Origin of the sequence: Nostoc sp. (assembly GCF_036917755.1) — a bacterium.
GTDB lineage: Bacteria > Cyanobacteriota > Cyanobacteriia > Cyanobacteriales > Nostocaceae > Nostoc.
Window position 1 is genome coordinate 1 of the sequence record NZ_JBALFC010000141.1, and the last position, 57,671, is coordinate 57,671.

The 57,671-nt window shown below is 42.2% G+C and carries 50 protein-coding genes and 2 pseudogenes (1 of these 52 running past the window's edge); 26 read left to right on the forward strand and 26 right to left on the reverse strand.

Annotation, left to right across the window (positions count from 1 at the left end; genetic code table 11):
* Window positions 1-90: 90 nt before the first annotated feature.
* The 4 genes and pseudogenes from V7L05_RS29270 to V7L05_RS29285 all read left to right on the forward strand — a co-directional run.
* Window positions 91-267, forward strand: a pseudogene (locus V7L05_RS29270) (zinc ribbon domain-containing protein); the annotation flags it as partial.
* Between the two features lie 265 nt (window positions 268-532).
* Window positions 533-979, forward strand: coding sequence for a hypothetical protein (locus V7L05_RS29275; protein WP_335169427.1), 447 nt, complete (start codon window positions 533-535; stop codon window positions 977-979).
* 408 nt (window positions 980-1,387) lie between these two features.
* Window positions 1,388-2,407, forward strand: a complete 1,020-nt coding sequence (locus V7L05_RS29280; protein WP_335169429.1) for a glycosyltransferase family 2 protein — start codon at window positions 1,388-1,390, stop codon at window positions 2,405-2,407.
* Window positions 2,408-3,227: 820 nt separating this feature from the next.
* The gene (locus V7L05_RS29285) at window positions 3,228-4,796 is read left to right on the forward strand and encodes a serine/threonine-protein kinase (protein ID WP_335169431.1); all 1,569 of its coding nucleotides are present in this window, start codon (window positions 3,228-3,230) and stop codon (window positions 4,794-4,796) included.
* Between the two features lie 470 nt (window positions 4,797-5,266).
* On the opposite strand, the gene V7L05_RS29290 is transcribed toward V7L05_RS29285, so the two are convergent.
* The 4 genes from V7L05_RS29290 to V7L05_RS29305 all read right to left on the reverse strand — a co-directional run bounded on the left by V7L05_RS29290 (window position 5,267) and on the right by V7L05_RS29305 (window position 8,996).
* Complete coding sequence (locus V7L05_RS29290) at window positions 5,267-5,464, reverse strand: NblA/ycf18 family protein (protein ID WP_094348015.1); 198 nt, start codon at window positions 5,462-5,464, stop codon at window positions 5,267-5,269.
* Window positions 5,465-6,104: 640 nt separating this feature from the next.
* Window positions 6,105-6,842, reverse strand: a complete 738-nt coding sequence (locus V7L05_RS29295) for a Stp1/IreP family PP2C-type Ser/Thr phosphatase (protein ID WP_335169432.1) — start codon at window positions 6,840-6,842, stop codon at window positions 6,105-6,107.
* Between the two features lie 17 nt (window positions 6,843-6,859).
* On the reverse strand, window positions 6,860-8,545 hold the full coding sequence (locus tag V7L05_RS29300; protein ID WP_335169566.1) for an ABC1 kinase family protein: 1,686 nt from the start codon (window positions 8,543-8,545) through the stop codon (window positions 6,860-6,862).
* Window positions 8,546-8,669: 124 nt separating this feature from the next.
* Window positions 8,670-8,996: a DUF6825 family protein gene (locus V7L05_RS29305; protein WP_335169434.1), complete on the reverse strand. Its 327-nt coding sequence runs from the start codon at window positions 8,994-8,996 to the stop codon at window positions 8,670-8,672.
* 854 nt (window positions 8,997-9,850) lie between these two features.
* Here V7L05_RS29305 and V7L05_RS29310 point away from each other — a divergent pair.
* Window positions 9,851-10,036, forward strand: a complete 186-nt coding sequence (locus V7L05_RS29310) for a type II toxin-antitoxin system HicB family antitoxin (RefSeq protein WP_335169435.1) — start codon at window positions 9,851-9,853, stop codon at window positions 10,034-10,036.
* A gap of 47 nt (window positions 10,037-10,083) precedes the next feature.
* Here the strand turns inward: V7L05_RS29310 and V7L05_RS29315 are convergent, their stop codons facing one another.
* From V7L05_RS29315 to V7L05_RS29330, 4 genes are all read right to left on the reverse strand, one after another.
* The gene (locus tag V7L05_RS29315; RefSeq protein WP_335169437.1) at window positions 10,084-12,813 is read right to left on the reverse strand and encodes a CBS domain-containing protein; all 2,730 of its coding nucleotides are present in this window, start codon (window positions 12,811-12,813) and stop codon (window positions 10,084-10,086) included.
* Between the two features lie 65 nt (window positions 12,814-12,878).
* Window positions 12,879-15,461, reverse strand: a complete 2,583-nt coding sequence (locus tag V7L05_RS29320; RefSeq protein ID WP_335169438.1) for a GAF domain-containing protein — start codon at window positions 15,459-15,461, stop codon at window positions 12,879-12,881.
* A gap of 689 nt (window positions 15,462-16,150) precedes the next feature.
* Complete coding sequence (locus V7L05_RS29325; RefSeq protein ID WP_335169440.1) at window positions 16,151-18,946, reverse strand: GAF domain-containing sensor histidine kinase; 2,796 nt, start codon at window positions 18,944-18,946, stop codon at window positions 16,151-16,153.
* A 651-nt stretch (window positions 18,947-19,597) separates the two neighbouring features.
* Entirely contained in the window at window positions 19,598-20,068 is a 471-nt protein-coding gene (locus V7L05_RS29330; protein WP_335169442.1) for an NADAR family protein, read from the reverse strand.
* Between the two features lie 284 nt (window positions 20,069-20,352).
* Here V7L05_RS29330 and V7L05_RS29335 point away from each other — a divergent pair, with 284 nt between their 5' ends.
* Together V7L05_RS29335 and V7L05_RS29340 are read left to right on the forward strand one after the other, a co-directional pair.
* The gene (locus tag V7L05_RS29335) at window positions 20,353-21,006 is read left to right on the forward strand and encodes a hypothetical protein (RefSeq protein WP_335169444.1); all 654 of its coding nucleotides are present in this window, start codon (window positions 20,353-20,355) and stop codon (window positions 21,004-21,006) included.
* A gap of 417 nt (window positions 21,007-21,423) precedes the next feature.
* Window positions 21,424-22,035, forward strand: a complete 612-nt coding sequence (locus V7L05_RS29340) for a hypothetical protein (RefSeq protein ID WP_335169568.1) — start codon at window positions 21,424-21,426, stop codon at window positions 22,033-22,035.
* Here the strand turns inward: V7L05_RS29340 and V7L05_RS29345 are convergent.
* Together V7L05_RS29345 and V7L05_RS29350 are read right to left on the reverse strand one after the other, a co-directional pair.
* The gene (locus V7L05_RS29345) at window positions 22,009-22,164 is read right to left on the reverse strand and encodes a hypothetical protein (RefSeq protein WP_335169446.1); all 156 of its coding nucleotides are present in this window, start codon (window positions 22,162-22,164) and stop codon (window positions 22,009-22,011) included. The two genes, V7L05_RS29340 and V7L05_RS29345, sit on opposite strands and share 27 nt — an antisense overlap.
* A gap of 75 nt (window positions 22,165-22,239) precedes the next feature.
* Window positions 22,240-22,608, reverse strand: coding sequence for a Dethiobiotin synthetase (locus V7L05_RS29350; protein WP_335169448.1), 369 nt, complete (start codon window positions 22,606-22,608; stop codon window positions 22,240-22,242).
* A 208-nt stretch (window positions 22,609-22,816) separates the two neighbouring features.
* Here V7L05_RS29350 and V7L05_RS29355 point away from each other — a divergent pair, with 208 nt between their 5' ends.
* Window positions 22,817-23,056, forward strand: coding sequence for a hypothetical protein (locus V7L05_RS29355; RefSeq protein WP_335169450.1), 240 nt, complete (start codon window positions 22,817-22,819; stop codon window positions 23,054-23,056).
* Window positions 23,057-23,068: 12 nt separating this feature from the next.
* Window positions 23,069-23,257: a hypothetical protein gene (locus V7L05_RS29360; RefSeq protein WP_335169451.1), complete on the forward strand. Its 189-nt coding sequence runs from the start codon at window positions 23,069-23,071 to the stop codon at window positions 23,255-23,257.
* A 111-nt stretch (window positions 23,258-23,368) separates the two neighbouring features.
* On the opposite strand, the gene V7L05_RS29365 is transcribed toward V7L05_RS29360, so the two are convergent.
* Window positions 23,369-23,878, reverse strand: coding sequence for a methyltransferase domain-containing protein (locus tag V7L05_RS29365; RefSeq protein WP_335169453.1), 510 nt, complete (start codon window positions 23,876-23,878; stop codon window positions 23,369-23,371).
* Window positions 23,879-24,246: 368 nt separating this feature from the next.
* Between V7L05_RS29365 and psaC the strand changes: the two genes are divergently transcribed.
* The 4 genes and pseudogenes from psaC (at window position 24,247) to V7L05_RS29385 (ending at window position 29,310) form a co-directional block, all read left to right on the forward strand.
* Complete coding sequence (psaC, locus tag V7L05_RS29370; RefSeq protein ID WP_012411495.1) at window positions 24,247-24,492, forward strand: photosystem I iron-sulfur center protein PsaC; 246 nt, start codon at window positions 24,247-24,249, stop codon at window positions 24,490-24,492.
* A gap of 727 nt (window positions 24,493-25,219) precedes the next feature.
* Window positions 25,220-27,109 (forward strand): glutamine--fructose-6-phosphate transaminase (isomerizing), encoded by a 1,890-nt coding sequence (glmS, locus tag V7L05_RS29375; RefSeq protein WP_335169455.1) that lies wholly within the window; start codon window positions 25,220-25,222, stop codon window positions 27,107-27,109.
* Between the two features lie 108 nt (window positions 27,110-27,217).
* Window positions 27,218-27,367: pseudogene (locus V7L05_RS29380) on the forward strand (Uma2 family endonuclease); the annotation flags it as partial.
* 218 nt (window positions 27,368-27,585) lie between these two features.
* Window positions 27,586-29,310: an ABC transporter ATP-binding protein gene (locus V7L05_RS29385; protein ID WP_335169570.1), complete on the forward strand. Its 1,725-nt coding sequence runs from the start codon at window positions 27,586-27,588 to the stop codon at window positions 29,308-29,310.
* A 206-nt stretch (window positions 29,311-29,516) separates the two neighbouring features.
* Here the strand turns inward: V7L05_RS29385 and V7L05_RS29390 are convergent, their stop codons facing one another.
* Window positions 29,517-30,974, reverse strand: a complete 1,458-nt coding sequence (locus tag V7L05_RS29390; RefSeq protein WP_335169456.1) for a protein adenylyltransferase SelO — start codon at window positions 30,972-30,974, stop codon at window positions 29,517-29,519.
* A gap of 122 nt (window positions 30,975-31,096) precedes the next feature.
* Here V7L05_RS29390 and V7L05_RS29395 point away from each other — a divergent pair, with 122 nt between their 5' ends.
* Complete coding sequence (locus V7L05_RS29395) at window positions 31,097-31,774, forward strand: SMI1/KNR4 family protein (RefSeq protein WP_335169458.1); 678 nt, start codon at window positions 31,097-31,099, stop codon at window positions 31,772-31,774.
* A gap of 25 nt (window positions 31,775-31,799) precedes the next feature.
* Here V7L05_RS29395 and V7L05_RS29400 read toward each other — a convergent pair whose 3' ends face one another.
* Window positions 31,800-32,255, reverse strand: coding sequence for a hypothetical protein (locus tag V7L05_RS29400; RefSeq protein WP_335169460.1), 456 nt, complete (start codon window positions 32,253-32,255; stop codon window positions 31,800-31,802).
* Between the two features lie 844 nt (window positions 32,256-33,099).
* Window positions 33,100-33,675: a GNAT family N-acetyltransferase gene (locus tag V7L05_RS29405; RefSeq protein ID WP_335169462.1), complete on the reverse strand. Its 576-nt coding sequence runs from the start codon at window positions 33,673-33,675 to the stop codon at window positions 33,100-33,102.
* A gap of 297 nt (window positions 33,676-33,972) precedes the next feature.
* On the opposite strand from V7L05_RS29405, the gene bioB reads away from it, so the two are divergent.
* The gene (bioB, locus tag V7L05_RS29410) at window positions 33,973-34,980 is read left to right on the forward strand and encodes a biotin synthase BioB (protein ID WP_335169572.1); all 1,008 of its coding nucleotides are present in this window, start codon (window positions 33,973-33,975) and stop codon (window positions 34,978-34,980) included.
* Window positions 34,981-35,749: 769 nt separating this feature from the next.
* Here bioB and V7L05_RS29415 read toward each other — a convergent pair.
* Both V7L05_RS29415 and V7L05_RS29420 read right to left on the reverse strand, forming a co-directional pair.
* A complete protein-coding gene (locus tag V7L05_RS29415) occupies window positions 35,750-37,288 on the reverse strand; it encodes a M16 family metallopeptidase (protein WP_335169464.1) in 1,539 nt (512 codons plus the stop codon).
* A 46-nt stretch (window positions 37,289-37,334) separates the two neighbouring features.
* Window positions 37,335-39,041 (reverse strand): M16 family metallopeptidase, encoded by a 1,707-nt coding sequence (locus V7L05_RS29420; RefSeq protein ID WP_335169466.1) that lies wholly within the window; start codon window positions 39,039-39,041, stop codon window positions 37,335-37,337.
* 150 nt (window positions 39,042-39,191) lie between these two features.
* Here V7L05_RS29420 and V7L05_RS29425 point away from each other — a divergent pair, with 150 nt between their 5' ends.
* Window positions 39,192-39,806 carry a TetR/AcrR family transcriptional regulator gene (locus V7L05_RS29425; RefSeq protein WP_335169467.1) on the forward strand — a complete coding sequence of 205 codons (615 nt, stop codon included), beginning with the start codon at window positions 39,192-39,194 and terminating at the stop codon, window positions 39,804-39,806.
* Between the two features lie 101 nt (window positions 39,807-39,907).
* Here V7L05_RS29425 and V7L05_RS29430 read toward each other — a convergent pair whose 3' ends face one another.
* The gene (locus tag V7L05_RS29430; RefSeq protein ID WP_335169469.1) at window positions 39,908-40,354 is read right to left on the reverse strand and encodes a DUF4332 domain-containing protein; all 447 of its coding nucleotides are present in this window, start codon (window positions 40,352-40,354) and stop codon (window positions 39,908-39,910) included.
* 232 nt (window positions 40,355-40,586) lie between these two features.
* On the opposite strand from V7L05_RS29430, the gene V7L05_RS29435 reads away from it, so the two are divergent.
* Window positions 40,587-41,051, forward strand: a complete 465-nt coding sequence (locus V7L05_RS29435; RefSeq protein ID WP_335169470.1) for a DUF29 domain-containing protein — start codon at window positions 40,587-40,589, stop codon at window positions 41,049-41,051.
* Between the two features lie 8 nt (window positions 41,052-41,059).
* Here V7L05_RS29435 and V7L05_RS29440 read toward each other — a convergent pair whose 3' ends face one another.
* Entirely contained in the window at window positions 41,060-41,860 is an 801-nt protein-coding gene (locus V7L05_RS29440) for a PhzF family phenazine biosynthesis protein (protein ID WP_335169472.1), read from the reverse strand.
* Window positions 41,861-42,123: 263 nt separating this feature from the next.
* Between V7L05_RS29440 and V7L05_RS29445 the strand changes: the two genes are divergently transcribed.
* Genes V7L05_RS29445 through purT form a run of 4 tightly spaced genes read left to right on the forward strand, consistent with a single transcriptional unit; the run spans window position 42,124 to window position 46,503 of the window.
* Window positions 42,124-43,074: an ABC transporter ATP-binding protein gene (locus tag V7L05_RS29445; protein ID WP_335169473.1), complete on the forward strand. Its 951-nt coding sequence runs from the start codon at window positions 42,124-42,126 to the stop codon at window positions 43,072-43,074.
* A 44-nt stretch (window positions 43,075-43,118) separates the two neighbouring features.
* On the forward strand, window positions 43,119-44,732 hold the full coding sequence (locus tag V7L05_RS29450) for an ABC transporter permease subunit (protein ID WP_335169475.1): 1,614 nt from the start codon (window positions 43,119-43,121) through the stop codon (window positions 44,730-44,732).
* Window positions 44,733-44,791: 59 nt separating this feature from the next.
* A complete protein-coding gene (locus tag V7L05_RS29455) occupies window positions 44,792-45,289 on the forward strand; it encodes a pentapeptide repeat-containing protein (RefSeq protein WP_335169477.1) in 498 nt (165 codons plus the stop codon).
* A gap of 50 nt (window positions 45,290-45,339) precedes the next feature.
* Window positions 45,340-46,503, forward strand: coding sequence for a formate-dependent phosphoribosylglycinamide formyltransferase (gene purT, locus V7L05_RS29460; RefSeq protein ID WP_335169479.1), 1,164 nt, complete (start codon window positions 45,340-45,342; stop codon window positions 46,501-46,503).
* A 342-nt stretch (window positions 46,504-46,845) separates the two neighbouring features.
* On the opposite strand, the gene V7L05_RS29465 is transcribed toward purT, so the two are convergent.
* On the reverse strand, window positions 46,846-48,204 hold the full coding sequence (locus V7L05_RS29465; protein WP_335169481.1) for a serine hydrolase: 1,359 nt from the start codon (window positions 48,202-48,204) through the stop codon (window positions 46,846-46,848).
* Between the two features lie 127 nt (window positions 48,205-48,331).
* A complete protein-coding gene (crtH, locus tag V7L05_RS29470; protein ID WP_335169482.1) occupies window positions 48,332-49,834 on the reverse strand; it encodes a carotenoid isomerase in 1,503 nt (500 codons plus the stop codon).
* A 36-nt stretch (window positions 49,835-49,870) separates the two neighbouring features.
* On the opposite strand from crtH, the gene V7L05_RS29475 reads away from it, so the two are divergent.
* Window positions 49,871-50,026 carry a hypothetical protein gene (locus V7L05_RS29475; protein ID WP_335169484.1) on the forward strand — a complete coding sequence of 52 codons (156 nt, stop codon included), beginning with the start codon at window positions 49,871-49,873 and terminating at the stop codon, window positions 50,024-50,026.
* A gap of 114 nt (window positions 50,027-50,140) precedes the next feature.
* Here the strand turns inward: V7L05_RS29475 and V7L05_RS29480 are convergent, their stop codons facing one another.
* Together V7L05_RS29480 and V7L05_RS29485 are read right to left on the reverse strand one after the other, a co-directional pair.
* Window positions 50,141-50,869, reverse strand: a complete 729-nt coding sequence (locus V7L05_RS29480; protein WP_335169486.1) for a hypothetical protein — start codon at window positions 50,867-50,869, stop codon at window positions 50,141-50,143.
* A gap of 408 nt (window positions 50,870-51,277) precedes the next feature.
* Window positions 51,278-51,721, reverse strand: coding sequence for a TOBE domain-containing protein (locus V7L05_RS29485; protein WP_334945478.1), 444 nt, complete (start codon window positions 51,719-51,721; stop codon window positions 51,278-51,280).
* A gap of 94 nt (window positions 51,722-51,815) precedes the next feature.
* Here V7L05_RS29485 and modA point away from each other — a divergent pair, with 94 nt between their 5' ends.
* Complete coding sequence (gene modA, locus V7L05_RS29490) at window positions 51,816-52,610, forward strand: molybdate ABC transporter substrate-binding protein (RefSeq protein ID WP_335169488.1); 795 nt, start codon at window positions 51,816-51,818, stop codon at window positions 52,608-52,610.
* A gap of 171 nt (window positions 52,611-52,781) precedes the next feature.
* Here the strand turns inward: modA and V7L05_RS29495 are convergent, their stop codons facing one another.
* The 3 genes from V7L05_RS29495 to V7L05_RS29505 all read right to left on the reverse strand — a co-directional run bounded on the left by V7L05_RS29495 (window position 52,782) and on the right by V7L05_RS29505 (window position 54,390).
* On the reverse strand, window positions 52,782-53,339 hold the full coding sequence (locus V7L05_RS29495) for a peroxiredoxin (protein WP_335169574.1): 558 nt from the start codon (window positions 53,337-53,339) through the stop codon (window positions 52,782-52,784).
* A 57-nt stretch (window positions 53,340-53,396) separates the two neighbouring features.
* A complete protein-coding gene (gene sipA / locus V7L05_RS29500; protein WP_335169490.1) occupies window positions 53,397-53,639 on the reverse strand; it encodes a regulatory protein SipA in 243 nt (80 codons plus the stop codon).
* Between the two features lie 235 nt (window positions 53,640-53,874).
* Window positions 53,875-54,390, reverse strand: coding sequence for a P pilus assembly/Cpx signaling pathway, periplasmic inhibitor/zinc-resistance associated protein (locus V7L05_RS29505; RefSeq protein ID WP_335169492.1), 516 nt, complete (start codon window positions 54,388-54,390; stop codon window positions 53,875-53,877).
* Between the two features lie 380 nt (window positions 54,391-54,770).
* Between V7L05_RS29505 and V7L05_RS29510 the strand changes: the two genes are divergently transcribed.
* Window positions 54,771-56,042 (forward strand): sensor histidine kinase, encoded by a 1,272-nt coding sequence (locus V7L05_RS29510; RefSeq protein WP_335169494.1) that lies wholly within the window; start codon window positions 54,771-54,773, stop codon window positions 56,040-56,042.
* Window positions 56,042-56,695 (forward strand): response regulator transcription factor, encoded by a 654-nt coding sequence (locus V7L05_RS29515; RefSeq protein ID WP_335169576.1) that lies wholly within the window; start codon window positions 56,042-56,044, stop codon window positions 56,693-56,695. Before V7L05_RS29510 ends, V7L05_RS29515 begins: the two co-directional genes overlap by 1 nt.
* A 245-nt stretch (window positions 56,696-56,940) precedes the next feature.
* On the opposite strand, the gene V7L05_RS29520 is transcribed toward V7L05_RS29515, so the two are convergent.
* Window positions 56,941-57,366 carry a nucleoside deaminase gene (locus V7L05_RS29520; protein WP_335169578.1) on the reverse strand — a complete coding sequence of 142 codons (426 nt, stop codon included), beginning with the start codon at window positions 57,364-57,366 and terminating at the stop codon, window positions 56,941-56,943.
* Between the two features lie 89 nt (window positions 57,367-57,455).
* Here V7L05_RS29520 and V7L05_RS29525 point away from each other — a divergent pair, with 89 nt between their 5' ends.
* On the forward strand, window positions 57,456-57,671 hold the 5' end (the start) of the coding sequence (locus tag V7L05_RS29525) for an ion transporter (RefSeq protein WP_335169496.1). Its footprint extends 573 nt past the window's final position; 216 of the gene's 789 nt are visible here — the first part of the coding sequence; its start codon is at window positions 57,456-57,458; its stop codon lies off the right edge, out of view.

Below are 57,671 nucleotides of genomic sequence, written 5' to 3' on the forward strand. Positions count from 1 at the left end.
GCTAAGTCAAAGAGGAGCCGGATGAAGAAAAATCTTCATGTCCGGTTCTGAAGGAGAGGTGGGGAGAGCGATTTCCCCATCGACTCTAACTCTAATTGGGGGCACGTTCTAGAAAGTCTTGATTTGTCAGTCAGGGAATGGCGTTGTCCTTCGTGTCAGTCAGTGAATGGAAGGGATGAAAACGCCGCACGTAACATTCAAATGGTTGGGGCATCAACCGTTGGGTTAGGTGATGTAAGTCGGGTTATGCCTGCTATCGCTGTTTGACCCCACGGGATTCAGTGCTGAGTGCTGTTAGCGGATAGCTAAGGTTTAGCCCGTGCTGAGACAGGAAAAACAATTAACAATTCAAAATTAAATACATTTTCAGGGCATTGGGAAGAAAGCAACTTCTTCGCCATGCCCCATGCCCCATTCGCCATGCCCAAAAACTCCATCCCCTTGTGGGTGGAGTTTTTTATTCTTCACTTCATTACTCAGCACTGCTATAACTATAGTCTTGGTGGTACTCGATCAAGGCAGGGAATAGAAGGTGGCTCATACTTTTTTATTGGAACCAGGACGCTGGGTAATGCAAGGAAATTGGCTGGAACGTAATGGTATGCCAATCAGCGTCAAGGGTATGACCTTGGTAGCTTGGAATCGAGATAACTGGTTTACTATGGCCACAAAACTGATATTTCCTGGTAGCGATCGCTCGGAGATTTCTTTGCAATACAAGGGGCGGTTACATGATGGAGAACGTCAGTATACTTTTCTACTCCAACATAATCTTTTGGGACAGGTTGAAGGCGAAGGCTGGATTGGTCTAGATACTATTGTGCAGCATTATCGAGTACTAGGCGATCGTCAGCGTCGTAGTGGGTTTGAAACCCTACACCGGATTTCGGAAAATGCATACTACCTCAGCAGTGGCATCTTGGCTGGTCATTTTTTAACTAACACAATGGAAGCTAGCCTAGAGCGTCAGTCAACCTAAAAATTTAGGGAAAAAAGCTTGATCTCGATATAGCCGTTTTAAGAGGTTAAGTGCTGTTTGACAAAAGGTATTACAGACTATAAAATCTGACAGCGATCGCCCTTTGGAGGAAAGTTTGTGATCTATGGAATATCTCATGCCCGACCTTAACGAGCAATCGTTTATTCTTACCTATTTACTTACTAAATTGTAACTAAGTAGGCAAGAATAGATCAAACTATGTTACGCAATATAAAATTTATGAAATAGCGTCGTAGTAAGGGTTTGAGTCCTCAAAATTGGGCTAGAGCCGCTGACTACAAACCTGGGATTATTTATGTCTACGTACTTATAGTAAAAAAGAAATTTTCAAATTATCATCAGGATTCCAGCATTTTCATCTAACCGTATAGTCAGGAGTTCAGTTTCATGAATCCTAAAGTCTCTGTCATTATCCCTGCTTACAATACTGAAGCTTATATTGCAAAGGCAATAGAGTCAGCCTTAAACCAAACGCTCACTGATATTGAAGTTATCATTGTCGATGATGGTTCAAGTGATCAAACTGTAGAAGTCGCTAAAAGCTTTACTGACCAACGTCTGAAAGTGATAGTTAATCAACAAAATCTTGGGGTTTCTGCTGCGCGTAATCGTGCCCTCAGAGCAGCCCAAGGAAAATGGGTTGCTGTTCTTGATTCAGATGACTGGTATGCTCCTGAAAGATTAGAAAAGCTTGTATTGCTGGCAGAGGAAACAAATGCAGATATGATTGCTGACGATCTGTATTTAATCAAAGATGGTGCAACATCTCCTTGGAGTACATTGATTCAAGAAAGTGGAGAACATATAGATATAGATAAAATTCTCCAAATTGATATCATTTATTTTGTAGAAACTGATGTCTATGGACAAGCAGGGTTGCATCTTGGTTTAAGCAAGCCTATATTCAAACGAGAATTTCTAGTTAAGCACGGTATTGAGTACGATGAAACCTTAAGCATGGCTGAGGACTTTTGGTTTGATATGAAATGCTTAATCAATGGCGCTCGCTTTTTTATTGTGCCGAAACCCTATTATTTCTACCGCTCACGCCCCAATTCTATAGTACGTCAAAGCATATTGTCACGTCTAAATCAATGCTGCATAGCTACTAATTCTTTCATTCAACAAGAAGCTGTGAAAAAAAATCCAGCTTTAATGCGTGCTCTGTCTTATAATCTTGCAGTTTTTAAAAGAAATCTAGCTTACTTTCAAGTTGTAGTGCCTCTCAAGCAAAGACAATGGTTAACAGCATTAACAGAAATCAGGGAAAATCCATGCTTTTTTTATGATTTTATTTATCGACTTAAGAATATTATCGAACGTCGAATTCAATACTATGTGATGGGTAATAAGTCAGTTTTTGAGATGTCTTATAACCTACAGAAAAAACGAAAAATTACCAATTAGTGCTATCACAGTTTTATCAAAAAATAATATATCCTTACATACTCAGGATGAGCCTGAAGTTTAACAACCTGAGCAGGCAATAAGTATCTGTGATTACCCCTACTTACAAAACAAAGGCAGAGGACAGGCTTGCTGGAGATAGGAGGAAAGTGCTAATCAAGCAAAACTTTAGCTGTGGGTCATTACCCACTAAAAAAACAGTTATAAAATCTGCCCCGCAAAGCTTCATGTCGCCCCCTCAGGCTTTATTGATATTCAAAACTCCGCACTCACCATACAGTTATCAGAACTGTATGGTGAGTGTGCTACTACCTAATTAAGGTTTTTGGCAGATCCTAGAGTTATCTATTTAGTCAAAATTGGGCAAACTAAAACTACACGACAATTAAAGTGAAAAATGGTACAAAACGTCATTATAAATTTACCCTTTCTGCTTGTTTGATCTAGTATGTTGCACCAGTTGTAATAACCGTCTCGGTTGCAACCTACCAGATCATGCCTTCAATCCTCTAAAAGAGGACTGAAAAAAGCTAGTAGAGCACCGCCTAAAGAGAGCAACGATTGAAAATAGCACAAAAGCTTACCCTATAAGCTTTTCGACTTCCGACTTCTGCCTTGCGGTACAAGCCTAGTAGTCTGTCAAGAAATAATTGACGAATAAATTTTCTGTTGAGACGGCGATTTATCGCGTCTCTCCAACCGTCAAAATGGGTTTGACAGACCACTAGAAAGTCATTTCTGGGCGCAATAATTCAGATATCAGTTTGAATGCACTTTTCCTCCCAAACACTTACAACCTGCTTTTGGATTCAAATTCTCTATGTCAGACCCCAACATTGGTCGCTTACTAAGCAAACGCTACCAACTCCAGGAGTTAATCGGTACTGGAGCAATGGGTCGAGTTTATCGTGCTAAAGATACTTTGTTGGGAGGTGTACCTGTTGCGGTTAAGTTTCTCGCTCTATCAATCCAAAATGAAAAGCTGCGATTGCAAGACCGCTTTGAGCGAGAAGCAAAAACCTGTGCTTTACTAGGGCAAAAAAGCATCCACATTGTCCGAGTTATGGACTATGGCGTAGATGACAATAACACCCCATTCTACGTCATGGAATACCTGCAAGGACAAAGCCTGAACAATATTATTCGCAAACAACGACTGCCTTTACCAAGATTCCTGAGTATGGCGCGTCAACTCAGCCTGGGGTTACAGTGTGCCCATGATGGTATCCCAGTTGAGGGCACCATTTGCCCAATTATCCATCGCGATGTTAAGCCAAGCAATATCCTGGTGATTCAAGATCCCAGTTTTGGAGAATTGGTCAAGGTTCTAGATTTTGGTATTGCGAAGTTATTACAGTCAGATGGCGACCATACAAAATTTTATTTGGGGACATTGGCTTATTCTTCTCCCGAACAGATGGAGGGTAAAGAATTAGACAACCGTGCTGATATTTATAGCTTGGGCGTGATGATGTTTGAGATGCTCACAGGCAAAATGCCACTGGTGGCACTAACTCACTCTTTTGGAGCATGGTATAAAATACATCACTATCAAAAACCACGTTCTTTTACTGAGGTTGTGCCTGGATTAGAACTACCAAAAGAAGTCGAAAATTTGGTGATGAGTTGTCTAGCTAAAGTACCACGCGATCGCCCACAAAATATCGCTGAAATCCTCAGAGTTTTAGCATCTGTAGAAAAGCCTGAGCATACACGCATCCCTAAGCAAGACAGCCATGCCCTAATTCCTGCTACTACAGTTAGCCCTAAGCTTGTTAGCCCTAAGCTTGTTGAACAAAAGACAAAAGCCGATTTGCGGGCATCCTCAAACGATGAAATCGCTCGTGCCATTTCCTGGCCGCCAAATAAACCAATTGCCGATATTGTGTTTCCCCAGCCCATTCATATCAATGGCGAGGTTTTACCAGCTCTCTGGGTGATGCTACCGCAAGAGGAAATTCAAAAGCGCTTACTCTGTACCCGCTATAATCAATTTCTTTTCATCTCTGTTCCTCATCCCATGCTGCTATGGATTACTGTCATCTATAACCGCAAACATGGCGCTAAATGGTTGCCTTATTACCTTGATCTCAAAACCAGTCTTGGTCAAGAAGCTGCCCGGTTACTACAGCATACAGGTTACTACCGCCTGTTGTTCTTTGCACGAGAAACACCAAATCGCTGTACTCATATCTTACTTTCCAGCGTCGCTTCTGCCCAGCGCCAACGACTGCAAGAGTGGGTCGCAATCAGCAATACATCAATATCATCTGCCGACCCCCAACTTAGTAAAAGCTTGCTCAAAAGGGAGTACGAAAAGATTAAGCCTCAAATTCTGACAAAACTGGAAAGTATTGATACAGATACTCCATACGATCTTTGCAGCTAGGCATAATTTCTGAATGTTACATGTTTTAGATGGAACTAAGGGATGTAAACTCCAAGAATGTAAACTTTTATAAACAAAATATATATAAAGATGTAAGTTCTAGTTATATGTATAAAGAGCGAAATAACTAGCTGCCAAAGCGGTGCTATCTAAATTCTCTGTTACTCTTCCTGTGTACATATTCGAGATGATTATAAATTTACGCAGGTGGGATTCTCAGACTAGACGAGACAAAACAAGTTTCGCTAAAACAAACAATGAATTTAGCCTACAAAGCTAAAGTTATATCTAGACTCCAGCAGATGTGCCGTAGAAAATGTTTACTCATTCTTAGTTAATTTCGTGACTTGAAATTTTGCGCCACTCTTGTGGAATTACTTATCGAAGTTGACGCCCCGACAGCCCCAGCTCTTTTCCTCTTTGGAACCAAGCAAGAGAAGGAGGTCGTCCACTGCGACATCAGAACGACTCTATGCCATAGTGGAACCGGAATCTAAGCCCCACTGGTGCTTAAGAAGCTCTTGATAAGTTGCCTCGCGCACTACCATTTGCTCATACAGCTTCACCAAAAAGTCTTTAGCTTGTTCGTGGCTCATATTTTGCACCTGAGTAGAAAATGAGCAGATACTGAATTGCTGTTCCAAGGATAGTTTCATTGGTTGGTTCATAAGTTAACTCCGAAAAAACAACGCGTAAAGGTGATATCGGTCACAGAAGACCAAATGGGATAATATTTGGACTTGTAACTGTCCAACATTTGTTTGTTCCTCCGTATTAAGAAAGATAACAATTGTTTGACAGCTTTGCCCACATTCTAAATGGGGAATTTTTCTGCTCTGATATTTTGCACCTCATCCTACTGATATACCACCCAAGTCAGGCAAGGCAGATTCCGGAAAATCGGCTCTGTTTGGACTCAGATAGGTATAACTACCTCTGTCACTCCTCCGACTTTGCACAACTCTTCTTTGAGGAGAAGAGCAGGTACTATCCTTAGCCCCCGATAGTTTTTCTGTTTAAGAAAAGCTAAGATCCTCTCTCCCCCAATATGGAGGAAACTTCGGAGGGTAGGGGTTTTCAGGAGGTTGGGGAATGAATGGTAATAAGCGTGAATTATAGTCGCTTTACCTTATTACGTGCAACATGTCAATTTACCAATTTATGCAAATTTAGCCTCATTAGCGCACTTTGGAGGGTAAAAGTATTTGTATCAAATTGTAAAAAGGAAAAATGCTCACGCTGAACAAATTGCTGAGTATATTTACCGGATTAGTCATTTGTCCTTTGTCCTTGGACAATAAGTAATGACTAATGACTATTTTCTTCGAGTGAGACGATGACAACTGTGATGTTATCGTGCCCTCCGTGGTCTTTGGCAGCCTCAACTAGAGAGATGGCGGCTTTATCAATCCAAGGGCTATCTTGGAGGCAGCTAGCAATCTTCTGTTCGACAAGTTCTTCTGTGAGACCATCACTACATAACAGCAAGCGATCGCCAACTTTTACATCTAGTGGTTGCACATCAATGTGATGCAAGTCTTGACGCCCCAAACAGCGCGATAATACATGACGAAAAGGATGTAATCGTGCTTCATCTAAGGTGATGTCGCCGATTTTGATTGCCCGTGCTACCCAAGTGTGGTCTTCCGTTACCTGTTCTAATTGCGACTCTCGGAAGCGATACAGCCGCGAATCGCCAACATGAGCGCACCAGGGCGACTCTGGGGCGCGAAAAATTACCGCTACAACCGTTGTACCCATGTCGGCGCGTTCGGGATGATTTTGCTGATCGTGCAAAATCGCTTCATTGGCTCCCCACAAAGCTTGCTCGATCAATTCTTCGGAAGATTTAGGAGATTGCCAATTTTCCACCAAATACGCCTGAATTTTCTTAGTGGCAATCCGACTTGCTTCCTCACCTCCCGCATGACCTCCCATCCCATCGGCGACAACGAAAAACCGCCCCTCTGGGTCGATATAGTAACTATCCTGATTATTAGAACGAATAAGTCCCGGATCGGTAAAACCCGTGAAATTAAGTTTCATAATTTTTTTTGCAACAATTAATACATACGGTCGTAACGGTCGAGGCGTAAAAGTAGTCGGATCAGGATCACTGAAAGCCCTGCTGCAATTAAACCAGGGATTAGTGCCCACCATTCATGATTACTAACCACTAAAATCGTAGCTGAAAGTGTGAAACCACTGATTAACAGAGCATAACTTATTGAAAGTTGAATACTGCTCTGCCGCCGCAACAACCGTTCAGTTTCTATAGACCGAACGCGCAGGCGCATATCTCCCCGCTCTAGCTTCTCTAGTGTATCCTCTAATCTACGTGGTAGACCAAAGGCAGTACTACTTACCTGAGCTGCTTGACGACTTAATTCGTTAAGAAAGCTATTCCCCTCAGAACCATTCATATCGGTCATAAGCTGCATTGCATATGGTTTGGCAACTTCCATAAAGTTAAATTCTGGATCTAAACCTTTGCCTACTCCTTCTAGAGTAGAAAAGGCTCGCATCACAAAAGTGAAGGTTGCTGGAAATCTAAATGGCTGATTATAAGCTATTTCATAAAGATCGTCACTGATTGCGGCGACCGATTGATTTTCAAAAGGCTTATCCATGAAATGATCCAGCATATACTGGACGGAACGCCGCACTGGTCCCATGTCATCCGTTGGGGCGATCGCGCCTAAATCGATTAGAGACTGCACAACGCGATCGCCATCTTTTTGGGCAATACCAAACAGGGTTTGCATCAATCCTTCGCGGACATTGGCTTTAATCCGCCCCATCATGCCAAAATCGTAGAATATTAAAGCTCCACTTGCACTAACGGCAATATTGCCTGGGTGGGGATCAGCGTGAAAAAAGCCACTATTAAGTAACTGAATTAAATAGGCTTGAGCGCCTTGACGAGCGATCGCCTTTCGATCCAAACCTGCTGCTTCTAAAGCTTCGTATTGGCTAATTTTAATTCCAGGGAGATATTCCAAAGTCAGGACTCTGGACGTGGCGTAACGCCAATATATTCTAGGAACATTTACCCAATCGTAGCCGCGAAAGTTCCGGCGAAAAGTATCGGCATTACGACCTTCGTTAAGATAATCAATTTCTTCCCAAAGAATACGACAACACTCGTCATAAATACCCAACCAATCTCGCCCTTTTCCCCATTTGGGATGGTTTTGAAAGTAGCGGGTAATTCCCTTGAGAATTTGTAAATCTATTTCAAATAACTTCTTTAGTCCAGGACGTTGCACTTTGACGACAACTGATTCCCCAGTATACAGTACAGCTTTGTGTACTTGCCCCAAGCTAGCAGCAGCTAAGGGAATAGGTTCAAAATTATGGAAGAGTTCAGGAATTTTCTTGCCTAATTCTTTCTCAATGGTCGCTTCTACTTGCTCATAGCTAAATGCCGGTACTTTGTCTTGTAATTTGGCTAGTTCTTCTACATATTCACCAGGGAATATATCAGCACGGGTAGAAAACAATTGCCCGACTTTGATGAAGGTTGGCCCTAAATCCAGCAGGGTATTGCGAATCCAGACCGCTTGAGTTTTGCGTCTTGCAGCTTGCTTGACTTCAGTTACTCCACCCGCGTAACTCCAAGATTTGTTGTATAGCCAAAGCTTGAACATTAAGGTCAAGACAAAAGACCAAATGTCCACAAAACGCCGTCTGCTAGAGTAGTTTTCCCGATTCCAACGGTATGCCTTATCTGAATAACCTTGTTCCATATGCTTTGTGTACCGTTGGTTTGCGATCGAATCACCTGGAAGAAAAGACACTCTGATTCCTAAACTGTTTTTGATAAAATGTCCTTTGTCATTTGTACTTTAACCAAATGACTAATGACAAAATTTATGCAGAAGTTCGGCGATAATGTTGCAATTCTGTTCGTAACAGGGCAATTTCTGCTCGCAATTCATCAATATCTGCTTGCAAGTCACCGGAATCAGAACTGGCTTGCCGACTACCTGTGGTAGATTGACCTGCATTAGCTACTTCTGCTGCCCGATTTGCCCGCTCTAGGACTTCTTCTGTAAACTGGCGCAACTGCTCTCTAGCTTCGGCATCAAATTTGCCCAGATCACTCAAAGCATCGGTCAAGGCGACCTCTAAACGCTCATTAACTACTTCAGCTACCGCTCTGCCTACGAAAAAGGCTTGCACAAGGGGGTTACTCATAAATTTTTGTTACGTTGCACCGCAAGAGAATTATAGCTTGCCTGTATGCTTTACGGCTTCTGCTGAAGAGTTAGAAATTTGGGGTTGGCGATCGCTTTTTCTATTTCCCCATATCTATTTTTCCTCACAAACACTTCATGTCAAAAATATTAATTAATTAATGTATCCCTGGTAATTTAAGTATATTTACGTATTACAAAACCCAGATCGAACCACTGGAAGTCGCGGCTACACAAAAGAAGTCCGCGCAGGCTGACTACATCTTCTAGCCTGCGGAGTCACGCTTTGTTCTGGTAGCCGCGATTTTAATCGTCTGGCTGTGGGTGGGGCTGTGGGTGGGGCTGTGGGTATGGCTGTGGCTGGGGCTGTGGGTATGGCTGGGGCTGTGAGTTCGGCTGTGTATTGGGTTGTGGGTCTGGCTATGGATTGGGTTATAAATTTGGCTGAAGACTCATTTGCAACTGTACTAATACTACTAACATTAGGATTTGGAGCTAGCGTAGGAACTGGGATAATAGCAAGCTTTCTAAATCCATTTATTTTGTTAGCACTAACTGTAACCAGTTTACCCCAGGGCTATTTCATTCTAAAATGTCACGTTTTATGCTTAGGAGTTAATTGTCACAAAATGGTCGTTTTTGAGGGGTACATTCGTTGCTAAATTATTGTTTTTCTCAAAAAGATTCGTAAAAACTGCCCTAAAAATAGAATGAAATAGCCCTACAATTTAGACTATTGCGATCGCATATAATGTCATAGGCGATCGCCTGTCTTTACAAAGCGTTAATCTAGTGCGATTTCTCTTTTAATAAAAATGTTAAGATTTAATTATCATCAGATAGTTAGATTATTTTATGTTTTATAAAGTAAACATTATTATCGAAAAAGATGAAGAGGGCTATTACGCTTATTCTCCAGAACTTCCCGGCTGTCAAAGTCAAGGCCATTCCTTGGAAGAAGTAAGTTCAAATATCAAAGAAGCTGTTGAAGTCTACCTAGAAACTCTATCAGAGTCAGAGAAACAGGAACTGAATTTATAATCTGTTGCTCAATACTCCACAAATATATGTGCGATCGCTTCACTAATTCATTTTAGATAGTGTTGTGCTAAAAACTCCTCAGCCTCAAATCTATCTTTAATTACTCCATTTAAGGTAGCAGCAAGTACATCATCTAATATTTGCCGATACTGCGGCCCTGGTTTGTAACCAAGTTTCTTTAAATCATTGCCATTCAATAGTGGCTGCACATTCGCCCAAACAGTCAAATATTCCCAAATCTGATGTCTAATCTCTCGCGGACTTTGCACGGCGATTAAAATCAGCATTGGTAAATCATATTGTCGCAGCAACTGCACTACTTGACTGGGGCGTTGTAAAGTGGGTAATAATGTCATCACCTCAGTTTGAACTTGAGCTAAGTTCTTCAGCCTAGCAATGCTATCCTCTGGTAATTGCAGATTTTTTGCTACTTTCGCCCGATATTCTGCTGCTAAATGGGCGATTAACGTTTCTAAGCGCATTTCCCAATGGATAATGGTTGGTTGCGGGTCAAATCGCCGCAAACAGCGTTCTAGCAAACGTAATTGTCGTATGACTTCCATATCTAGCTTCAGGCTAGGATGGATACATTGCAAAGCCCCTAAATTATCGAGTAACTGCAAAGCCGATTTCCAGTAGGGGGCTTCTAGGATGTGCTTTAATTCTGTTTTCAGTCGAGTTTGCAGGGCTGGAGTTCTGCTATTCTCTTGAGCAGTGCGATCGTAAACGCCACTGTTGATGGCATAGCGGATAAACTCTTCAGTTTGCGGTTCAATCTGAAATCCGAAGCGCACAGCAAAGCGCACACCACGATAAATCCGGGTGGGGTCTTCGATAAAGCTATTGGCGTGTAAAACCCGAATTTGTTTAGCTTGTAAATCGATTAACCCGCCAAAGAAGTCAAGTAGGGGCGCAGCAGCCTGCGCCCCTACACCAGCACGGGGAGTAGTCAGGCGCAAGGCGAGGGCGTTAATGGTAAAATCTCGGCGATACAAATCTTGACGGATTGAACTCGCCTCAACTTCTGGATTTGCGGCTGGATAAGGATAGAATTCTGTTCTAGCGGTGGCAATATCTACCCATAGAGAATCTAATTCTGGGTCTTTGTGCCACAACAAAGCCGCAGTTTGAAAAGCCCCGTGAATTTCTAAGCGAGCCGCAGGGTAAAGTTGTTGTAGTGCCTTTGCTAATTCTACACCAGCACCGACATCTGCTGATTTGTGAAAACCATCAACCACAAGGTCAATATCTTTAATCATCAAAGTGCCCGATGCTTGGGCTAATAGCAAATCGCGCACTGCACCCCCCACTAGATAAAGATGCCAACCCCGTTTTTCTGCCTCTTGCGATGCTGTGGTAAGTAATTGCCACAATCGAGGAGCAAGTTTATTCTGCAATTGAGGGAGATTAAGATTACTTTCCCCCCTTCTTCCTGTCTTTGTCTGTTCCTCACTTCCCCTCTCCTCTTCTCTTTCCTGATGTAATTCCCTCAATACATCAGTACGAGTGACAATACCAACTAACTGCTCATTCTCCATTACTGGTAAGCGTCCGATATCATAAGTCACCATCACCGACTCAATTTCTGGCAGTGTTGTATCTGGCATAATTGTTTTCAGATTTCTTGTCATGTAACCCTTAACTGGTGCATGACTAAATCCGTGGTGCAAGGCGATATCAATATCCCGCCGCGAAATAATACCTACCAGTTGCTTTTGAGCATCAACTACAGATAAACCAGAGTGTCCATAGCGTAATAAAATACGCTGGGCTTCGGCAATTGTGGTTTCAGGCAGAATAGTGCGGACAGGAGAAGACATCAAATCCCTAGCAGTGGGGGGATGGGGAATTTGTGCTTTTACTCCGTCCAGGAGTTGTTTTAATATTGCCTGCGAATCTACTTTGCGTAAGTTCAACGATGCGGCTTGGGAATGACCGCCGCCGCCCAAGAGTTGGAATAATAGGTTGAGATTTGTTTTGGGAATTTGCGATCGCCCAATTACAGTTAAGCGTGAATCACTTTCACCCAAAGGATACTCATTAGCTAATAGTATGGCATCAATCTCGGTTAATTCCACGAGTTCGGAAGCTAGACTCGATAACCCCGGCACAAAACTATCTGTTTTCAAAGTTACCCAAGCAACCGTATATCCATGTAGATAGAGATATTCTAAATTTTCCAGCGCCTCAGTTAATAGCTGCTGCAATTGTAAAGACAAGCCAGGGTCACGGTAGGTAGAAATTACCGACAAACTGGCACCTTGTTGCATCAACCAAGCCAAAGCTAAAGCATCCCGTGGTGTAGACTGGTCAAAGGTCAAAGAGCCAGTGTCAACGTGGATACCTAAAGCCATCACAGTTGCTTCGGCAGGAGTCAGGGAAATTTGTTGTTGTTGCAATTGCTCAACAATTAAAGTTGTAGTGGCTCCCACTGAGGAAATATGCGATCGCGTGGCGGGAATATCTGATTCTTGTCCTAAGTGATGGTCATAAACTATAATCTCTCTTAAATCGGGCAAATCTAACCACTCGGCAGCTTTACCCAAGCGATGGCGCTGTTGCGTATCCACCACAGTCAGAGAACGGATTTTTTCTGGATTCACCGAACGGCGTTCAATCAACGGATATTCATCCCGATGCAATGCTAAAAAATCCCGTACAGTAGGATGAGAACCGCCAGTCAGCACAACCTTACTTCCCGGTAGTAGGCGTGTTAGCCCTACTGCTGCTCCTACCGCGTCAAAATCTGCTGTTGTGTGGCAAAGAATTAAATCCATCTATATGCATACTACTAACTTACCAATACAAACTCAATCCTACTCCCGAACAGTTTGTCACACAGCTATTCACCAAAGTTAGCTTCCGCAACTTGATGCGCTTGTAGGAGCCTAGCATGATCGAGAGTAAATCCTACTTGCATCGCTATCTGGGTAAATAAATCAATCTCAGGCTGTTGCCAATTACGGGGTTCAGAACACTGATGTGCAATTAACAAACCAAATAGTTGCTCATCTTTGATAATTGGTGCTACTAAATTTGCTTTCACAGCAAAGGATTCCAGCAGGTTAATGTGACAATCAGCCAAACTCGACTCATAAATGTTGTTGATTGCGACAACGCGACCAGACTGGTACTTTTCTACATAGCCTTGAGTGAAACAGGGGTCGTTGATTTTAGACCGCAAAACTTTGGGATAACCTGGAACCACTGATTCGGCAATTATAATTCCAAACCAATTAGCGTAAAAGCTATAAACTAGAACTCGGTCAGTACTTAGTGCTTTGCGAACTTCTTCCACAGTGGTTTTGATGATATCCTCTTCGTTAAGCGATCGGCGAATACTGCGGATAATATCCACCAGTAACTGACTTCGCATACTTTCTGCTTCGATTCGTTGTAGCAGCCTGGCATGGTCGAGAGCAAATCCCACTTGCATCGCTATCTGGCCAAATAAATCAATCTCAGATTGTTGCCAATCACGGGGTTTGGAGCATTGATGTGCAATTAATAAGCCAAATAGCTGTTCATCTTTAATAATCGGGGCGACTAAATTTGCTTTCACAGCAAAAGATTCGAGTAAGCTAATGTGACAATCAGCCAAACCGACTTCATAAATGTTGTTTATTGCTAGAACGCGACCAGACTGATACTGTTCTACATAGCCTTGACCAAAACATGGATCTTGGATTTCAGATTGCAAAACTTTTGGGTAGGTGAGAACAACTGATTCGGCAATCACAATTCCAGACCAATTCGCGTAAAAGCTATAAACCATCACTCGGTCAGTACTCAGTACTTTGCGAACCTCTTCGACGGTGGTTTTCAAGACATCCTCTTCGTTGAGCGATTGGCGAATGCTGCCGATAGTATCCACCAGCAACCTGCTTTGCACACCTTCAGCATCGATTCTTTGCAGCAGCCTAGCATGGTCGAGAGCAAATCCCACTTGCATCGCTATCTGGCCAAATAAATCAATCTCAGGCTGTTGCCAATCACGGGGTCTGGAGCATTGATGTGCAATTAATAAGCCAAATAGCTGTTTATCTTTGAGAATGGGGGCGACCAAATTTGCTTTTACAGCAAATGATTCGAGTAGGTTAATGTGACAATCACCTAAACCAGCTTCATAAATGTTGTTTGTAGCTTGAACACAACCAGACTGATACTTTTCTACATAACCCTGACCGAAGCATGTATCTCGGATTTCCGATCGCAAAACTTTGGGATAACCTGGAACCACTGATTCTGCAATCACAGTTCCAAACCAATTAGCGCTAAAGCTATAAACCAGCACTCGGTCAGTACTCAGTACTTTACGAACCTCTTCCACGGTCGTTCTGATCACATCCTCTTCGTTGAGCGATTGGCGAATGCTGCGGGTAATTTCTATAAATACCTGAGCTTTATCTGCCTTGGTATCTACCTGTTCTAGAAGCTTGGCGTAGTCAAGGGCAAATCCTACTTGCATGGCTATCTGAGCGAACAAATCAATCTCAGACTGCTGCCAAAAGCGAAGTCTAGAACACTGATGTGCAATCAATAAACCAAATAGCTGTTTGCCTTTGAGAATCGGTGCTACTAAATTAGATTTGACAGCAAATTGCGTAAGCAACTCAATATCACCATCACTCAGATCGGTTTGATGGATATTATCAATAGCACGGATGCAACCATTCTGATATTTTTCTATATACCTGGCATCGAATCCAGGGTCAGAGACTGTAACCCCTAATATTTTCGGTAAGCCAGGTGCTACTGATTCGGCAATAAAGGTTCCATTACTGTTGGAGTTGAAGCAAAAGATGGTTACGCGATCAATGCTTAAAGCTTTACGAATTTCTTCTGAGGTAGTTTTGAGAACATCTTCTTTGTTGAATGATTCTCGAACCCATCGGGTAATTTTTATCAATAGTTGGGAGTAATCAGCTTCGGCTTCTTTCTCTTGTATCAAAACTGAAAGCAGCTCTGTGAATAAGTTGATGTTTCTCTCTAACATCACTAATTCATCTTCGCTAGCGATGAAAACTTGAGTAAATTCACTGTCTGGACGTAGCTTATTTTTGATCAGATTAGAAGTTGCCGCAACCTTGCTGACTCGATTAATAGCTCGATTCGCCACAAAAACAGCGATCGCACCTGCGAAAATTGCTGTAACCCCCATACTAGTTAACAACACTGACAGTTCTTTCTGTAGAGCAAGTTCAGTTTCTGTTGAACTTTTTGCACTCTCCTGTCTGACTTGCGGAATTTTTTTGGTAATTAAATTAACACTATAAAAGTAAGTAACTGTTCCAATTGCAACCACAGGAAGGACGCTGATACTTAGCGCCCAAACTATTGCTTTAGTCTTTAAACTCCATTTTTGTTGCCACAGCCTTTGTTGCCGATTTTGTCTTGCTTGGTTTTGAGAAAAAGACTGACTCATAAATGAAACCTGGATTGCGGCAATTGAGGATCAAGTAAATAACCTCACCATCAAATTTTACACAAAACTTAATGAACAATGTCTGGCTTTCAGGAGTCTTTTTTTGAGGGACTAACCTGCCACGTCATCTCCGATAATGCTTTTGTTTCCTTTGACCTCAAAAAAATCGGGTCTGATTAACGGGCTTGTTAACAATCGAATTGCGATCGCTTTGTTTGAATGTCTTATTTTCTCATCAGGTGTTGCGGTTTTAGGGACTGACAAATAAAAAAGCATCCAAAATTATCTTGTGGGATGGGTGTCCTCACCCGTCCTATATTCAGGGCGGGCAGGATGCCCACCCCACAAAAGGGATAATTTATTTCTTGGAAGTCCCTTATAACAAGATAGCCATTAAGGTTATTTTATCGGATCTATGCGATCGCACTTGCCATTTCCGCAGCTAAAAGGGCGGTTAGAAACCGCGTCTACACGAGACTTTACCCACCTTTCCTGCGGAACGCCAAGGGCGAACGTGGGTTAAGAATCCTTGATTTTGTATTAGTCCACGAACGCGAACAGCGTCTCGAAGAGAAGGTGGACGAGAGTTTGTGTAGCCGCGTACTCCTAGGTCGAAGCAAGCTACGCGTCAGCGTGCCGGAGGCTCTATTCTATTCGCCCTGGCTCTAAGTTGACTTACGGCGAAATAGCTAAAATCTTGGAGTGGCTGGAGGCTTGACGGGAATCTCAATCCAGAACTCTGTACCTTTGCCAGGTTCTGAAATGCACTCCATTATTCCACCATGTTTTTCGACAATAATCTGATAGCTAATTGACAGTCCCAGTCCTGTACCCTTGCCTACAGGTTTGGTAGTATAAAACGGGTCAAAAATTCGCTTTTTCACCTCTTCACTCATTCCAGACCCATTGTCAATAATCCGAATCAACAGACGAGAGTTGTCTACTGAGAGTTTAGTGGAAATGTAGATAGTGGGCACTTGTACTGAGCGTTCCCGAAGTACTAGGGATAGGTTATACTCATTGTCCCCATTGTTCTCTGTGATCATTTCCTCATTCCCTATTCCCCATTCGCCATTCCCCATTCCCAAGGCATCTATGGCATTGCTGATAATATTCATAAATACCTGATTCATTTGGCCAGCATAGCATTCCACCAGTGGGATGTTGCCATAGTCTTTGATTACCTCAATGCGGGGAAATTCAGCATTTCCTTTCAGCCGATGTTGCAAAATTAATAAGGTGCTATCAATGCCTTCATGCAGATCAACGCGCTTGTTTTCAGCCTCATCCAAGCGAGAAAAATTGCGTAATGACAGTACTATTGAGCGGATGCGATCGGTTCCTACTTGCATTGAGCTGATAATTTTTGGAAAGTCTTCTAGCAAAAAGTCAAAGTCCATTGCTTTGATCGCTGTGCTAATTTCACTATGGGGATGGGCATAGTGTTGCTGGTAGAGACGTAAAATTTCTAGCAGTTGTTCGGTGTACTCACTGGCGTGGCACAGGTTCCCGTAAATAAAGTTAACGGGGTTGTTGATTTCATGGGCGACACCTGCCACTAACTGTCCTAAGCCGGACATTTTTTCGATCTGAATCAATTTTAGCTGTGTTTCTTTGAGTTCATTTAGAGAATGCTCTAACTGGGCAGCTTGATTTCTGGATTCAGTTTCGGCATTATAGGTTTGTTCGTAGAGTTGTGCTTGTTGAATGGCGATCGCAGCCTGATCTGCTAACTGCTGCAATAAATCAATTTCTGCATCCTGCCAATCTCTGGGAGCCTCACACTCATGGGCAATTATTAAGCCCCATAGTTCCACACCTATATTAATCGGAACTATTAAGTTTGCTTGCACTTGCAGACTCTGCAAAAACTCTCGATGACAATCACTTAAAGCAGCCGTTGAAACGTTGTTAATTGCCCGTATCCTGCCCTGAAAGGATAGACGGCTATACTCATCAGGAAAGCATTCTCCTGGTGCATTCAATCCCAAAACTGACTGCCAATTGCCATTAATCTCTTCCACAATCACTGATTTAGTCTTCATTTGGAAAATCAGCACTCGGTCTGAATTTATCAGGGGACGGACTTCCCGAACGATGGATTGCAGGGTTGTCTGCAAGTCTAATGTGCGGCGAATATGCTCTGTGACTTGCTTGAGTACTTTGGCAAGCAGTAATGATTTTTCGAGTTCAGCAGTTTGCTCTTGCACCTGCAATTCTAGGTTGGCATTGAGCGTCTGTATCTCTTTGTACATTTGGTGCTGCTCAATTGCCATTGAGAAATGCTCGGATAAGGCTTGCGCCAACAAGATTTCTTCCGGTTTCCACTCAGATGATTGCCCCTTTTTTTGCTCTCGCCAAAGCTCAAAGGAAAGCTGGGGTAACACTTGTCGGCGATTTTCTTCACATCGTCCCGCCCACAAGACTTCTGTTTCAAATTCAGAGCGAAAAATGCTTAATACACCAATAAATTTTTCGCGGTAATGTAGGGGAATCACCATCAGTCCGCGAATTTTAGTAGAACGGAATCCTAAAGCCAAAACTCGCAAACGTGGTTCTTTGTAGAGGTCATCGCTTGCCCAAATATTACCTGGTTTACACTCAGCCATCCAGTCTTGCCAGACGAGATGCTGTTCGATAATACTGTCATCTGACTGATAGGGGAGTTTCGGCTGGTCGCCCCAGGTGTATAGTTCCTGATTCTGTTCAATGTAAAGCCTGCCACCGACTCCACCGAAGCCAGTAATAACTTCTTCTAGCGCTCCCTGCAATTGGATTGTCGGTAGTTTATGTAATAGTGTGGTAACTCGGTTAATAGTAGCTTCTCGCTCTTGCTTGGCGAGGGATTGGCTGAGTAGATTACTTTGAGCGATCGCGATCCCTACTTGGTCAGTAACTTCCTGCAATACTTTTAGTTCCCGCTTCAAAATCTCTCGCGGTTCACTGTGGTGAGCTACCAACAATCCCCACAATTTAGGCTTTGCCGATTGTTCTTGGAGGTCGGAATGTAAAATTGGTATTACTAACGAAGACTGCACACCCATTGCCTTTAGGTATTGAATATGGCACGAGTCTACTTGCCGATAGTAGATATTGCTTTCTAGATATTTGTCAGATTCTATTGACTGTACAGGCGATAGCCCGATCTTCCCGTTTGGCACATCCACAATCGAACGTTGCCCCAATAACACAAACATCTCTCTGGCCGCTTGTGGAATATCATCAACTGGGAAGTGCAGCCCCAATAAAGATGGCAGACGTTGTTCATGAATAGATTCAGCAATGACTTCACCACTACCACCAGCATTAAAGCGATACACTTTCACGCGATCTACATTCAAAAATAAACGCACTTGGCTAACGGTAGTCGCTAATATTTCTGGGAGGTCGAGCGATCGCCTGATCTGTTTGATCATCCCGTGTAGTAAACTTTTTTGGACTACTAAGCTTTGCTGCAACTCGTTTGGTTTCTTGGTAAATTTCATTGTTTATATACAGTATGACTGAAGTCTAATTTTTTATAATTGTCCGTGATGAGAATTTTCAACTTCCCGAAGAATAATTCCGAATTCAGGAGCCAGGAGCCAGAATTCAGAATGGATCAGAGGATGTTTAAAAAGTCCTCTTGTTGGTAGCAAAAAGTTTTAGATCCCCCTAAATCCCCCGATAAATTGGGGGACTTTAATTCCGATTCCCCCCTTTTTAAGGGGAGCCAGCGCGGTCTTGGGGTCTCCCCAAGTGGAGCGACTGGCGTGGATTAGGGGGGATCAACAAGTGCCTAAAATCACAGTTAACCACTTTTAAAACAAACTCTAAAACCCTTTGGTAGGTAAATCAGCAAATACTTTCAAAATATCCTCTCAAATCTAAAGTTGAGAAAATATTAATCCAGACACCTATTAATTTTATATTCTTAATCATCAAACTATTTCAGTAATATCACTCAACTAATTTCTTCATAATTGCTTTAAAGTCAAAGTATTTTCCCCCTTTTTGTCCATTAATTCAATTAATTCTGATTGGTTCAAACAAATAACTAAATTATTAGCAACTTTTTCAAATATTTTTGGCTAGGGAATTTTACTATTCCCTGTATAATTGCTGATTTTATGTTGAATGTAACTATTTTGATGAAACTATTCGTAAATTATCGTTAAAGATCGTAAATTACGGATTTCTTCACGCACACTCATGAGAGTTTTACCGAGATGGTTTTGACCGGCTTGATTAGCACCACAGCCCCAAAAAGAATCAGTTGGGGAGTTTTCAACCAAAATCTCATCGCCTGTCCTCAAGAGAACTTCTCTAATATCGGCATGAGTGAGAAACTTTTTGAGTACAGCTTCTCGCATAATTTGAGTTTTAACTAAATTCCAGTCTTGACGGAGTTGGCGATCGCTACATCTTCCTAAAGCGGCAGCTTCTTCTGGGGTGGCGGCGGCATGGATCAGGGGTATAATTGCTGCATCTGTGCTGCCGACAAACTTTTGGGCTTGATAATAATGCTCAACCGTTGTCCAGGAAGTACCCTGGATGTGGATTTCGTGGGGAGAAAAGTTAGAAAAACAGCCATAAGGCTGCCAAACCTTATAAAAGTAAATAGTCATTTGAAAATTGCTCTTTTATATATCAACTTCAGGGTACCTGAAAGTTTTAGATTTCAAAACCCTTGCACTTCGCCTCGCCCTCAGCCATGATGTTGCCAGAGGATTCGTGACTCAAAAGACAAAACTGTAATTCAGGAGTCAGAATCAGGAGTCAGAATTCAGGAGTCAGAATTCAGAAGTCAGGAGTAAAACAGGCTTGATACCTGGCTTTGAGACGAATCGTTGTGTACTTCACCTTCCTTGAAATCTGCTGTAATTAGAAATATAAACTTTTGGAGATTTTAATGATGAATATTCGTCGAGTACTAGTCGTGACAGGGATTCCTGTTCTGGTTGGCACATTTGGTTTTATTTCACTCAATCAAGCAAATGCCGCTAATCAATTCCATCAAATTGCACAGGCGCAACTACCGCCCAACCAACCATCGGAGAAAGAGCCGCGTCCATCCCGACCTGATTTTGCAGCAGCGGCGGCAAAGTTAGGAGTTAGTGAAGCACAGTTAAAGGATGCACTAGGTGTTCCTGCTAATTTTCCAAATCAAGGCGATCGCAATCAGCGTCCAACTCGACCGAATTTTGCAGCTGCGGCGGCAAAGTTAGGAGTTAGTGAAGCACAGTTAAAGGATGCACTAGGTGTTCCTGCCAATTTTCCAAATCAAGGCGATCGTAATCAGCGTCCAACTCGACCGAATTTTGCAGCTGCGGCGGCAAAGTTAGGAGTTAGTGAAGCACAGTTAAAGGATGCACTAGGTGTTCCTGCTAATTTTCCAAATCAAGGCGATCGCAATCAGCGTCCACCCCGACCGAATTTTGCAGCAGCGGCGGCAAAGTTAGGAGTTAGTGAAGCACAGTTAAAGGATGCACTAGGTGTTCCACCTCATCCTCCTGGCGTTGACAGAGCCTCTCCTTACCAAAATCGCCCTAATCTACCAAAATAGCTGAACATTATCTAGATTAAGGAAAAAATTAAATCATCCATTAATCGTAGTCGCGTGGCAAGTCTAAAATAATGTATTCTAATTATCCCGTGGGATGAGCCTTTCGTCCCTGCGGTACAGGCTTTCCAGCCCACACCACAAGAACTACATTTTATACACTATTTTAGCTGTGCCACCTCACTATAGCGGTTCTGACTTCGGTGCAATATAGTGGTCACTTCACCCCGTATTTGCTTACCGAAAAAGTGGGTTTAAAGCTTTTTTCGACTTGTGTGTACACCGTAGTTCTCGCAAAGGGAGAAGATTCGGCTTCGCGGGGCGATCGCTGCGACCCATTGAAATAATCTTGCTGAAAAACGGGAAAACTATGGTTACTCCACTAATGGGGAAATTTCCATGAAAGTCCTGAATCAGAAAATGCTGAAAAAATCTCTGCTTAACTGTTTGATTTTGCCTTTTTCTCTAGCAACCGGGCTGTGCGTGGGAACGCTTTTTGATTCCCAAGCTAATGCTTTACCAGGGCAAAGTACAGAGGAAGTCGGCACTTGGATTAAAGCACATCCCACACTCCGCCCCACTCCTGGGGAGCAATTGTTTGTGCAAAAGACTGATACTGCTGCTCAACGATTTACTTTTCAAGCGTCGGTATTGCCTCCCGGTAGGATAGAATTTTCTAAAGACCGTGGCAGAATTCGCAGTGAGCGCATTGCCATGTATGATGCGATTAACGGCATGTCATTTACACGTCTCCAAGAATCCTTGCGGGTAATTTATGGCTTGGAGATTTATCAAGACTACGATCGCGCCCAAGTCGTGTACCAGTATCCTAACCAGAAGGTAATTGACTCGGCGCGTTTTGCCAAAACTCCGATTCGGGAAGCTTTAAAGGGAGAATTACGAGTAGGCGATCGTTATGTATATTGGGTGGAAATTGCTCAACCCAAGACAGGCAAAGCTTTTACCGGTCAAATGACGGTTTTGCTCAAAACTGACCTAGACAAGTTAGAAAGAGAACTGCAAAATCGTTAATGGGCATTGGGCATTGGGCATTGGGCATTGTGCATTGGGCATTGGGCATTGGGCATTGGGCATTGGGCATTGGGCATTGGGCATTGGGCATTGGGCACTTGTACTGAGCGTTGCCGAAGTATTGGGCATTGCTTATTCCCTCATCCCCCTCATCCCCCTCATCTCCCTCATCTTTTCTCGTTTAAAAATTACTGAATTAATGTTCTACAACTTCCCCAACCCTACAGGGGCTAGGGTTTGCCATATACCCGAAAAGATACTTTCAGATGCTAAGGAAATTCGTAGCAAATCTTCTTTCAGTACTGGGGGCCAATCAACCCCGGCTTTACGCCCTGCGGCAAATAGCTGTTGTGCCTTAATGCTTAACTGATAAAGGGCCAAAGCCAGTTCTCGGTCTAGGCTCTTTGCATCTTTGAGGGCTTCAAACACCACTTTCAATGCCAACAAAATCGAGGTGATCTGACCGGGTACCGGCGGTTTCCCCTGTTTCATACGCGTTAACAGCGCATCTGGGTTTTCCTCGGTTATGATTGTCTGATCTATGACGAGTTTCCGAGCTGTTTCGTAATTCATGTAGTCAGTTTAGCGTAGATTTTGTTTCAGCATGAGTACCTAATTAAAAAGTCATGAAACTGGCTTTTGATTATTTATAGCAATCTCATTTGATTTATGAAAAGATCGGCGTGGGGAAAATGATGGGGAATTTGCGATGCTCTAAGTTAACCAGATAGACTGAATATAATATCTTTGAAAATATACCTTCCTGGGAATCAGAAGCAAAATGATATCACCGAATTTACTAGAAATTGAGCGATTAGTCCGTGCCTTGTCTGTGGAAGAACAACTTTGGCTGCTAGAAAGTATTGCTCGACAAATCCGAGAAAGTGAGTATACAAAAGATAAATTGGCTGATGCCAAAAATCCCGAAGAACAACTCGAAGTGATGGTTAGTGAGCCAAAGATTCCAACAGAAATTGCTGCTATAAAAAATGATGAATTTGCGATTTCTGAAATCCTCTGAAATCTAAAAATTATGAGATTGCCAGACTTAAAAAGTCAAATATACAATTTATCAGTGAGCGATCGCTTAGAATTCCTGACTGCGATCGCCCATTCACTACAAAACTATCTTACACCCACTCGGATCGTAAAGGTGCAGCGCATATTGAGAAACACTAACATCATTCTAGATGATGTTTTAGAAGAGAACCATTTATACTAAAATTTGATAATCTAAAACACATCTCATTTGCATATCAAAATTTTATCAAAGCTCTTGTGGGGCGGGCAAGATGCCCAACCTAATTATGCAAAGAACATGTAGGACAGATGATCAGTTATTTGGCTTACTACAATAGATGAAAAAAGAAAAACCTTGGTTTGCATTTTCCGAAAAACCAACACTGTTCATCAATTCCAGCTTGCTGAATTTTTTGGTTTTTAAACTATAGGTCATTGGAGAAATAGCTAACTTTTTTTTTATAATAAAACCAGCTTTTTGAATCTTTGCAACCAATTCATCAGGTGTATATTCAATCTTATGTTCAGGATGTATAAATCCTCTACGTACCAAAAGCTTTGTAAGCTGGCGATTTGGGGTATCTAGACAAAATGAACCACCTGGCTTGATGACTCTAAAGACTTCTTGAATTACTTTTTCGGCTTCTTCTTCTGTTATATGCTCAATGCTTTGTCCTGACCACACAAGGTCAACTGCATGTTCTGGAAAATTAGATAAATCTGCCATTGAGCGATAGATATAATTAATTTTTGTGAGATTATCTGGAGTTATGAATTGCTGGGGATGTTCCTCAAGCGATCCCAAAATCAGATTATTCTGCATACAGCTAATTTAAAATTTTCAATAATAATTAATATTTCGTGACAAAATTGGTTGATTTGATTGTACATAGTTGTTAAGCAATAAGTACCATAGATAACTCCGATGTGATCTTTATAGATTGACTTTTGTTTCATATATCTTTACGTTTTCAGCACATTATGGTAATGCAATAGTGTAAATACGCTCCTGTGATGTTGCTGATTGATAGGGAAACGGGATAATCTCGGAAAAACAAATATCTTGGGTGCTCATTACATTGTTTGAAGTTATGTAGCCTTTTGATTACGGCCTATCAACCACTGCGGTAAACTGTGCGTTGATTATGATTCTTTCGCAGAGAAGAACACTCGAAAGGAGCGGTTTTTTCAATGTCTCATACCGTAAAAATCTACGATACCTGCATTGGCTGCACCCAATGCGTCCGCGCTTGCCCTACTGATGTACTGGAGATGGTTCCTTGGGATGGCTGCAAAGCTGCTCAAATTGCCTCTTCACCCCGTACAGAAGACTGCGTGGGCTGTAAGCGCTGCGAAACCGCTTGTCCCACCGACTTTTTGAGCATCCGGGTTTACCTGGGCGCTGAAACAACTCGCAGTATGGGTCTGGCTTACTAAAAAGCTCAGTGCTGAGTAACTGAACTTCTGATCGCGATGCGGGTCTACTGCCAACTGTTCTTTCCAGAACGGTTGCCTTGTCTCCTTTGGACGTAGGGGAGAGGCGCAAGCCTTTGCGCCTCTCGGCAGTGATATAGACCATCAAAAAAAGTCTCCGCACCCTGTGGGATCTTGCTACAGAGTTCTTGCTGAGTCCTGAGTTCTGAGGCAAAAGAAGTAAATCAAAAAAACAATTTCTTGATTCTTCACTCGGAACTCAGAACTCAGAACTCAAGAATTTTAACAAAACAGAATTCATGAGGAGCCAGTGCGGTCTTGAGGTTTCCCCCGCCGTAGGATGCGCGTTCGCAAAGCGGACGCACCAGAAGCGCTGTAGTGGAGCAACTGGCGTTCAATCGCCAGAATTCAATTCTGAATTTTGTGTAACTGCTGTAAGCGTTGCGGTAGCGAGTCAGATGCTCATACCCCGACTCAAAAGCCAGCTACGCGTAGCGTCTTTGACAGAAGAAGGGCAGATGAATAAATGGGTTTAAGTCCCACATTATATTGATTCTGAATTCTGAATTCTGGCTTCTGAACTCTTCTTTAAAGTTTCTTAATAGAAAGCATATTTAGCAATACCTAGTGGTAGAGGGAGTAATTTACTCCCTTTTTTCTTTGCAAAACGTCGAGTTTGTGCTAAAAACTATACTGGATTTAATCATCCTCAAAAAAAGCGGTGTGAACAATGTGCGGAATCGTTGGATATATAGGCACTCAAGCGGCGACAGACATTTTATTGGCTGGGCTGGAAAAACTAGAGTACAGGGGCTACGATTCGGCTGGAATCGCCACTATTTGGGAAGGTGAGGTTAATTGTGTGCGGGCAAAGGGCAAACTGCATAACCTGCGTTCTAAACTGGAACAAATAAAAACCCCTGGCCAAATTGGTATTGGTCACACACGCTGGGCAACTCATGGTAAACCAGAAGAATACAACGCCCATCCCCACATGGATACGGCAAAGCGAGTGGCGGTGGTGCAAAATGGCATTATCGAAAACTACCGCGAGTTGCGCGAGGAACTCAAAGGAAAAGGACACGAATTTCGTTCTGAAACCGATACCGAAGTAATTCCCCATCTCATAGCCGAATTTTTAAAGAATCTTCCCCCCTCATCTTCCTCATCTCCCTCATCTACCTTCCTAGAGGCAATTCGCCAAACCGTTAACCACTTGCGCGGGGCATTTGCGATCGCAGTTATTTCTGCTGACTACCCCGATGAATTGATTGTTGTCCGCCAACAAGCACCCTTAGTAATTGGTTTTGGGCAAGGGGAGTTATTTTGTGCATCTGACACGCCAGCGATCGCTTCCTACACCCGTGCGGTGCTACCTCTGGAAAATGGCGAAATTGCCCGCCTCACACCTTTGGGGGTTGAAATTTACAATTTTGCTGGCGACAGGTTGAAAAAACAACCCCGGCTACTCAACTTCAATCCTGCAATGGTTGAAAAGCAGGGATTCAAACACTTCATGCTCAAAGAAATCCATGAGCAACCAGGGGTAGTAAGAGCTAGTTTAGAAGCATACTTTAATCCAGCCGAATCTACCGAATCGCCAATCAATCTTGGTTTACCTGCGGATTTCTACAACGATTTAGAGCAAATTCAGATTGTCGCCTGTGGTACCAGTTGGCACGCAGCATTAATCGGAAAATATTTAATCGAACAACTAGCAGGAATTTCAACTCAGGTACATTACGCTTCTGAGTATCGCTATGCACCATCACCCCTGACGGCTAACACGTTGATCATTGGCGTTACCCAATCAGGTGAAACTGCTGATACCTTAGCAGCTTTGGCGATGGAAAAAGAACGTCGCCAGGGGAAAGAACCCAAATATCAAGCGCGACTACTCGGCATTACTAATCGCCCCGAAAGCAGCCTCGGTCATCTGGTATCGCATATCATTAGTACCTTAGCAGGAATTGAAATTGGGGTAGCGGCGACGAAAACTTTTACTGCTCAACTGATGGCGTTTTATGCTTTGGCATTGGATTTAGCAGCTCGTCGTCAGACAGTTTCAAAAGATATTTTAGAGAAAATTATTAACGGGTTGTGGCAGATTCCCAAAGAAATTGAGGCAACTTTGGAGACTCAGGAACGTTTAACTGAACAGCTAGCCCACGAATTCGCCGAAACCCAAGATTTTATTTTTGTGGGAAGGGGAATTAACTTCCCTATTGCTTTAGAAGGGGCATTGAAATTAAAAGAAATCAGCTATATTCACGCCGAAGGGTATCCGGCGGGAGAGATGAAACATGGCCCGATCGCTCTATTAGATGCGAAAGTACCAGTAGTTGCGATCGCAATTCCTGGTAGTGTTTACGAAAAAGTTATTTCAAATGCCCAAGAAGCCAAAGCCAGAGATTCGCGGTTAATTGGCGTGACTCCCGTCAACGATGGCGAAGCTGCGGAAATGTTTAACGATCTTCTTCCTGTCTCTCATGTAGACGAGTTACTTTCTCCTCTCCTCACAGTAGTTCCTTTACAATTGTTGGCTTATCATATTGCCGCCCGTCGCGGTTTGGATGTCGATCAACCAAGAAATTTAGCTAAGTCTGTAACGGTAGAATAGTCTATTGATAGAGGTAGTAGCGTTTAAGCGCTACTACAAGCCAATGTGCAATTCCTCATGAATTTTTGAGGACTACCTCAAAAAAAACCTTTATTTAAAAGTTGCGCGATGACACAGACAACTACAGAGCGTCTATACTCTTTTGAAGAATATCTCGCTTATGACGATGGTACTGATAACCGTTATGAACTGGTGGATGGGAAACTAGAAAGCATGAATCCACCAACTTTTAGACATTTACTGCTCGCTAAATTCATTGTCATTAAGAAAAGTAAATTGGTTTTGAGAGGTTAGGCGATCGCTCCATGCTACCGCTTATAGGTAAAGTGAAATAAAGTGCGATCGCCACTGAGTTTTTTTTGTGAATTATTTATCACGAATGCTAAAACAGGTTGCAACTATTAGTTAATTATTCAGAAACTCCCCAAAAGCTGATAGCGTCAAACAAAGGAGAATATCGTTGTGGACGTTACAGCTTGAAAACGCGCTCTAATTATTGGCTACTAGTGCCTTATATCCGACTCCAGTGGCAAACGATCGCTAAGGGAGTTGTTGGTATCTTGGGATACGTACTTGCGACATTAGTGTTGATCAATCTCGCCGGGAAATTGGCAACTCCCTTTGCCCAAGGTAATGTAGTAGCGATCGCTCAAATCACTGGCAGCTGTGCCTTAGTCTTTCTTGTCAGAGGCTTGTTTCAGTCTATACAAGATATGTACATGGCGAAAGCTGCTTTGAGAGTTGCTTTTCATCTCCGCCAGCAAGTCTACGCCCATCTGCAAAAGCTAAATCTCAGCTATTTTGAAACGGCAAAAGCAGGTGATTTATCTTACCGCCTCACCGAAGATGTTGACCGTGTTGGCGAAGTAGTAAATAAAGGATTTCACGACTTTATCCCCTGCATTTTGCAGTTGGTAGCAATTCCGATTTACATGATTTACCTGAATTGGCAACTGACACTAGCAACGGTGATTGTTGCGCCACTGATGGGTATTTTAGTCGGCTGGTTTGGTGAACGGTTACGCAAGTATTCCTTAAAAAGTCAAAATCGCGTGTCAGGTTTATCAGCCATCCTCGCGGAAGTTTTCAACGGTATTCGTTTGGTACAGGCTTTTGCTGCCGAAAATTACGAAATCGCCCGCTTTGGACATGAAGCAGAACGCAGTCTCAAAGCAAAATACTCAGCCGAACGCCTGAAAGCGATTCAAATTCCGATCATCGGATTTCTAGAAGCCTTAAGTGCGTTATCGTTACTGATTGTGGGAGCGTGGCAAATTTCCCAAGGTAACTTGACAGTGGCGAATTTTTTCAGTTATCTGGCGGCGGCGGCGCTGTTAATTGATCCCATTGGTCATACTACTAACAACTACAACGAATTTAAGCAGGGTGAAGCATCTGTTGACCGCGTTTTTGAATTGATGGCAATTCAGCCAACGGTGACCGAAAAGGCAAATGCGATCGCTCTACCCCCAGTCAAAGGCAAAGTAGAATATCGTCATATTTCCTTTGCTTATAAACCAGGTGAACCTGTATTAAAAGATATCAGCTTATTGGTATTACCAGGTGAAGCGATCGCTCTTGTGGGTGCTTCTGGTGCTGGTAAAACCACATTTGTGAATCTTCTACCCCGTTTTTACGATCCCGAAGTTGGGCAAATCTTCATTGACGGTGTTGATATTCGGGATGTCAAACTGCATAGTCTGCGGCGACAAATTGGGATTGTTCCTCAAGAAACCATCATGTTTTCGGGGACAATTGCCCAAAATATCGCTTTTGGACAAGATGTTTTTGAGATGAAAGCAGTTAAAGAGGCGGCGAAAATTGCTAATGCCCATCAGTTTATTAGCCAACTGCCAGAGGGTTATCAGACTTGGGTGGGCGAACGTGGGGTAAACTTATCTGGTGGACAGAGACAAAGAATTGCGATCGCTCGTGCTGTTCTGCTCAATCCCCAAATCTTAATTCTCGATGAGGCGACATCAGCATTAGATTCGGAGTCAGAAGCACTGGTACAGGAAGCGCTGGAAAGATTGATGGAGAAACGGACAGTATTTATTATTGCTCACCGTTTATCGACAGTTAGGAGGTGCGATCGTATTTTAGTTATCGAACAGGGACAAATTGTCGAATCGGGAACCCATGAAGAATTATTAGCCCTAGAGCGTCGCTATGCGCGGTCTTATGCCCAGCAATTTAGTTAGTCAAAATGCTCATTAGCTTATTACCCACATCCGACAATCCCCGCTTCGTTGCTATCCCGCCTCGGAATAGAATTCCAAGGCTAATAGCTAAAGTCCTCTAAAGCGGACTGAGTAGATGATTCTAGTCCACTTGAGTGGACTTAGGCTATCAGCCTGGAACTTCAGTTCCGGGCGGGATGTCTGTAAGCACGACTATTTCACTTTGACTACTTCCTAGACTGAATTGCCTTGATTAACTCATAAAAAGGTTGCCAATTATCTTCCTGAGCAATTGGTTCCCAAATCGATTCAATCACAGGTCTTAATAATGCCGTTTTGGGATTATGAACAGCTAGAGTTTGGGCAATTACATCGGTGCGATCGCTATCAAAATCATTCAAAATTTTATGGTACAATATGCACCAATCATCAAAAATTGCTGACGCACCCGGTACTGGTACAATCTCTGAACTATTCATCACAAAACCTGGTTCATCTCGCCATTTAGATGAAAAAGTGCGAGCCATCTCATAAAAGAATTGGTGATAACCAACTTGGCTTACTTTCAAAAATTCAATCGTTAGATTCAAGAGTTCTTGGGCTTCTGGATGTGGCAACTCCACAAAACCCAACTTTTTCAACATCAAAGAACTGTATTCAGCTTGATAATATTCATCAAACCTCGCTAAACCAGCTTCCATTTCGCCTTTATTAATAATCGCCTTCAAAGCTTCCTGGAGCATTTCTAAATTCAACTGGCAAATACTTGGTTGATGACTGTAACAGTAGCGTCCAGAATAGTCAAAATATGCAGCTATAAAGTAGGGGTCATAAGTAGTGATAAATCCATAAGGCCCATAATCAAAACTCTCTCCCGTAATCGACATATTGTCAGTATTCAGAACTCCATGACAAAAGCCAGCCGCCATCCACTGCGCCACTAGTTCTGCAACCCGTTTAACTAATTGGGCGTAAAACAGGGCATATTTATTTTGTTCAGCACTTAAGTCTCGATAATACTGCTCAATTACGTGGTCTAACAGCTTCTTAGTTAAATCTGGACGCTGAAAATAGTGCAGTCGCTCAAAAGTGCCAAATCGAATATGAGAACTGCTCATCCTCACCATCACAGACGAACGGGTAGGCGAAGGTTCATCGCCCCGCCAGAGGGGTAAACCTGTTTCAATCATGCTCAGACAGCGCGAAGTACGTACACCCAAGTAGTGCAGTGCTTCCGCAGCCAGAACTTCCCGTACCCCACCTTTGAGCGTCAGCATACCATCGCCACCACGGGAGTAGGGTGTCCTCCCAGAACCTTTTGTGCCAAAATCGTACAATTCGCCATCATTGGCGCGTACTTGCCCGTAGAGAAAGCCTCTACCATCACCCAACTGCCCGTTATATTCACCAAATTGATAGCCGTGGTAACGAAGTGCCAACAAGGGTTTGCGCCCCTGAAATTTGCCAAAAGCTGTGATAAAATCTTCGTCTTTGACTACTTGGGGGTCTAGACCGAAACGGGGCAATAGTTCATCATTACGCCAACGCAGGAGGTGTTGGGGAAATTCTGCTGCTGCAACCTCATCGTAGTAGTCACCGCCTAGAGATTCTAAGGCGCTTTCGTAGTTGAGGGCGAGAAAAGGATTGCTAGAATTCTTGTAGTTTGGAGTTTCAGCCAGAGTCATTACGAGCAAAGCTTAATTCATTCTTCCCTTAATACTACCTCTGGCTTCAGCATCAGCATAGACGCAAAAAGCGACCCATATCTAAAATATGGCAGCGCCACCATCAAAATCTAGAGCGCATAATGAATAAAGTTTTGCAATTAAAGAAAAAGTTGACTCAATTAGCTATTTTAGACGCTACATTTGAGGTTTTTGGCTCAGAATCACACGAATATCAATTTAAACCTTGCTTGAGTAACAAAGATATTCAAGTGTTTGAATCTAGATACAATATTACACTACCAAGTGAATATCGAAACTTTCTCTTAGAAATTGGTAATGGCGGTGCGGGACCAGGATACGGCTTATCTGGTCTGTTGGGAATTGAGCATGAAGATGTCATTCTAGAAAAACTATACCAAGAAAACTACGAAATTCTATCTAAACCATTTCCTTTAACAGAAGCATGGAATGATTTAGATTTGATTGTCAAGAATAATCAGGGTTTTGTTGCCAATAGTGATGCTTACTTTGATGATAAGTTTATCCAGGGTACTCTCACCATTACAAATTATGGTTGTGGAATTTATGCCATGTTAGTCATTACTGGGGAGCAGTCAGGAAAAATCTGGATAGATGACCGTACTAATGATAATGGAATATATCCTGCCTCTTTGAGTTTTTGTCATGCTTTCCATGACACCGACCCTGATGATTTTCATCAAGATAGCGATGAAGAGCAGCCTTTGAGTTTTTATGATTGGTATGAAGACTGGCTCAACCGAAGTTTGGCTCAAATCCGCCAGTCTTCCGAAACTTAACCTTAATTAAATAAAACTGAGTTTTTTATTTTGTAATTGGTTGTGATGTTGGTTGAGTAATTCCTACTGAGTTTGATGTTGCTTGTGATGCCTGTGAAGAGAGAATCTTTTTCACTTGCAAGTTATAAGCTTGCAAAATTGATTGAACTTTTTTCTGTTGATCTTGATTCAGATCCAAAGATGTTAACACTGTTCTGATTCTCTGACGCGATTGCAGTGCTGCTTTAAATTTAGTAGTTTGAGACTGGTTTAATAGAGCCTCAATATCCTTATCTCTTTGCTGGCGAGCTATTTGGATTTGTAGGCGCTGTTGATTTGTGAGTTTGCTTATCTGGTGTGATGCAGAACTAGTTTGAGTTTTTAAGGCTGGTGTAGTGGCGGGATTTGGAACTGGTGCTGCCAAGACGACTCCGTGTAAAATGGTAGCAAAGGCGAAGATAGTAGAAAAGACAGATAAACGCTTTATAGAATTAATGGACATTTTGAAAAACTCCTCAATCATTTAATAAAATTGGACACATCGGCTCAAGTGAACCTTGATAACTGAGCCAAGTAGTGAACAAATATTACTATTGCATTTGCTTGTGGAGTTGTTGTGTATTTATTATGAATTTGCTATGAATTTGTAAATATTCACAACTGATACAACAGAATTCATAATTCAGAAGTAAAGCAGGGTTTATAGCTGTCTCTGAGACTTAGGCTGTGTACTTGACTCTCCTTGAAATCTGCTATATCTCAAATTCATTCAAACTCAGATATTGTATCATTATCAATAGCTGTAGGGTGGTCACTAATCACAAACTAAAAATAAGTATTTGAGCAAAGTTAAGCATTGCCTACCCTCAATAAATTGCCTAAGTTGCGTTAATAAATATAGGAATCATATTTGATTTCTGAAAAAATCTGGGTAGTCTTGTAGTAGCCTGTCGTGGCTTTAATGTTGCAAAAAAATTGTCGGTTGGGGAGCCACTGCGTTGCGCGGGTTTACCGCGTTGTAGCAAGTGGCGTTGGAGGCTTTGCGTAACCCAACATCCTGATATATGTTGGGTTGCGCTCCGCTCCACCCAACCTACGTCTAATGCACTATTTTAGCCTAGAGGGTCCACTAGTACCGCAAGGCGAAATTAAAAATTCAAAATTCAAAATGAATACAGCATAAGCGTTTCATTGATTTGGAATGGGTGGCTTATTTACGCCGTACTGTACTAGGTGCATTTTAAAAATCAAATACTAGTCCTATAGCATGTATAAAAAATTAAATTTAGAAGCAGATGTAGTTGGCAAAGAAAATAAATGTTCTTGAAAATCCTACTCAGCCATTTTTAAAATTTAGGTGCTTGCCAATTAGGATTGATGAGACTTGTCATAATATGATCTTCCCATTGCCCATTAATTAATAAATAGTCTCTAGCATATCCTTCAATGACAAAACCGAGTCTTTTGAGTACATTGCCACTGCGCCGATTGTGAGGCATATAATTAGCCATGATCCGGTGAAAATTTAACTCTTGAAATACATATTGAGTTGCGGTTTTTAGTCCTTCTGTCATATATCCTTTACCTTGTTTCTTTTCAGCAAGGCTATATCCCACATAGCAAAAATGAGCGGCTCCTCGGAAAAAATTACTAAAATTGACCGTTCCAATAATTATATTTGGATTTTTTTTAGTAAAAATAAATAGTTTTAACGATTGCCCATTGATAAATTCCAGAAAATTATTCTCTATCTGATACTGCCAATATTCTTCAGTGAAAAAACCATCAGCCCAAACAGGGTAGAATGGAGTCAGATAAGTTTTGTTATCAGTGAAGTATTTGAGAATTTGGGGTATATCTTCATGGATCGATGCTCGTAATAATAGGCGATCGCTTGTAATTCGTGGCAGTTCTGATATCATAAATTACTTAATTTACGTGATCTCTTCCCAAAACATTCTCGCTAATTTTGTAAATTCTCTCATACCTGCGCTTTGGCAGCAGTCAAGTGAGTATTTTTGCTCTTAATCTGCCATTCAACCAAAATCTTGATAAGCTGATGTTTAATATCTAGAGCGGAAGGATTGAGAGCCAATGGGTGATAAAGCACAGTGCGCGGCATAACTTCGATAAAATCGCTTTGCCCAAATGCTGTACCGCAGGAGATTCAACCAAAATATAGCTCAAGATTTAACCCAGTCTACAAGAAGGATAGTGATGTGGTGGGAATACGCTACGATTGGCAGGAATTAGAGATTCGGGCGATATACAACACGCCATTGCTAGAGCTTATTTATCAAGCTGCTAGCGTGCATCGCCAATATCATGACCCAACAAAAATACAAGTTTGTAAGCTGATATCTATTAAAACGGGAGGCTGTCCAGAAGATTGTAGCTACTGTGCCCAATCTTCCCGCTATAAAACAGAGGTAAAGGCGCAAGCACTCCTAGAAAAGGAAACGGTAGTTAGCATTGCCCAGAAAGCGAAAGAAACTGGTGTTAGTCGCATCTGCATGGGTGCTGCTTGGCGGGAAGTGCGGGATAACTCACAATTTGAGGAAGTCCTGGAAATGGTCAAGGATGTAACCGCAATGGGTTTAGAAGTGTGCTGCACTTTGGGGATGTTGACGGCAAATCAGGCTAGGAAATTGGCGGAAGCGGGACTTTACGCCTACAACCATAACTTAGATACCTCAGAGGAATATTACAGCACAATTATTACCACGCGGACTTATAGCGATCGCTTGAACACGATTGAGAATGTCCGTCAGACAAATGTTACTGTATGTTCCGGCGGTATCCTGGGTTTGGGCGAAACTGTCGATGACCGGGTTGGGATGTTACAAACTCTGGCAAACTTACATCCGCATCCAGAGTCCGTACCGATTAATATTCTCTCACAAGTACCAGGCACACCCTTAGAAAATCAGCCTGATGTTTCCATTTGGGATATTGTGCGGATGATTGCCACAGCTAGGATTTTAATGCCAGCTTCCGATGTGCGTCTTAGTGCTGGTAGGGCTAGACTTTCTCAAGTAGAACAAGCTTTCTGCTTTATGGCAGGAGCCAATTCTATCTTTTCTAGCGACGACAACAAGATGTTGACGGTGACAACTCCCTGTCCAGATTACGATACTGACCGAGAAATGCTGAATTTACTTGGTTTAGGAATGCGTCCACCTTCCCAAAGACAGGAGAAGGTAGCAAGTCCGGTTGTTGTGGCGTAAGTCCTGAGAGTGAAGAAAAAACCTCTGGAGTTCCCAGAGGTTTTGGTTCCTGATTTAGTTTCTACTGGTTACTACAATTTGTCCTCAGTTATTTCCCGATAGTGAAGGAAATTATTTGAACGCCGACAGGACTTACGTACAAGAACCCCAACCCCCTCCCCGCAAGCGAGGCTACAGTGTACACACAAGTATGACCAGCATAGGTTTCAACTCTTCTAGTAGTTTCGTAGTAGCGCGTCTTGGCTAAAATAGTGCATTAGGTGTAGGTTGGGTTTCCTTACGTCAACCCAACCGACAATTTTTTTGCAACATTTGAGTAATGACACGCCAGTAGAGTGCGTTATGTCCACGCCAAAATAACAAATGAGTTCGCCGAAATAACAAATGAGTTCGCCGAAATAACAAATGAGTTCGCCGAAATAACAAATGAGTTCGCCGAAATAACAAATGAGTTCGCCGAAATAACAAATGGGTTCGCCGAAATAACAAATGGGTTCGCCAAAATAACAAATGCGTTGGCGTTCGCGGAGCGTCTCGTAGAGAAGCCGGCCGTAGGCATCGCCATGATTGCAACAATTTAGCTTTGTCACGCCAGCGTAACGCACCCTTCGGGTTCAGCAGTCGCCTGCGGAGGGAAACCCTCCCGCAGCGCTGCTTCACCGCAAATCTTTGGTGGATCAAGTTTTTCCGACTTGTGTGTACACCGTAGGCAAGCGAGGAGGGGACTATGATGTACCTTATATGATTAGGAAACGCTATATCTAGGCGATTAATTCTTCACCTGTGGCTGTGAACCAGGAATCGTTACATCTATGGGTGTCACCTGTGCTGCTAGCTGCGTCAATGGCGGTTGAATGGCGGTTTGATTCCCCACCACTAAAGTCACGATCTTTTCTGGCTTGAGGTATTCTCGTGCTACCCTTTGCACATCGGCGGCTGTGGTGGCGGCGACGGCTTTTTGATAGCGAAATAGAAAATCAGCAGGATAGCCGTAATATTCGTATCGCATCAACCGTGATAAGGTTTGGCTGGGGTCTTGAAAGTTGAATACAAAGGAGTTAAGTGTAGACTCTTTGGCAAAAGCCAGTTCTTTTGCTGTGACTCTTTGAGTTTGCATACGCTTAATTTCAGCTTGTAAGGCTTTGACAAACTGGACAGTAGCATCCGATCGCGTTTGGCCACCAGCGATAAACATTCCAGGATAATCGTAGCGGGGACTCCACCGGCCATAGACAGAGTAAGCTAAACCTTGACGCGATCGCAATTCATTAAATAAGCGTCCACCAAATCCATTTAATACCCCATTCAATACATCCAGCGCCGCATAATCGGGATTGTCGAATCGTCCACCTAAATGGCCGATAAGCACACTACTTTGGGTTAGTTGTGGCTGATTGACAAAAAAGACTCCACCTGTATTAGCTGGCAAAACATTTGGTAATTTGGGTTTAGCAATACTTGGGTTGCGGTTCCAGTCGCCAAACTTCGCTTGAACGAGCGATCGCATTTTCTTCGCATCAAAATCCCCGACAATCCCCAAAATCATATTATTGGGGTGGAAATATTGCCGATAAAACTTGAGCAAATCTTCACGAGAAACCTGATCCACCGTTGCATACTCGATTGTGCGAGCATAGGGGCTATCTTTCCCATAGATCAGTTTCTTAAATTCTCGACTAGCAATCCCATCTGGATTGTCATTGCGACGGGCAATGCCGCCCTTAGCTTGAGTTTTCGCCAAGTCTAGCTTTTCTTGAGCAAATACAGGCGATCGCAGCACTTCAGCAAATAGCCCAAACACCGTTTCTAAATCTTCACTGAGTGCGTCAAAGCTAGCACCACCAGAAGCTTCACCAATATTAGCTTCCACAGATGCCGCCCGTTGTTCCAATATCTCGTTGAGTTCATCAGCCGAATGCTTCTTAGTTCCCCCAGTTCGCATCACCGCGCCCGTAAAACCAGCTAAACCAACTTTTTGTTGTGGTTCCAAGCGATTTCCTGTCCGCACAAACGCCGTCCCATTCACCAACGGTAACTCATGATCCTCCATCAAATAGACAACCAAGCCGTTTTGCAGCACAAACCGCTCATACTTAGGTAACTTGATCTCAGGTAGCGGTGGCAACTGCAACTCCGTGTAATGCTTTGCTTCAGTCGTCGCCGCCAGAGAAAAATTACAAGTTAAAAGTAAACACGTAAAAACAGCAACCAAAGCATAAATCAGCCCCTTTCCATTTTGGATTTTAGATTTTAGATTTTGAATTTTGAACACTATCTGCCTTTTACCCTTCACCTTAAACCTTTGCATATCTTTCTTCCTTCGCGCCCTTTGCGCCCTTCGCGGTTCGTTTCTCTTAAGTTTCTTTCGACAACAACTTACCAATCGTGCGATTCTCAGCCGTAAAAGTCTCCTTAGCCACCCGTTCAATATCAGCCGTAGTCACCGCCGAAATATCATCCAACTGCTTAAACAAATTCCGCCAAGAGCCAGTTTTCACCTCATATTCCAACAATTGTTCAGCCATCCCCATATTTGAATCGAGGGTACGTAACAAACCCGCTCGTGCTTGGGTTTTCACCCGTTGTAAATCAGCCGCCGCTACCGGCTCAGTTTTTAATTTGTCAATTTCTTGGCGCAAAGCCACCGCCAATTCATCAACTGTATGACCAGGAGCCGTGAGAGCATAGAAAAATATCAGGTTTGGGTATTTATCTCCAGGAAATCCACTGTAACCTTGAGCATTGAGCGCCAAACGCTGCTTTTCTACCAAAGACTTATACAGTCGCGACGTGCGTCCATCACTTAATAAACTGCCAATGATTTCATAGACTGCATTATCTGGATGGGTAATTGCGGGACGATGATAACCTTCTAAATACCAGGGTTGAGAAGCTAGCTGTAAAGTAACTTCTCGTGTTTGTTGTTGTGGGGGTTCCACCGGAATTTGTTCAACAGCTTTGGTTTTTGCTTGATAGCGGCCAAAATAAGTTTGTGCCAGTTTTTTCACTTCAGCCGTGTTGACATCTCCGACAATAGCGATCGCTAAATTACTTGGTACGTAGTGAGTATCAAAAAACTTTTGGACATCTTCTGGTGTCAGATTGCGGATATCTTGGTCATAACCAATCACCGGACGCCTGTAGGGATGGACTTTGTAAGCAGTATCAACAAATTTCTCCACCATCAGTCCAATAGGTGAATTCTCTACCCGCATCCGTCGTTCTTCTAAAATTACATCTTTCTCTTTATAAAACTCACGACTAATTACCGGATCGAGAAATCGCTCCGACTCCAGCGACATCCAAAGTTCCAGCTTATTAGCAGGAAAGCTGTAAAAATAACGGGTGGCTTCGTTAGAAGTATTGGCATTTAAACCCACGCCTCCCGCTTGTTCGACAATTTGTCCCAATTCGTTTTGCTTGACTAGCTTACCTGCTTGTGATTCTACTTGCTTAAACTCAGTTTCTAACCGAGCAACCTCATCTTTTTTGCCATCGGTTTTCGCTGTTTTAATTTGAGCATCCAACTGCTCTAAGGTTTCTAATAAAGGTTTTTCTGCTTTGTAGTCTTTTGTACCAATACGTGTCGTGCCTTTAAACGCCAAATGCTCCAGAAAGTGAGCTACACCAGTTTTGCCCTCTACCTCATCCACACCACCGACATCTGCATAGGTAAGAAAAGAAACTACAGGCGCTTGATGTCGTTCCAAGACGATGAATTTTAGACCATTGTCAAGGCGAAATTCCGTTAACTGTTTGATCACTCGATCGAGATAAGGTTGGATCGAGCTTTGAACTGGTGGAGTTGGAGATTCTTGAGGAAGAAGTGCCGTCTGAGTTTCAGCCAGAGCAATTTCTGGCAGCAATCCCCAGCAGAGGATAATCAAAGTTAACAAAGTGACAAACAACCGCCGCAATGTGACAGATACTTGATCTGACCAATCCAAAATCGTTCGACTGACTTGTACTGAGCGTTGTCGAAGTGGCGATCGCGCAGCGTCTCGTAGAGAAGTCGAAGTCCAAAATTTAAAATCCAAAATTGACCGACTGATCTGGTTCATAAGCAAAAATTAAGATAAAGTTACACTACGTAAAAAACAGGATACTTAGCAAAAGAGCGTTAATCTTGTATTAAGTTTTCAGGGTTTTTTCTACTTGAAGTTAGACAATAATGCTACAAATCCTGTTCCAGATATCTCACCATAAATTTTATGCGAATTTTTAATTCTTCCCCGCTTTCAGAGACTCAGACGCGCACCCGGATTTTACAGACCGCACAACGCTTGTTTGCCTCTCAGGGATTTGACGGCACTACCACCCGCGATTTAGCACAAACAGCAGGTGTAGCTGAAGGCACTCTGTTTCGTTATTTTCCCAATAAAAAAGCAATTTTGGTGGAAGTAGCTACTAATGGCTGGGTGGAGATTCTGACAGATTTACTGACAGAATTAAGTGAAATGGGTAGTTATAAAGCTATCGCTCAGGTGATGCGTCGCCGGATGTGGAATTTCCAAAAAAATGCCGATGTGATGCGTGTTTGTTTTATGGAAGTGCAGTTTCACCCCGATTTGCGCGATCGCATTCAATTAGAAGTGATCACCAAAATGACCGATGTCGGCGAAGCGTTCTTTCAAACAGCGATGGATAAAGGCATTTATCGCCAAATGGACGCCAAGCTAGTTGCGAAAGTTTTCTTAGGAATGTTTGCGATCGCAGGTTTTTCTAACAATACTCTCATTGAACCTGACGCTTCCCCCCAAGAAATGCAGCAAATGGCCGAAGGACTCGCTGATATCTTTCTTAATGGAGTCTTAGCCAAAGAGTAGGCATTGGGCATTGGGCATTGGGCATTAGGCATTGGGCATTGGGCATTAGTTATTCTTTCTCCCCCATCTCCCTCATCTCCCCACTCCCCACTCCCCACTCCCTACTCCCCACCCAAAACTATTTTCGCTTGCTGACTCCACTGTTGTACTAACTCAATTGCTGGACACAAATCTCGTCGCTGCATTGTTGCTACCTGCAAACGCATAATTTGTTGGTGTAATCTGTGAGTGGGAGTTTGAACTAACTGTGCTACAGAACCAATACCCGCATGGAGCAATAAACCACAATATTGTGTCCCTACACTGGGAATACGTGCCAAGTCAGCCAAAGCTATCCATTTATTTACATACTGAAGATGAATCTGTAGTTTATTAGCTAACGCTACTCTTTCCTCTAGAGTCTTGCCTTGTTTGATTAGCGCTACTGTGCTATTAATCCCACAATTTTGCAGTTGAGATTGTTCCTCTTGGCTCAATCCAGGTAATTGCTCAATTGGCCAGTCACGAGATTGACTCGGACTTCTACTATTTGTGTGTTTAGCAGACATTTTTGAAATTAAAATATAGGTTTGTTTAAATATTGTGGCAGTTGCTTCTTTGCAAAAGTACACGCTCTTGCAGTTTAGTATTTTAAAGGAGTTTTAGCTTAAGTTGACACGCATAAGCATAGTAGTTACCGCTTGTCCGCCGAGAAAAACGCGATCGCCTCGCATAGCTGACGTTAAAATAACTGTAAAATATCTCAACTTTTGCTAGTCTACAGTGGATTGCAGGAAGTTTATGACCCCAATTCCGAAAAGCGCAGCCCAGTTGTATGAAACAGATTTTGTCGCATGGACAGAAAAAACTGTGCAACTCATTCGTGCTGGAGAATTTGGACAAGTAGACTGGGATGCTGTGATTGAGGAGATTGAAAGCTTGGGACGGTCAGATCGACGAGAGTTGAAAAGCCGCTTGGAGATATTATTACAGCATTTGCTCAAGTGGCATTATCAGTCTAGTTTGCGGAGTGGCTCTTGGCGAAATACAATTGATGAGCAACGCAACCAAATTGCAGATTTGCTGCAAGAGAGTCCCAGCCTCAAGTCCTATCCAGAACAAGTTTTAGCCCAGTGCTACTATCGGGGATTGAAAGCTGCTAGTAATGAAACTGAATTACCAATAGATACGTTTCCAGTGGAATGTCCTTATCTCATTGCCCAAGTTCTTGATGCTGAGTTTTTGCCAGATGCAATTAATTTGTAATATTAGATTTAAGCGTTAATTAACTCGCCTCGCATCACAGTTACCGCTTGTCCGCCCAAAAAGACGCGATCGCCCCCGTCATAATACACTTTTATCACTCCACCTCGACTCGATGCTTGATAAGCCAAAAACTTATTTTTGTGCAAGCGATCGCGCCAGAACGCAGCAAGGCAACAATGGGCAGCCCCAGTCACAGGGTCTTCATCAATACCTACTCCTGGTGCAAAAAAACGAGAGATAAAATCATAATTTGGATCAGACTGCGTAATGCTGGTGACTATAACATCAGAAACAGGCAACGTTTTTAGGAGTTGAAAATTAGGCTGTATTTGCCGCACCAAGTCTTCCGATTCTAATTCCACTAAATAACCTAGTGAATTCTGCAAGACAGATTTGGATGGTACACCCAAAGCAGCATTGAGTTCTGGAGGTGCGATCGTTGCTTGTGAGTGATTCACAGGAAAATCTAACTCAATCCACTCACCTTGCAACTTAGCAATCAACACTCCACTTTTGGTGTAGAAACGCGCAACTTCATCAGGTGATAAATGTCCTTCTGACCAAAGTACATGGGCACTAGCTAAAGTTGCATGACCACAAAGCGGCACTTCCACCGTGGGCGTAAACCAACGCAGATTAAAGCCATCATCCTGTCTAACTAGAAAAGCCGTCTCAGATAAATTCATCTCCTGCGCCACGTTCTGCATCCAGCGTTCGTCTTGGGGAGTAGGCAAAACACAGACAGCAGCAGGATTTCCTGCAAAAGGTGTATTGGTAAAAGCATCAACCTGAGTAATGGTTTGTCCCATTAGAGTCACCTTGAAAGTTAGACATTAATATATATTAGGACTTACGCACGAGTTACGGAATAACGAACCGCAGAGGCGCAGAGTACACGGAGAAATCAGAGTTTCAGAGATATTTTGCGTAAGTCCTATATATATCAAAACAGAATTCTGACTCCTGACTTCTGAATTCTTCTGAAAGCCAGTTTCAATTTCTGAAACCAGCCTGACAAAAGCTTTAGAAAAGGCTAGGTTAACTATTAATCACAAGCCGCACCGCAGCAGCAATGGTAAAAGAATTAGCAATTTGCACCCGTGGATTAACTAAGCAATTTGACCGGCACGTTGCTGTCAATGATGTTGATTTAGAGATTCAGGTGGGGGAAGTATATGGATTGATTGGGCCGAATGGCGCGGGTAAAACAACTCTCATCCGAATGTTGGCGACTGCTGAGGAACCAACTACGGGTGAGATTTATATTAATGGCGATCGCCTACTCCGTGACAAGAGTAACCCCAAACTTAAGCGTCGTCTAGGCTACTTACCCGATGACTACCCGCTATATGAGGATTTGACAGTCTGGGACTACCTAGATTATTTTGCGCGTCTGTATCGTTTGCGAGAACCACGCCGCACTCAACGCCTACATGAAGTTTTAGAACTAATCCAACTTGGTAATAAACGTCACAGTCAAATTTCTACTCTGTCGCGGGGGATGAAACAGCGCTTAAGTTTAGCGCGAACCATTATCCACGAACCGATTTTACTACTACTGGATGAGCCTGTTTCTGGGCTTGATCCCATTGCTAGGATGCAATTTCGTGAAATCATCAAAGCTTTACGAGAAGCTGGGATGACTGTAATCATTTCTTCCCATGTTCTCAGTGATTTAGCGGAACTCTGTACTTCTGTGGGAATTATGGAACTTGGCTTCTTGGTAGAAAGTACTTCCCTACAGCAACTTTACCAAAGTCTTTCACACCAACAAATTGTGTTATCAACTTTGGGGAACCTAGAGACACTTTTGATTGAACTAAAACATCATCCTTTAGTAGAAGAGTGGGAGGTAATACCAGCAAAAAACAGTGTGCGGGTGAATTTTTCGGGCAAAGATGAAGATAGTGCTGAGTTATTGCGATCGCTCATCCAAGCAGGCATTCCCCTGACTGATTTTCACTGCACACAAGAAGACTTAGAAAGTATTTTCCTAAAATTAGGTCACAAACAAGCATCTTGATACGTCAATAAATATCACTCCCCATTTTTGGAGAATTTTTTCTTATGATGTTCAATTTAATAGACAAAATTGGCGATTGGAATCCGCAACTATTCCGGGAACTCAAAGGACGCTTGAAATTTTTTAATGTTGCGATCGCAGTTGCAACATCCTTACTACTGCAACTGGTAGTTTTTTCATATCAGTTACGGGAATTTCCCGATGATACGTTGTGGCAAGAACATTGGGAACATATATTCCTGACTCTGAGTGTAATTTTTGTATTTACACTATTAGTTGCAGGAACTTATTTGCTAATCAACGATTTAGCCAAAGAAGAAACTCGCGGTACGTTGAATTTTATCCGTCTCAGTCCTCAATCAGAAACAAGTATATTGACTGGCAAATTGCTAGGAGTTCCGAGTTTAATTTATCTGAGCATCTTACTAGCAGTTCCTTTACATTTGTGGGCTGGACTTTCTGCCAAAATTGCCTTTAGTTACATTTTGAGTTACTATGCAATTATTGCTGCTAGCTGTATTTTCTTCTACAGTGCTGCACTCTTATTGGGTTTGTTTAGTCGTTCAGCTAGCGGTTTTCAGGCTGGGTTAGGTAGTAGTGTAGTTTTGCTTTTTTTGTTCATAACGATGGTGCTGGCATCGTCTAATAGCAACACTTTAAATAATTCAACTGCTTTCTTTAGACTCTTTAATCCTTGGGATATAACAAATTATCTATTTCCTAACTTATTCAATCTATCCAATGGTTCTCCCCTGACAAACTGGCAGTTTTTCTATTTACCATTAGGGACAAGTGTTGTTAGTGTTGTTGGCTTCCATTTATTAAACTTGGGACTGTGTAGTTACGGTATTTTGCAAGTTGTCAAACGTTACTTCCGTAATCCTCAAGCCTCAATAATTAGCAAGGAACAAAGTTATTTACTAGTAGCATTTTGCCAGTTAATGATGTGGGGATTTACTGTACAAAATGGTCTAAATAATCAAAGATGGGATGAAGGGGTTGGGGGAAATCTCGTTTTGCTGGCAGTGTACAACTTGGTGTTGATTTTAAGTTTAATTGTGGTTCTTTCCCCTCACCGTCAAGATGTACAAGATTGGGCAAGATATCGACATCAGGGAGTTTCTAGCCGCAAAAATTTATGGCAGGATCTAATTTCGGCTGAAAAAAGCCCTGCACTCGTAGCGATCGCAATTAATCTGATAATTGTTACTATCCCCTGGCTAGTTTGGGTTTCACTTACATCTGTTTTTGATGCAAACGATGGCCAAACTTGGCTGAGTAACGATATTGACAGGTTTAAAGTACTTTTAGCTATAGCTTTGTCTATCAGCTTAATGATGATTTACGCTACCATTGCTCAATTGATACTTTTGCTAAAAACTCCCAAGCGTTCTTTCTGGGCAATTGGGACTTTAGGTACAGCAATGTTTCTACCACCGATGATTCTACAATTTCTCGACATCCCCCCATCGGAATATCCTACTGTCTGGTTATTTTCAACTTTTCCTTGGGCAGGTATAGAATACTCTGGGGTGACAACAATTTTTATAGCATTCCTAGCTGAGTTGAGTGTTCTAGCGTTGTTAAACTTCCAGTTGACAAAGCGCGTAAGATTAGCAGGCGAATCTGCTACGAAAGCATTATTAGCACGACGTTAAATTAGAACTCCGACTTCTTTGAGAAGTCGGGGATCTTGCATCGCTACAATTTAATAATTATGTTAAATATCCCTACTCAAGACCAACGCCACACAGCTATTCATTTTTTAGAACAAAGTCCCTCACAGCGTCTGCAAATTCTTAACCAACTGGGCATAGCTCGTTATGAGTTTTTAACTAAAATCCGACTAAATGAAGCAAATATCATCTGTATAATGCGGTTTTTTAAATATCCAAGTCAGCTAAAGTTTCCTAATCTTATAGGAGCAGATTTATCTGGTTTAATTTTAGATGGTGTAAACTTCATTCGAGGAAACTTATCAGAGGCAAATCTACAAGGTAGTAGTTTAGTCAATGCAGACCTCTTATTTGTAAATTTTACGAGCGCTGATTTGAGAAATGCAGATTTACGAGGTGCAACTCTTAACGAGACTATTTGGTTAGGCGCTCTAGTAAGTGAGTGTAAATTTGCTACAGGCGATGGATTGACAAAGCTGCAACGTCAAGATTTACAACTACGCGGGGCTAGATTTAATTCTTCAGAAGATGGTAATTAAAACACAAAAAATTATAAGATTATTAAATTGAAATTGTCCTGGATAAGTTAATGAGTATTAAGTTGCCCCAAAAATTGATGTTGCTGGGTTCAGGAGAACTCGGTAAAGAATTTGCGATCGCAGCTCAACGTCTTGGTAATTATGTGATTGCCATTGACCGCTACGCCAATGCTCCAGCGATGCAAGTTGCTGATGCTTATGAAGTGATTTCTATGCTTAGTGCTGATGATTTAGAAGCTGTAGTGACAAAACATCAGCCAGATATTATTATACCAGAAATTGAAGCAATCAGAACAGAAAAACTTCTGGAATTTGAACAGCGTGGCATTACAGTTATACCAACTGCGGCTGCTACTAACTATACAATGAATCGCGATAGAATTCGGGAACTGGCACATCAAGAATTGGGCATCAGAACGGCTAAATATGGTTATGCAACAACTTTAGAAGAATTGATTGCCATTTCTGATGAAATTGACTTTCCTAATGTTGTTAAACCTGTGATGTCATCCTCTGGTAAAGGTCAGTCTGTAGTACAGGATAAGAGTGAGGTTGAGAAGGCTTGGAATTATGCGATCGCTAATTCTAGAGGTGACAGTCAAAAGGTAATAGTAGAAGAATTTATTAACTTTCAAATTGAGATAACTTTACTCACAATTAAACAGTGGAATGCACCGACAATTTTCTGTTCTCCTATTGGCCATCGTCAAGAACGAGGCGATTATCAAGAATCGTGGCAACCCGCACTAATTTCTGAAGATAAGATATTAAAAGCTCAAGAAATAGCCATAAAAGTTACTGATGCTTTAGGAGGAGCCGGAATTTTTGGCGTTGAGTTTTTCATTACCAAAGATGAAGTGATTTTTTCCGAACTTTCTCCCAGACCCCACGATACGGGAATGGTGACATTAATCTCACAAAATCTCAATGAATTTGAACTACATTTGCGAGCTATTTTAGATTTGCCAATTCCTGATATAGAACAGCTAGGAGCATCAGCTAGTGCGGTAATTTTAGCCTCAGAAAAATCTGATTCTATTGCTTTTAATGGTGTAGCCAATGCTTTGTCAGAAAAAGATGTAGATATTAGATTATTTGGTAAACCTAATGCTCATCCATATCGGCGAATGGGCGTAGCTTTGGCGAAGGGTGATAATGTCCAAGAGGCTAGGGAAAAAGCTACTAGAGCTGCAAGTAAAATCACAATTATCTAATCCAAGTAGGTGCGTTGAATTAAATATAAAACCACTGTAGCTGTAGTTGTTAGCATAACGCACTATTTCAGGCTTTTGGTGCGTTACGGAAGCCGTAATACCATTTCACACAAACCCTGATACATATAGATTTCTCGTAGGGGCACAGCATTGCTGTGCCCCTACCAATTTGTATCATTATTAAAGTAAAACGGTATAATACAGCCTACACCTTCTCTCTGCGCGGGGTTATAAAACCTTAATCTTTCCTTAGTCCGCGGAGGCGGACGAGAGTTTGTGTAGCCGCGTAAAGCCTTCGGCATAGCTTCGCTTAGCGCGTCAGCGTGCCGGACTAAGTTGACACTATCTCGTAGCACTGTTAGGCGAATTAACCGCAGCAACTGGATTCAGCTGATTCAGATAATCGTAAACAAGCTGGGAAACTTGACGGATAAAGTCTCTCCCTCTTGTGTCCTTATAAGGACGGGTGACGAAAATGGCGGCCAAGTAGCGCTTACCATTGGGCATAGTAATAAATCCCGCATCGCCAATGAGAAAGCCAATATCTCCGGTTTTGTTGGCGATGACAGCACCTTTCCCCAAACCTGCGGGAAGCAGTGTGCGAATTGTGGTATGACGCAGAATATCTAAGACTTGCTCCCGACTCTGTGGAGAAACTAGCTTGTTATTCACAACTAAAGCCAGGACCCGCGCCATATCTTCAGAACTTGTGGTGTTCGTTCCTCTCAAGTCAGCTAAAAGATGGCGAATTACTGTGTCTGTCAGTCCCCAAGTACGGAAACGCTGATTTAGTTTCGCCGCTCCACCTAAGCGATCGATAATCATGTTAGTGGCAGTATTATCACTAATGGTAATCATCTTAGTGATGGTTTCCAAAGCGGTGTACTTCTTACCAACTCGCTCATACTGCATAGTTCCAGAACCATTGGTAACTAAGTCACGCCGCATGGTCAGTATTTCCTGAAGGGTGACTTTACCAGCATCTAAATCCTGGAAAAAGGCGATGAGAATTGGTAGTTTGATTGTACTTGCAGCCGGGAAAACGCGATCGCCTCCAATATCCAAATAATCCCCAGTATCCAAATCCAGGAAAAACATTCCTGTTTTCAGAAAACTGTAGCGATTCATCAAGGCTTTAATTTGAGGTTCCAGCGCTTTCATTGGTGAATGCATCGGAACCACACCAGCAAAGAGAGTGCTATGATCACTCACTCTTGGAGAAATACTCGGAGTTATTTCTAGATATTTCGGCTGGGTTGCAGTCAGTGGTAATGGCTTGGGTAACTGCACAGACCAATGATTAGGGGATTCCTCTTGCAGTTTCACCTGTGCTAAATCAAAGGTGTAGGCAGGTGCTAAAGTAACTACCATGCGGGTAGTCTCTGCGTTAAACTGCTGAATGCGAATCTCTTGAATTACTAACCCCACCCTTTGACTAGTCTGTGGATATCCTAATGTAACTCCAGGCAAATCAATTACCAGACGAGTAGGGTTGGTAAGTAGTTGTACTTTAGGTTGAACATTCTTGTCTGTGGTAAAGTCCAGATGATTGCGATTGCTATCAAAATGCCAATTAGCGATGGCTACGCCCGCCGCAGGCATCGCAGCAGCTTTGACAGTGGAGCCAAACAGGAACAAACTTAAGAAGCTGGGTAGAAGCCAACTAAATTTTAAAATGTTTTCTTTGTGTGTGAGGAGCATCGGTGAGCGCTTTGTGTGAGGAAAATTCTTGAGAAACAAAAACCGCTCACCATTAAAACACAATTGATTGAAAAGTTTTATAAATTATGCGTAGGCTATTCCTAATGATCAGCTTGATTGATGTACATTAAAATCCTAAATCTACGGCAATGCGATGGGCGCAAGCAAACCCAGAAAAAGCGACTGCATTCAACCCTTGACCCGGAAAGGTACTATCCCCTACACAATAAAGTCCTGGAATAGCTGTGCGATTAAAGGGCATCTTTAATAATCCCCACAACTTGCGCCGGGGAATTGGCCCATAAGTACCATCCTCACGACCCAAAAAGCGGCGATGGGTGCGCGGTGTGCCTACCTCCAGATAATCCAATCCAGCATCTAAACCGGGAAAAATCTTCTCTAGGCGGTCAATAATTCGCCAAGCCGCCTCTTCCTTCTTCGCTTCGTACTCACTCACAGAAAGTTCTTGCCAATCATCAATCCAGTGAGGCGTGAAGGCATGAATGATCTGATATCCATTTGGTGCTAAATCTGGGTCAAGCAATGTGGGAATCGAAACAAAAACTGTGCCTTCTGTTGCTGTCATCTTTTCCCAATCTTCCAGCAAAATATGATGGCACTCTGTCGCCGCAGGTAAAACAGACTCCTTTAACCCTATATGCAAACTCAAGAAGCTGGGAGATTTTTGATAATTTTGTTGCCATTTTTTCTCATTATCTGGCATTCTTTTTGCTGGTAATAATTGCTCAAATGTATCCCAGCGTGTAGCATTAGAAACTATGCGTTTACCCCGATATACTTCACCATTAGCCAGTTGCACACCTACCGCTTTTCCCTGTTCTATAAGAATTTTCGTGACTCTAGCTTGGTACTGAATCTTACCTCCAGCCTTCTCTAAACCTTCCACCAGTTTTTGGGCAATTTGTCCGACTCCGCCTTTAGGATAGTTAACTCCGCCATAATGTCTGTCAGAAAAGACCATTCCAGCATTAATCATTGGTGTCATCTCTGATGGAACCACCGACCAGCAATAACATTCCATATCGATAAATTTCAATAATTGCGGGTCTTTGATATAGCGCCGCGCCACATCCCCGGCATTTTGGGGCAGATACTTAACTAAACCGAGACACGCCAAAGGATGTTGGAAAAATACCCGCAGTAGATACCGAGGTTCTTCTAGCGACAGCAAATCCATGCTGTTGAGACACTTGAATACTTTTTGGCATTCGTCATAAAAGCGACGAATCCCCTGTTCTTCATGGGGAAAATGAGCAGTAAGATTTTGCAAAAATTTTTCATAAACCCGGTCAACCTTCAAGTCTAAACCTTGGGGTAGATGATAGTGAATCTGTACTGGATCTGCGATCGCTTCTTGGCTGACATTTACAGATGATAATGCACGGGTGAGTAAGTTAGTAGTACCGTTTTGTCCCAGCCCAAAAATCATTGATGCGCCAACATCGAATCGATAGCCTTGGCGTTCAAAATAACCGGCGCTACCACCTGGAATCAAATAACGTTCCAGTACCAGCACTTTCGCTCCCTTCGCCGCTAACTGAGTCGCTGTTACTAATCCGCCAATCCCAGACCCAATCACGATCGCATCAATATCTTGCATATTAGTCATTAGTCATTAGTCATTAGTTATTTTCCCCCATCCCCAATGCCCCATGCTCAATTCCCAATGCCCCATGCCCCATGCCCAATTCCTAATCACAAAAAAAGAGGGACGAGCCTGCTGCTGCTGGCTAATCCCGTCTGCCGATCCTTAAAAGAGAGGAGAACACTGTATAAGAATATAGCCTTGATTGATAATTAATGTCAAGTACTAATGAAATAATTTCTCAATAATGATTACTGGTGTTAATTTTAACGTCAGTTCAACGAATCCTCATGATCGCAAAGAAAAATGCATCTGGTTCCATAGCAGAACTCAGCCAAGGTGTGATTCAACGCTTTTTAGCGGTGGAATTTTTGATATTTCTAGATCAATTGTGTCAGCAGCAATCAAATCTTTTGCTTCTTGTAAAAGCTCATTTTGTTCCTTTTGAATTGCCTCTAAACGATGATAAATTTCTGCTAATCGTTGTTGCTTATTTGGTTGAAAAGTTTCAGGTAGTAAAGTAGGCAGGTTATCAGTTATTTTAGTAGCTGTGAATCGTTGAATAGCAAAACTGCCAACTTTAGTTAAAGATAGAAAACTAACTTTAATCAAAGCCTGAAGTAATTGGATCGGAACTTGGAGTATTGACCAACTAGCTGTTTCAATCAAGCGGACAATTGCTTTGATGATGCTCCAAAGTAGAGCAAGTGCAAACACCAGAATTACTACACTAATAATTGGGTGATTAGCCGCCCAACCTAGTATTTGAACTAACCTAAAAAATATCGGGTGTTGTGTCAGCCAATCACTTACAGAAGAACTAATTGCTGTTTTTACTACTCCCGATGTTGTACTCTTAACTTGTTCAGCCGTTTGCCAACTTTGTTCTAAACCTGTCGTAACTGTATCAATTGCTCTATCAGTTGTTGTATTCAAAGACTCCCCAACTTGTTGTGCTGAGTTATTTAGAGAGTTAACGTTTCCGCTCACAAAATCTTTCACATTTTGCAAGCGTTCTAAAACTCCGTTAGGCAAATGTATGTCTATTTGAGATGCCATAAAACATTTCTCCGAGGTTGAAGTCGAACCCGTAACCCAATCTTTGGGGCTATTGCTAGGAATCAACACGCTAACTATAGCGGTTCCCATTCAAATGCGGTACAATATTATATCGCTAGGTGTAGGGGCACGGCACTGCCCATTGGTGTCAACTTCAGGTGAAAACCAGCCTAGAATCATCTTTTAGCAGATTACCTCGTTCCCAGTCTCCGACTGGGAATGCTCCTCATTGAGGCTCCGCCTCAAGACTTGCGGCAGAGCCGCAACGATCTGCATTTCCAGCCAGAGGCTGGAAACGAGGTTTTAAAAGGATTTTGAGCTTAAGTTAACACGAATGAGCATTGCTGTGCCCCTAGTGCGTGGTCTATTTAAGACGAAAATTGCTGTCAGAATAGCGATCGCCACAGCCTATTCGCTGGCAATAACTATATCGTTGGACTTAATAACAGCATAAGCCTCTTTTCCTTCAGACAAACCCAACTCTTCTACCGATACTCTGGTGATAATCGAAGTTAACACAACTTTGTGAACAATCTCCAGCGTCACCTCACTATTAACCGCTCCAGTGACAACTCGTTTAACAACACCCTTCAAAATATTACGGGAGCTAACTTTGAGTGGTTTCTTTTGAATACTAATTTCTATCTCAGACTTTTGAGCGTAGATATTTTCCTCTTCTCTGTTTATGGTTGGTAGCAAGTTGGATCGTGAAGAGTGTTGATTAAGACCACGTACCAATTCCCGAAGAATTTCGGTCTTAGTTCGCTGAGACTGGTCACAAAACTCTTCTAAAATCTTTCGCTCCTCTTCTGAGGTTTGGAATGTGACCCACCCTTGTTCTTTTCTAGGCATAATTTTACCGATATAGTTGGGCAAATCTTGGTATTATTGTTACGATTCTACCTAGCATCAATTTTAGAAAAAAAACCTCTCAAACACCTTTTCTATGAAAAGAAGACAAATTTTTGGCTTTCTAGGTATAGCGCTTGCTGGCTTGCTGCTAACAATTGGTTTACCGTTGGTTACTCCTTCTCCCGTAATAGCACAGTCAAACACCAGCATACTCGTGTCCGCAGCCGCCAGCTTAAAAGAGGCGATGGAAGAAATTAAGCCTCTTTACCAACAAAGTAAATCAGATGTCAACATTAGTTATAACTTTGGGGCTTCTGGTGCTTTACAGCAACAGATTGAGCAAGGAGCGCCAGCAGATATCTTTATTTCTGCTGGAAAAAAGCAAATGGATGCCTTAGAAGAAAAAGGATTGTTGCTACCAGGTAGCCGTACTAACCTGGCAAATAACCGTCTAGTCTTGATTGTGGCTCAGGATGTTGTTGGCATCGCTAGCTTCTACGATTTAAGAGATAGTAAGATTAAAAAAATTGCGATCGGTGAACCCAGAAGTGTACCTGCCGGTCAATATGGAGAGCAAGTATTAAAGAAATTGAAACTTTATGATCAGGTCAAGTCAAAATTGGTTTTTGCTAACAATGTGCGTCAAGTTTTGGCAGCAGTAGAAAGTGGTAACGCCGAAGCAGGTTTAGTTTATGCCACTGATGCCAAAATTTCCAACAAGGTAAAAGTCGTAGTCGCTGCTGATGATAAATTTCACTCACCGATTGTCTATCCGGTAGCAATAATTAAAAGCAGTAAAAATACTTCTGCTGCCAAAGAGTTTGTCGAGTTTCTATCTGGGAGTCAAGTCAAAACTGTACTCAAAAAATATGGGTTTATTGTGCGTTAGGGACTGACAAATAAAAAATATCCAACTACTTCTTGTGGGGTGGGCAACATGAGCGCCCGTATAGAAAGGCGCTCATGTTGCCCACCCCACAATATTGGGTAATTTATTTGTTGGAAGTCCCTAACCTGAATTGTCGGAACCGACAATTAGTATTTCCTAGTTAATTGAGGTCTAAGAAGCTGTGGACTGTAATTTTTCTAGTCGTGCCAGCACTTCTGAACTGTGAATAGTTGGGTTGACTTTGACAAAAGTCTCACGCAAGACGCCATGAGGATCGATGATAAAACTGTGACGCATAGATAAAAAGCCGAGCCACGAACCGTAAGTTTTACTCACTGAACCATCAGTATCAGCCAACAGGGGAAATTTTAGTCCCTCTGAATCACAAAATTTGGCGTGAGAATCAATATCATCAGCACTGACGCCAATAATCTGGGCGTTTTTTTCGAGGTATTGGGGTAAGTCTTGCTGAAAACGACGAGCCTCTATAGTACAACCAGAGGTGAAGTCTTTAGGATAAAAGTAGAGGACTAGCCACTTACCGCGCAAGTCAGAGAGGGAAATTTTGCCATCACCTGTGTTGGTTGGCAAAGTAAACTCTGGTGCGGGTTGATTAATTGCAGGAAGTTTACCACCAAGAGCATCAGCAGCAGGGGTAAAATTCAGCCAGCCGATCACAGAAATACAGCTGGCAAATAATATGCTTAAAAAAGTGCGGCGGGAAATCATGGTGCAAACCAGAATCACAACTCTACACAAGTTTATAATTCTTGGTTACTACTAATCTCACTCTAAATGAGATTCGGGAGGAATATCTGTGCTTTCGATGTATTGGCTATCTAGGAGAAAGGCTCCCCTAGCGAAGCGAATACCCCAATATCCACCGGGTCTACGGTCAATAACTATACCCTCTTCGCCAATATGAATTACATCGGGTGGGCGCAGCATGGGCATAGGTTCAGCAGTTTTGACGTAAGCTGGTAGTGCCACGACACAGACTTTACTACCAATTGCGAATTCTTTGGACATCTTAATCAAGCTAGGAGTTTTGAATTAACTCATAACTCATAACTAGCTTGAAAGTCTACTAAATTGGGCATGGGAATAAATAGGGAAAGGGAAAGGGGATGAAGTTTTTCCCCTTTCCGCATCTTCTGCAAGAAGTCTATTAATTTTTTAGTATGGAAAACAATGCCTATCTTGGGATGAGATGGGTAGCAGTGTCCACCTCAGACTTATTAAGTATTTTTTGGAAGATTGGGGATTATCCGGGATTGCTTTGTTGACGATTTTGATGCCATTGCTGTATTTGTTGCTGTTGCGCGGGGGTCAAGACTGCTTTAATCTGTTCTTTCTCTGACTTCCGAAGTGCTTTTATTTGCTCTTTCTGTGCATCACTCAGATTTAACTTAGCAAAATCACCTTTTCCGCCACGATGATGACGATGCTGACCTTGACCTGGTTGCTGTTGACCTGTTTGCCCCTGAGCCTTACGCGCTTGCCACTCAGCCCGACGCGCTTGTTTCGCTGACTCGAACTGTGTTTTTTGGTCTGGGGTGAAAACGTTATCTTCAATTTGCTTCCAGGTATTTTCGTGAATTGTCTTAATTTGGGCTTTTTGTATACCTGTTAGACCCAAGTTTTTCCAAGGGCCTCCTTGTGGATTTTGTGCAAGTAGCACGGGTGAAGGAGAGGCTGTTTGGGCGTTAACAGCAAAGGAGGTTGCAGTTAAAGTTAAGGCGATTGCTCCAGCAACTAGCGATAATGCTTTGAGTTTCATTACTTGTCTCGTGGGTTTTTCCTGGTTGGATGCCACTATCATAAGGACTTATCTTCAGCAGTCACATGAGGAGAAAGTCATGGTTTTACCCATGACTTTAGTCATGATTGAATTTTGACAAAGATGATTGACAATAAGTAGTTAAGAGTGAGGAGTTAAGAGTTAGAGTTAGGAGTTTGGAATGACGAAGATTTTTATTATGATTGATTTATATAGCAATCCTATCTGAGTTGTTAATTTTTTTTATATCCTGCATTTACTCTTAATTACTCACTCAGCGAAAAGTTTAAACGGCAGAAGCTACCGCTCAAATATTCGGAACTTTTGTACAGAGACGATTAATCGCGTCTCTCTAATTCATAACTGGAGCAAAGCAACTAATGAGTCGTCCAATTCAAATTAAAAAACATCCTTTTCCGTCTCTGCTTTATCTGGAATGGACACTACTAGCGATTACTGCATTGACGGCAGTTATACCACCTCCGTTACGGCAATTTCGTCCTAAGCCTCCAGAACTATCAATTTGTGGTGTATTTCCAGACTTATCAGTTTGTAGCATATTGCCACAACTGTCAATTTATAGTCTGATTATTTTTGCGTTAATGGGCTTAAGATTACCCAGCAGTAACCAGATAACTAAGGTAATCTACACAGCCATTGAAATTTTATTGATTTTAACAACTGGACTTTTTGGTGAGAGATTTGCTCGCCTTTTCCCCGTTCTCTACATAATTTTAGTTACTCGCAGTTGCCTAATTTTTAAGTTACCTGGGCGTTTATTCATTACAACTTTATCATTTACCTTATTTTTAGTTACTACACAGCTAAAATACCAGCTTTTCAATTTTCAAGCATCACCACAAGCACAAGCACAAGAGCGATCTCGTTTTTTTAGCTTGAATTGGTCGCTGACATTTGGCTTAAGTTTAGTTTTTGTGTTGTTGATGATGAATGCAGTATTGTCGGAACGGCACAGTCGAGAAAAGTTAGCGATCGCTAACGAAAAACTCCGTCAATATGCCCTGCGAATTGAAAATCAAGCTACTTTGGAAGAACGTAACCGGATTGCTCGTGAAATTCATGATTCATTAGGACACTCTCTAACTGCTTTAAATCTGCAATTAGAAACGGCTTTAAAACTATGGCAATCTAACCCAATTAGGGCTGAAACATTTCTAGCAACCGCAAAAGAATTAGGTTCAAAAGCGCTAAAAGATGTCCGCCAATCTGTTTCTACTATGCGTTCTAATCCTTTACAAGATCAATCTTTAGAACATGCGATCGCTAGTCTTTCAGAAAATTTTCATCGCTCCAATGGCATTTTACCAATTTATCAAATCAACCTAGAATATTCTCTCCCACCTGAAATCAATACCGCTATTTACCGAATTACTCAAGAATCATTGACAAATATATCTAAATATGCAGATGCAACAGAGATTAAACTAGAACTGACTACGACTAGAGGAAATTTACGATTGATAATTCAGGATAATGGTAGAGGTTTTGATTTAGGGCAAAATACTACTGGTTTTGGACTTCATAGTATGCGCGATCGCACCTTAGCAACAGGAGGTGAGTTTAATATTAATAGCGCTCCTGGTTCTGGTTGCAAAATTACAGTTAATATTCCCTTAACGAGGTTGACATGATGATTAAAGTGTTGCTGGTAGATGACCAAAGTTTAATTCGTCAAGGGTTAAAAGCTTTATTGGAACTAGAACCAGATATAGAGATAGTGGGAGAAGCAGAAAACGGTGAACAAGCGATTAATTTAGTTGCTCAATTACAGCCAGATGTAATATTGTTGGATATCAGAATGCCGATTATGGATGGAGTTGCAGCCACGCGGGAGATTCAAAAACGTTTTGCCAAAACGAAGATTTTAGTATTGACGACTTTTGATGATGATGAATATGTGTCAGCAGCGTTGCAAAATGGGGCAATGGGTTATTTATTGAAAGATACACCATCAGAAGAATTAGCTGTTGCTATTCGTGCTGTTCATAAAGGATATACTCAACTAGGCCCAGGTATAGTTAAAAAACTGTTGACTCAGTTTTCTCATCCGACACCAACCCAATCACTGCCTGTACCATCTAGTTTAGCTGAACTTACTCCTAGAGAAAAAGAGGTTTTGCAGTTAATTGCTACAGGCGCTAGTAACCGAGAAATTGCTCACCAACTCTACATTTCTGAGGGGACGGTAAAAAATCATGTTACAAACATTTTAAACAGGTTAAATTTGCGCGATCGCACTCAAGCTGCAATTTGGGCAAATACATATTTATCCTATTTGAATTAGCTAAGTTAAATAATTCGTAATTCGTAATTTTGACCTATAGCGTTTCCTAATCATATGAGGTACATTTTAGCCCCCTCTCGAAGAGCGGGGAGGGGGTTGGGGGTGGGGTTCTTGTACCTCACTCAAGCGAGAACCGCTATATATAGCAATCCTATTTTATTTGTGAGATTTGTAACTCGCAGATCCCCGACTTCTTTAAAGAAGTCGGGGATCTTGTTTTTCACGTAGAGTAGCCAGTGCGTTGCTTATTTAAATAACTCCAAACATTCATTTTTTAAAACGCCTTTTGTGACTTTAATGTTTCTAAATGATTTAGCGATCACTTCTTCGCAAGATATATTAATTTGTGATTGATTTACCGAGATTAAATCTGGAATTGAAGCACCATATACAATTTCTGATAAACCACTCCAAACACAAGCAGTTGCACACATCGGGCAAGGTTCGCCAGTTGTATATATGCTATAACCTTCTAAAGAAGGGTTTTTCAGTTTGGCTGTTAAACTACGAATGACGTTAATTTCCGCATGGGCTGATGGATCGTTGTCTCTGCTCACAGTATTATGAGCTATGGCCATGATTTCGTTATTTTTAACAATCACAGCACCGTAAGGCGCATCGCCTTCTTTTGCTTCTGCCAATGCTAAACTCATAAAATATTCTGGGTTCATATAAGCTGAGGTTAATATAAGGATCATGGTTAATAATATCCTATTTCTAATGCTATAACTGGAAATTAAGAGTTAGTTAATGGTCGAATATGTTACTGAGCAGACAAGACACAGAATTTTACTTAAAAGACCTGGAAACACCAATCGGTAAAGCGATTAATTTAACACTTGCCGTTATGGTGTTACTATCATCAGGAATTTTTGTGGCAGAAACTTATAATATTCCTGATTCTGTACGGTTTAAGTTGAATCTAGTCGATATTGCGATCGTTCTCATCTTCGCGGTAGAATATTCACTCCGCCTG

Bases quoted from the DNA above. Each gene is read 5' to 3' on its own strand.
- V7L05_RS29280 (WP_335169429.1), top strand. From the start codon at position 1,388: ATGAATCCTAAAGTCTCTGTCATTATCCCTGCTTACAATACTGAAGCT.
- V7L05_RS29285 (WP_335169431.1), top strand. From the start codon at position 3,228: ATGTCAGACCCCAACATTGGTCGCTTACTAAGCAAACGCTACCAACTC.
- V7L05_RS29290 (WP_094348015.1), bottom strand. From the start codon at position 5,464: ATGAACCAACCAATGAAACTATCCTTGGAACAGCAATTCAGTATCTGC.
- V7L05_RS29295 (WP_335169432.1), bottom strand. From the start codon at position 6,842: ATGAAACTTAATTTCACGGGTTTTACCGATCCGGGACTTATTCGTTCT.
- V7L05_RS29300 (WP_335169566.1), bottom strand. From the start codon at position 8,545: ATGGAACAAGGTTATTCAGATAAGGCATACCGTTGGAATCGGGAAAAC.
- V7L05_RS29305 (WP_335169434.1), bottom strand. From the start codon at position 8,996: ATGAGTAACCCCCTTGTGCAAGCCTTTTTCGTAGGCAGAGCGGTAGCT.
- V7L05_RS29310 (WP_335169435.1), top strand. From the start codon at position 9,851: ATGTTTTATAAAGTAAACATTATTATCGAAAAAGATGAAGAGGGCTAT.
- V7L05_RS29315 (WP_335169437.1), bottom strand. From the start codon at position 12,813: ATGGATTTAATTCTTTGCCACACAACAGCAGATTTTGACGCGGTAGGA.
- V7L05_RS29320 (WP_335169438.1), bottom strand. From the start codon at position 15,461: ATGAGTCAGTCTTTTTCTCAAAACCAAGCAAGACAAAATCGGCAACAA.
- V7L05_RS29325 (WP_335169440.1), bottom strand. From the start codon at position 18,946: ATGAAATTTACCAAGAAACCAAACGAGTTGCAGCAAAGCTTAGTAGTC.
- V7L05_RS29330 (WP_335169442.1), bottom strand. From the start codon at position 20,068: ATGACTATTTACTTTTATAAGGTTTGGCAGCCTTATGGCTGTTTTTCT.
- V7L05_RS29335 (WP_335169444.1), top strand. From the start codon at position 20,353: ATGATGAATATTCGTCGAGTACTAGTCGTGACAGGGATTCCTGTTCTG.
- V7L05_RS29340 (WP_335169568.1), top strand. From the start codon at position 21,424: ATGCTGAAAAAATCTCTGCTTAACTGTTTGATTTTGCCTTTTTCTCTA.
- V7L05_RS29345 (WP_335169446.1), bottom strand. From the start codon at position 22,164: ATGCCCAATACTTCGGCAACGCTCAGTACAAGTGCCCAATGCCCAATG.
- V7L05_RS29350 (WP_335169448.1), bottom strand. From the start codon at position 22,608: ATGAATTACGAAACAGCTCGGAAACTCGTCATAGATCAGACAATCATA.
- V7L05_RS29355 (WP_335169450.1), top strand. From the start codon at position 22,817: ATGATATCACCGAATTTACTAGAAATTGAGCGATTAGTCCGTGCCTTG.
- V7L05_RS29360 (WP_335169451.1), top strand. From the start codon at position 23,069: ATGAGATTGCCAGACTTAAAAAGTCAAATATACAATTTATCAGTGAGC.
- V7L05_RS29365 (WP_335169453.1), bottom strand. From the start codon at position 23,878: ATGCAGAATAATCTGATTTTGGGATCGCTTGAGGAACATCCCCAGCAA.
- psaC (WP_012411495.1), top strand. From the start codon at position 24,247: ATGTCTCATACCGTAAAAATCTACGATACCTGCATTGGCTGCACCCAA.
- glmS (WP_335169455.1), top strand. From the start codon at position 25,220: ATGTGCGGAATCGTTGGATATATAGGCACTCAAGCGGCGACAGACATT.
- V7L05_RS29390 (WP_335169456.1), bottom strand. From the start codon at position 30,974: ATGACTCTGGCTGAAACTCCAAACTACAAGAATTCTAGCAATCCTTTT.
- V7L05_RS29395 (WP_335169458.1), top strand. From the start codon at position 31,097: ATGAATAAAGTTTTGCAATTAAAGAAAAAGTTGACTCAATTAGCTATT.
- V7L05_RS29400 (WP_335169460.1), bottom strand. From the start codon at position 32,255: ATGTCCATTAATTCTATAAAGCGTTTATCTGTCTTTTCTACTATCTTC.
- V7L05_RS29405 (WP_335169462.1), bottom strand. From the start codon at position 33,675: ATGATATCAGAACTGCCACGAATTACAAGCGATCGCCTATTATTACGA.
- V7L05_RS29415 (WP_335169464.1), bottom strand. From the start codon at position 37,288: ATGCAAAGGTTTAAGGTGAAGGGTAAAAGGCAGATAGTGTTCAAAATT.
- V7L05_RS29420 (WP_335169466.1), bottom strand. From the start codon at position 39,041: ATGAACCAGATCAGTCGGTCAATTTTGGATTTTAAATTTTGGACTTCG.
- V7L05_RS29425 (WP_335169467.1), top strand. From the start codon at position 39,192: ATGCGAATTTTTAATTCTTCCCCGCTTTCAGAGACTCAGACGCGCACC.
- V7L05_RS29430 (WP_335169469.1), bottom strand. From the start codon at position 40,354: ATGTCTGCTAAACACACAAATAGTAGAAGTCCGAGTCAATCTCGTGAC.
- V7L05_RS29435 (WP_335169470.1), top strand. From the start codon at position 40,587: ATGACCCCAATTCCGAAAAGCGCAGCCCAGTTGTATGAAACAGATTTT.
- V7L05_RS29440 (WP_335169472.1), bottom strand. From the start codon at position 41,860: ATGGGACAAACCATTACTCAGGTTGATGCTTTTACCAATACACCTTTT.
- V7L05_RS29445 (WP_335169473.1), top strand. From the start codon at position 42,124: ATGGTAAAAGAATTAGCAATTTGCACCCGTGGATTAACTAAGCAATTT.
- V7L05_RS29450 (WP_335169475.1), top strand. From the start codon at position 43,119: ATGATGTTCAATTTAATAGACAAAATTGGCGATTGGAATCCGCAACTA.
- V7L05_RS29455 (WP_335169477.1), top strand. From the start codon at position 44,792: ATGTTAAATATCCCTACTCAAGACCAACGCCACACAGCTATTCATTTT.
- purT (WP_335169479.1), top strand. From the start codon at position 45,340: ATGAGTATTAAGTTGCCCCAAAAATTGATGTTGCTGGGTTCAGGAGAA.
- V7L05_RS29465 (WP_335169481.1), bottom strand. From the start codon at position 48,204: ATGCTCCTCACACACAAAGAAAACATTTTAAAATTTAGTTGGCTTCTA.
- crtH (WP_335169482.1), bottom strand. From the start codon at position 49,834: ATGACTAATATGCAAGATATTGATGCGATCGTGATTGGGTCTGGGATT.
- V7L05_RS29475 (WP_335169484.1), top strand. From the start codon at position 49,871: ATGCCCCATGCTCAATTCCCAATGCCCCATGCCCCATGCCCAATTCCT.
- V7L05_RS29480 (WP_335169486.1), bottom strand. From the start codon at position 50,869: ATGGCATCTCAAATAGACATACATTTGCCTAACGGAGTTTTAGAACGC.
- V7L05_RS29485 (WP_334945478.1), bottom strand. From the start codon at position 51,721: ATGCCTAGAAAAGAACAAGGGTGGGTCACATTCCAAACCTCAGAAGAG.
- modA (WP_335169488.1), top strand. From the start codon at position 51,816: ATGAAAAGAAGACAAATTTTTGGCTTTCTAGGTATAGCGCTTGCTGGC.
- V7L05_RS29495 (WP_335169574.1), bottom strand. From the start codon at position 53,339: ATGATTTCCCGCCGCACTTTTTTAAGCATATTATTTGCCAGCTGTATT.
- sipA (WP_335169490.1), bottom strand. From the start codon at position 53,639: ATGTCCAAAGAATTCGCAATTGGTAGTAAAGTCTGTGTCGTGGCACTA.
- V7L05_RS29505 (WP_335169492.1), bottom strand. From the start codon at position 54,390: ATGAAACTCAAAGCATTATCGCTAGTTGCTGGAGCAATCGCCTTAACT.
- V7L05_RS29510 (WP_335169494.1), top strand. From the start codon at position 54,771: ATGAGTCGTCCAATTCAAATTAAAAAACATCCTTTTCCGTCTCTGCTT.
- V7L05_RS29515 (WP_335169576.1), top strand. From the start codon at position 56,042: ATGATTAAAGTGTTGCTGGTAGATGACCAAAGTTTAATTCGTCAAGGG.
- V7L05_RS29520 (WP_335169578.1), bottom strand. From the start codon at position 57,366: ATGAACCCAGAATATTTTATGAGTTTAGCATTGGCAGAAGCAAAAGAA.